Source organism: Plantactinospora sp. WMMB334, from assembly GCF_049179095.1.
Lineage (GTDB): Bacteria > Actinomycetota > Actinomycetes > Mycobacteriales > Micromonosporaceae > Plantactinospora.
Genome location: NZ_JBMHME010000002.1, coordinates 7,989,643 through 8,045,648 on the forward strand (window position 1 = coordinate 7,989,643; position 56,006 = coordinate 8,045,648).

General features: G+C 71.3%; 57 protein-coding genes, 2 tRNA genes and 1 pseudogene (1 of these 60 running past the window's edge). 16 read left to right on the plus strand and 44 right to left on the minus strand.

Annotation, left to right across the window (positions count from 1 at the left end; all coding sequences use genetic code 11):
• The first annotated feature begins 97 nt into the window (after positions 1–97).
• Positions 98–1,039: a RecB family exonuclease gene (locus ACN27G_RS34750; protein ID WP_421496859.1), complete on the plus strand. Its 942-nt coding sequence runs from the start codon at positions 98–100 to the stop codon at positions 1,037–1,039.
• A 43-nt stretch (positions 1,040–1,082) separates the two neighbouring features.
• Here the strand turns inward: ACN27G_RS34750 and ACN27G_RS34755 are convergent, their stop codons facing one another.
• Complete coding sequence (locus ACN27G_RS34755; protein ID WP_421496860.1) at positions 1,083–1,508, minus strand: Fur family transcriptional regulator; 426 nt, start codon at positions 1,506–1,508, stop codon at positions 1,083–1,085.
• 211 nt (positions 1,509–1,719) lie between these two features.
• Here ACN27G_RS34755 and ACN27G_RS34760 point away from each other — a divergent pair, with 211 nt between their 5' ends.
• The gene (locus ACN27G_RS34760) at positions 1,720–2,199 is read left to right on the plus strand and encodes a hypothetical protein (protein WP_421496861.1); all 480 of its coding nucleotides are present in this window, start codon (positions 1,720–1,722) and stop codon (positions 2,197–2,199) included.
• A 46-nt stretch (positions 2,200–2,245) separates the two neighbouring features.
• Here ACN27G_RS34760 and ACN27G_RS34765 read toward each other — a convergent pair whose 3' ends face one another.
• Positions 2,246–2,584, minus strand: coding sequence for a hypothetical protein (locus tag ACN27G_RS34765; protein WP_421496862.1), 339 nt, complete (start codon positions 2,582–2,584; stop codon positions 2,246–2,248).
• Between the two features lie 94 nt (positions 2,585–2,678).
• On the opposite strand from ACN27G_RS34765, the gene ACN27G_RS34770 reads away from it, so the two are divergent.
• Entirely contained in the window at positions 2,679–2,915 is a 237-nt protein-coding gene (locus ACN27G_RS34770; RefSeq protein ID WP_421497633.1) for a hypothetical protein, read from the plus strand.
• Between the two features lie 235 nt (positions 2,916–3,150).
• Here the strand turns inward: ACN27G_RS34770 and ACN27G_RS34775 are convergent, their stop codons facing one another.
• The gene (locus tag ACN27G_RS34775) at positions 3,151–3,576 is read right to left on the minus strand and encodes an FmdB family zinc ribbon protein (protein WP_421496863.1); all 426 of its coding nucleotides are present in this window, start codon (positions 3,574–3,576) and stop codon (positions 3,151–3,153) included.
• A gap of 130 nt (positions 3,577–3,706) precedes the next feature.
• Entirely contained in the window at positions 3,707–4,321 is a 615-nt protein-coding gene (locus ACN27G_RS34780; protein ID WP_421496864.1) for a 5-formyltetrahydrofolate cyclo-ligase, read from the minus strand.
• A gap of 105 nt (positions 4,322–4,426) precedes the next feature.
• On the opposite strand from ACN27G_RS34780, the gene ACN27G_RS34785 reads away from it, so the two are divergent.
• The 6 genes from ACN27G_RS34785 (at position 4,427) to ACN27G_RS34810 (ending at position 11,508) form a co-directional block, all read left to right on the plus strand.
• Positions 4,427–7,144, plus strand: coding sequence for a diguanylate cyclase (locus ACN27G_RS34785; protein WP_421496865.1), 2,718 nt, complete (start codon positions 4,427–4,429; stop codon positions 7,142–7,144).
• A gap of 9 nt (positions 7,145–7,153) precedes the next feature.
• The gene (locus tag ACN27G_RS34790; protein WP_421496866.1) at positions 7,154–8,110 is read left to right on the plus strand and encodes a UTP--glucose-1-phosphate uridylyltransferase; all 957 of its coding nucleotides are present in this window, start codon (positions 7,154–7,156) and stop codon (positions 8,108–8,110) included.
• A 22-nt stretch (positions 8,111–8,132) separates the two neighbouring features.
• Complete coding sequence (glp, locus tag ACN27G_RS34795) at positions 8,133–9,437, plus strand: gephyrin-like molybdotransferase Glp (RefSeq protein ID WP_421496867.1); 1,305 nt, start codon at positions 8,133–8,135, stop codon at positions 9,435–9,437.
• Between the two features lie 96 nt (positions 9,438–9,533).
• Complete coding sequence (locus ACN27G_RS34800) at positions 9,534–10,175, plus strand: GNAT family N-acetyltransferase (RefSeq protein WP_421496868.1); 642 nt, start codon at positions 9,534–9,536, stop codon at positions 10,173–10,175.
• A gap of 267 nt (positions 10,176–10,442) precedes the next feature.
• Complete coding sequence (locus ACN27G_RS34805) at positions 10,443–11,276, plus strand: hypothetical protein (RefSeq protein WP_421496869.1); 834 nt, start codon at positions 10,443–10,445, stop codon at positions 11,274–11,276.
• A gap of 155 nt (positions 11,277–11,431) precedes the next feature.
• Positions 11,432–11,508, plus strand: a tRNA-Ala gene (locus tag ACN27G_RS34810).
• A 62-nt stretch (positions 11,509–11,570) separates the two neighbouring features.
• Here ACN27G_RS34810 and ACN27G_RS34815 read toward each other — a convergent pair.
• From ACN27G_RS34815 to ACN27G_RS34905, 19 genes are all read right to left on the minus strand, one after another.
• Positions 11,571–12,827 carry a tyrosine-type recombinase/integrase gene (locus ACN27G_RS34815; RefSeq protein WP_421496870.1) on the minus strand — a complete coding sequence of 419 codons (1,257 nt, stop codon included), beginning with the start codon at positions 12,825–12,827 and terminating at the stop codon, positions 11,571–11,573.
• Positions 12,817–13,014 (minus strand): helix-turn-helix domain-containing protein, encoded by a 198-nt coding sequence (locus ACN27G_RS34820; protein ID WP_421496871.1) that lies wholly within the window; start codon positions 13,012–13,014, stop codon positions 12,817–12,819. Before ACN27G_RS34820 ends, ACN27G_RS34815 begins: the two co-directional genes overlap by 11 nt.
• The gene (locus ACN27G_RS34825; protein WP_421496872.1) at positions 13,011–13,202 is read right to left on the minus strand and encodes a hypothetical protein; all 192 of its coding nucleotides are present in this window, start codon (positions 13,200–13,202) and stop codon (positions 13,011–13,013) included. The genes ACN27G_RS34820 and ACN27G_RS34825 overlap by 4 nt, the downstream gene beginning before the upstream one ends.
• Before the next feature lie 114 nt (positions 13,203–13,316).
• The gene (locus ACN27G_RS34830) at positions 13,317–14,894 is read right to left on the minus strand and encodes a replication initiator (protein ID WP_421496873.1); all 1,578 of its coding nucleotides are present in this window, start codon (positions 14,892–14,894) and stop codon (positions 13,317–13,319) included.
• A complete protein-coding gene (locus ACN27G_RS34835; protein ID WP_421496874.1) occupies positions 14,891–15,757 on the minus strand; it encodes a hypothetical protein in 867 nt (288 codons plus the stop codon). The genes ACN27G_RS34830 and ACN27G_RS34835 overlap by 4 nt, the downstream gene beginning before the upstream one ends.
• A 10-nt stretch (positions 15,758–15,767) precedes the next feature.
• Entirely contained in the window at positions 15,768–15,938 is a 171-nt protein-coding gene (locus tag ACN27G_RS34840; RefSeq protein WP_421496875.1) for a hypothetical protein, read from the minus strand.
• A complete protein-coding gene (locus ACN27G_RS34845; protein WP_421496876.1) occupies positions 15,938–16,417 on the minus strand; it encodes a hypothetical protein in 480 nt (159 codons plus the stop codon). The genes ACN27G_RS34840 and ACN27G_RS34845 overlap by 1 nt, the downstream gene beginning before the upstream one ends.
• Positions 16,414–16,761: an RRQRL motif-containing zinc-binding protein gene (locus ACN27G_RS34850; RefSeq protein ID WP_421497586.1), complete on the minus strand. Its 348-nt coding sequence runs from the start codon at positions 16,759–16,761 to the stop codon at positions 16,414–16,416. The genes ACN27G_RS34845 and ACN27G_RS34850 overlap by 4 nt, the downstream gene beginning before the upstream one ends.
• A gap of 782 nt (positions 16,762–17,543) precedes the next feature.
• Positions 17,544–17,846, minus strand: a complete 303-nt coding sequence (locus ACN27G_RS34855) for a hypothetical protein (RefSeq protein WP_421496877.1) — start codon at positions 17,844–17,846, stop codon at positions 17,544–17,546.
• Positions 17,843–18,292: a DUF6197 family protein gene (locus ACN27G_RS34860; RefSeq protein WP_421496878.1), complete on the minus strand. Its 450-nt coding sequence runs from the start codon at positions 18,290–18,292 to the stop codon at positions 17,843–17,845. Before ACN27G_RS34860 ends, ACN27G_RS34855 begins: the two co-directional genes overlap by 4 nt.
• An 87-nt stretch (positions 18,293–18,379) precedes the next feature.
• Positions 18,380–18,568, minus strand: coding sequence for a hypothetical protein (locus tag ACN27G_RS34865; protein ID WP_421496879.1), 189 nt, complete (start codon positions 18,566–18,568; stop codon positions 18,380–18,382).
• A complete protein-coding gene (locus ACN27G_RS34870; RefSeq protein ID WP_421496880.1) occupies positions 18,565–19,473 on the minus strand; it encodes an FtsK/SpoIIIE domain-containing protein in 909 nt (302 codons plus the stop codon). Before ACN27G_RS34870 ends, ACN27G_RS34865 begins: the two co-directional genes overlap by 4 nt.
• An 88-nt stretch (positions 19,474–19,561) precedes the next feature.
• On the minus strand, positions 19,562–20,368 hold the full coding sequence (locus ACN27G_RS34875) for a hypothetical protein (RefSeq protein WP_421496881.1): 807 nt from the start codon (positions 20,366–20,368) through the stop codon (positions 19,562–19,564).
• 272 nt (positions 20,369–20,640) lie between these two features.
• The gene (locus tag ACN27G_RS34880) at positions 20,641–20,973 is read right to left on the minus strand and encodes a hypothetical protein (RefSeq protein ID WP_421496882.1); all 333 of its coding nucleotides are present in this window, start codon (positions 20,971–20,973) and stop codon (positions 20,641–20,643) included.
• A 140-nt stretch (positions 20,974–21,113) separates the two neighbouring features.
• Positions 21,114–22,334, minus strand: coding sequence for an MFS transporter (locus ACN27G_RS34885; RefSeq protein ID WP_421496883.1), 1,221 nt, complete (start codon positions 22,332–22,334; stop codon positions 21,114–21,116).
• A gap of 35 nt (positions 22,335–22,369) precedes the next feature.
• Positions 22,370–22,579 carry a DUF397 domain-containing protein gene (locus ACN27G_RS34890; protein WP_421496884.1) on the minus strand — a complete coding sequence of 70 codons (210 nt, stop codon included), beginning with the start codon at positions 22,577–22,579 and terminating at the stop codon, positions 22,370–22,372.
• A gap of 19 nt (positions 22,580–22,598) precedes the next feature.
• Positions 22,599–23,597, minus strand: coding sequence for a helix-turn-helix domain-containing protein (locus ACN27G_RS34895; RefSeq protein WP_421496885.1), 999 nt, complete (start codon positions 23,595–23,597; stop codon positions 22,599–22,601).
• 758 nt (positions 23,598–24,355) lie between these two features.
• Complete coding sequence (locus ACN27G_RS34900; RefSeq protein WP_421496886.1) at positions 24,356–24,841, minus strand: hypothetical protein; 486 nt, start codon at positions 24,839–24,841, stop codon at positions 24,356–24,358.
• Positions 24,842–25,523: 682 nt separating this feature from the next.
• Positions 25,524–26,024 carry an RICIN domain-containing protein gene (locus ACN27G_RS34905; RefSeq protein ID WP_421496887.1) on the minus strand — a complete coding sequence of 167 codons (501 nt, stop codon included), beginning with the start codon at positions 26,022–26,024 and terminating at the stop codon, positions 25,524–25,526.
• A 262-nt stretch (positions 26,025–26,286) separates the two neighbouring features.
• Between ACN27G_RS34905 and ACN27G_RS34910 the strand changes: the two genes are divergently transcribed.
• The 3 genes from ACN27G_RS34910 to ACN27G_RS34920 all read left to right on the plus strand — a co-directional run bounded on the left by ACN27G_RS34910 (position 26,287) and on the right by ACN27G_RS34920 (position 29,579).
• Positions 26,287–28,383 carry a carboxypeptidase regulatory-like domain-containing protein gene (locus ACN27G_RS34910; RefSeq protein ID WP_421496888.1) on the plus strand — a complete coding sequence of 699 codons (2,097 nt, stop codon included), beginning with the start codon at positions 26,287–26,289 and terminating at the stop codon, positions 28,381–28,383.
• 190 nt (positions 28,384–28,573) lie between these two features.
• Complete coding sequence (locus ACN27G_RS34915) at positions 28,574–28,819, plus strand: hypothetical protein (protein ID WP_421496889.1); 246 nt, start codon at positions 28,574–28,576, stop codon at positions 28,817–28,819.
• A gap of 214 nt (positions 28,820–29,033) precedes the next feature.
• Complete coding sequence (locus ACN27G_RS34920) at positions 29,034–29,579, plus strand: SigE family RNA polymerase sigma factor (RefSeq protein WP_421497587.1); 546 nt, start codon at positions 29,034–29,036, stop codon at positions 29,577–29,579.
• Between the two features lie 1,601 nt (positions 29,580–31,180).
• On the opposite strand, the pseudogene ACN27G_RS34925 reads toward ACN27G_RS34920, so the two are convergent.
• The 13 genes and pseudogenes from ACN27G_RS34925 to ACN27G_RS34985 all read right to left on the minus strand — a co-directional run.
• Positions 31,181–31,516, minus strand: a pseudogene (locus ACN27G_RS34925) (protein kinase domain-containing protein); the annotation flags it as partial.
• A complete protein-coding gene (locus ACN27G_RS34930) occupies positions 31,491–33,326 on the minus strand; it encodes an NERD domain-containing protein (protein WP_421496890.1) in 1,836 nt (611 codons plus the stop codon). The pseudogene ACN27G_RS34925 and the gene ACN27G_RS34930, both read right to left, overlap by 26 nt.
• 306 nt (positions 33,327–33,632) lie before the next feature.
• A complete protein-coding gene (locus ACN27G_RS34935; RefSeq protein WP_421496891.1) occupies positions 33,633–34,433 on the minus strand; it encodes a peptidase in 801 nt (266 codons plus the stop codon).
• Positions 34,433–35,779 (minus strand): VWA domain-containing protein, encoded by a 1,347-nt coding sequence (locus ACN27G_RS34940; protein WP_421496892.1) that lies wholly within the window; start codon positions 35,777–35,779, stop codon positions 34,433–34,435. Before ACN27G_RS34940 ends, ACN27G_RS34935 begins: the two co-directional genes overlap by 1 nt.
• A 94-nt stretch (positions 35,780–35,873) precedes the next feature.
• On the minus strand, positions 35,874–37,163 hold the full coding sequence (gene cysN, locus ACN27G_RS34945) for a sulfate adenylyltransferase subunit CysN (protein WP_421496893.1): 1,290 nt from the start codon (positions 37,161–37,163) through the stop codon (positions 35,874–35,876).
• The gene (cysD, locus tag ACN27G_RS34950; protein ID WP_421496894.1) at positions 37,163–38,074 is read right to left on the minus strand and encodes a sulfate adenylyltransferase subunit CysD; all 912 of its coding nucleotides are present in this window, start codon (positions 38,072–38,074) and stop codon (positions 37,163–37,165) included. The genes cysN and cysD overlap by 1 nt, the downstream gene beginning before the upstream one ends.
• 75 nt (positions 38,075–38,149) lie before the next feature.
• Positions 38,150–39,049: an inositol monophosphatase family protein gene (locus ACN27G_RS34955; protein ID WP_421496895.1), complete on the minus strand. Its 900-nt coding sequence runs from the start codon at positions 39,047–39,049 to the stop codon at positions 38,150–38,152.
• Positions 39,050–39,306: 257 nt separating this feature from the next.
• Positions 39,307–39,897: an aminoacyl-tRNA hydrolase gene (gene pth / locus ACN27G_RS34960; protein ID WP_421496896.1), complete on the minus strand. Its 591-nt coding sequence runs from the start codon at positions 39,895–39,897 to the stop codon at positions 39,307–39,309.
• Positions 39,898–40,032: 135 nt separating this feature from the next.
• Positions 40,033–40,713 (minus strand): 50S ribosomal protein L25/general stress protein Ctc, encoded by a 681-nt coding sequence (locus tag ACN27G_RS34965; protein ID WP_421496897.1) that lies wholly within the window; start codon positions 40,711–40,713, stop codon positions 40,033–40,035.
• Positions 40,714–41,023: 310 nt separating this feature from the next.
• A complete protein-coding gene (locus ACN27G_RS34970) occupies positions 41,024–42,004 on the minus strand; it encodes a ribose-phosphate diphosphokinase (protein WP_421496898.1) in 981 nt (326 codons plus the stop codon).
• A gap of 51 nt (positions 42,005–42,055) precedes the next feature.
• Positions 42,056–43,615 (minus strand): bifunctional UDP-N-acetylglucosamine diphosphorylase/glucosamine-1-phosphate N-acetyltransferase GlmU, encoded by a 1,560-nt coding sequence (glmU, locus tag ACN27G_RS34975; protein ID WP_421496899.1) that lies wholly within the window; start codon positions 43,613–43,615, stop codon positions 42,056–42,058.
• Between the two features lie 73 nt (positions 43,616–43,688).
• Positions 43,689–43,759: transfer RNA gene (locus ACN27G_RS34980), tRNA-Gln, on the minus strand.
• 47 nt (positions 43,760–43,806) lie between these two features.
• A complete protein-coding gene (locus ACN27G_RS34985; RefSeq protein ID WP_421496900.1) occupies positions 43,807–44,658 on the minus strand; it encodes a helix-turn-helix domain-containing protein in 852 nt (283 codons plus the stop codon).
• A 150-nt stretch (positions 44,659–44,808) separates the two neighbouring features.
• Between ACN27G_RS34985 and ACN27G_RS34990 the strand changes: the two genes are divergently transcribed.
• Complete coding sequence (locus ACN27G_RS34990; RefSeq protein WP_421496901.1) at positions 44,809–45,780, plus strand: acyl-CoA desaturase; 972 nt, start codon at positions 44,809–44,811, stop codon at positions 45,778–45,780.
• A 228-nt stretch (positions 45,781–46,008) separates the two neighbouring features.
• Entirely contained in the window at positions 46,009–46,611 is a 603-nt protein-coding gene (locus ACN27G_RS34995) for a TetR/AcrR family transcriptional regulator (RefSeq protein ID WP_421497588.1), read from the plus strand.
• Between the two features lie 24 nt (positions 46,612–46,635).
• On the opposite strand, the gene ACN27G_RS35000 is transcribed toward ACN27G_RS34995, so the two are convergent.
• From ACN27G_RS35000 to ACN27G_RS35035, 8 genes are all read right to left on the minus strand, one after another.
• Complete coding sequence (locus ACN27G_RS35000) at positions 46,636–47,109, minus strand: DUF4383 domain-containing protein (protein WP_421496902.1); 474 nt, start codon at positions 47,107–47,109, stop codon at positions 46,636–46,638.
• Positions 47,110–47,238: 129 nt separating this feature from the next.
• Positions 47,239–47,694: a DUF4383 domain-containing protein gene (locus tag ACN27G_RS35005; RefSeq protein WP_421496903.1), complete on the minus strand. Its 456-nt coding sequence runs from the start codon at positions 47,692–47,694 to the stop codon at positions 47,239–47,241.
• A 140-nt stretch (positions 47,695–47,834) separates the two neighbouring features.
• Positions 47,835–49,682, minus strand: coding sequence for an ABC-F family ATP-binding cassette domain-containing protein (locus ACN27G_RS35010; protein WP_421496904.1), 1,848 nt, complete (start codon positions 49,680–49,682; stop codon positions 47,835–47,837).
• A 23-nt stretch (positions 49,683–49,705) separates the two neighbouring features.
• Positions 49,706–50,662 (minus strand): 4-(cytidine 5'-diphospho)-2-C-methyl-D-erythritol kinase, encoded by a 957-nt coding sequence (locus ACN27G_RS35015; RefSeq protein WP_421496905.1) that lies wholly within the window; start codon positions 50,660–50,662, stop codon positions 49,706–49,708.
• Entirely contained in the window at positions 50,659–50,835 is a 177-nt protein-coding gene (locus ACN27G_RS35020) for a hypothetical protein (protein WP_421496906.1), read from the minus strand. The genes ACN27G_RS35015 and ACN27G_RS35020 overlap by 4 nt, the downstream gene beginning before the upstream one ends.
• Positions 50,836–50,867: 32 nt before the next feature.
• Positions 50,868–51,839 (minus strand): 16S rRNA (adenine(1518)-N(6)/adenine(1519)-N(6))-dimethyltransferase RsmA, encoded by a 972-nt coding sequence (gene rsmA, locus ACN27G_RS35025; RefSeq protein WP_421496907.1) that lies wholly within the window; start codon positions 51,837–51,839, stop codon positions 50,868–50,870.
• 159 nt (positions 51,840–51,998) lie between these two features.
• Positions 51,999–52,955: an ABC transporter ATP-binding protein gene (locus ACN27G_RS35030; RefSeq protein ID WP_421497589.1), complete on the minus strand. Its 957-nt coding sequence runs from the start codon at positions 52,953–52,955 to the stop codon at positions 51,999–52,001.
• Between the two features lie 451 nt (positions 52,956–53,406).
• Positions 53,407–54,477, minus strand: a complete 1,071-nt coding sequence (locus ACN27G_RS35035) for an ABC transporter ATP-binding protein (RefSeq protein ID WP_421496908.1) — start codon at positions 54,475–54,477, stop codon at positions 53,407–53,409.
• Between the two features lie 217 nt (positions 54,478–54,694).
• Between ACN27G_RS35035 and ACN27G_RS35040 the strand changes: the two genes are divergently transcribed.
• Together ACN27G_RS35040 and ACN27G_RS35045 are read left to right on the plus strand one after the other, a co-directional pair.
• Positions 54,695–55,900 (plus strand): dipeptidase, encoded by a 1,206-nt coding sequence (locus ACN27G_RS35040; protein ID WP_421496909.1) that lies wholly within the window; start codon positions 54,695–54,697, stop codon positions 55,898–55,900.
• Positions 55,900–56,006, plus strand: partial view of an ABC transporter substrate-binding protein gene (locus tag ACN27G_RS35045; RefSeq protein ID WP_421496910.1) — the start only. Its footprint extends 1,507 nt past the window's final position; 107 of the gene's 1,614 nt are visible here — the first part of the coding sequence; its start codon is at positions 55,900–55,902; its stop codon lies off the right edge, out of view. The genes ACN27G_RS35040 and ACN27G_RS35045 overlap by 1 nt, the downstream gene beginning before the upstream one ends.

Sequence of the window (56,006 nt, forward strand, 5' to 3'; positions counted from 1 at the left end):
CTCCGGCCGGGGGAGTTGCGGAGCGCCGGGGCCGCGCCACTCCGGGCGGGGCTGCGGATCGACGGGGGTGTCGGACCGGCGTGGCAGGATCGGGGGCGTGCGAAGGCCATCCTCCGCCGGCAGCCGGCCCCCTCGTCCGCGTGACGCCCAGCCCGAGCAGTTGGGCTTCGACGGGATGCCCGAGCGCCTCTTCGTCTGCACGCCGAGCAAGCTCGGCGCGTACACGGACTGCCCGCGCCGCTACCGTTACTCCTACCTCGACCGCCCGGCGCCGTCCAAGGGTCCACCCTGGGCGCACAACTCGCTCGGCGCGAGCGTGCACACCGCCCTGCGCAACTGGTATGCGCTGCCGGCCGACCGCCGCCGCCCCGAGGTGCTGCCGACCCTGCTCAAGGGCACCTGGGTCCGGGAGGGCTACCGCGACGAGGAGCAGGAGCGGAAAGTGTTCCGCCGCGCGCTGGAGTGGCTGGAATCCTACGTGGAGACCCTCGACCCCGGTGACGAGCCGGTGGGCGTCGAGCGCGTGGTGGCGGTCAAGACCGCGGTGTTGGCGTTCAACGGACGCGCGGACCGGATCGACTCGCGGCCGGGTCCGGACGGCCCGGAGCTGGTGATCGTCGACTACAAGACCGGGCGCACCGGGCTGGACGCCGACGACGCGCGCGGCTCCCAGGCGCTCGCCCTCTACGCCTACGCCGCCGAGCGGGTCTTCCGTAAACCCTGCCGGCGGGTGGAGCTGCACCACCTGCCGACCCGGACGGTCGCCGGGCACGACCACTCGGCGGAGTCGCTCGCCCGGCAGCTCTCCCGGGCGGAGGAGACCGCGCGGGACATCATCGCCGCCGAGCGGGCGGTCGCCGACGGCACCGATCCCGACGAGGCCTTCCCGGTGGCACCCGGCGCCCGGTGCGGCTGGTGCGACTACCGCCGCACCTGCCCGGCCGGCGTCGACGCCCCCGTTCGGGAGCCCTGGTCAGCGGTGGAGCGGGCCCTCGCGCCGACCGGGCCCGGCGACGGCGGACCCACGGAGACGGTGTGACGGCGGTCCGGTCGGGGTGTGACCGCGGTCCGCCGCCGCCGGATCAGTCGTCGGTGGCCCGGCGCAGCTGGCAGCTCGGGCAGAGACCCCAGTAGGTGACCTCGGCCTCGTCGACCTCGAAACCGTGCTGCGAGATCGGGTCGAGGCAGGGGGCGGAGCCGACCGCGCAGTCGACGTCGGCGATCTCGCCACAGCCCCGGCAGACCACGTGGTGGTGGTTGTCGCCGACCCGCGCCTCGTAGCGGGCGGGTGACCCGGCGGGCTCGATCCGGCGGGAGAGCCCGGCCCGGGAGAGCGCACCGAGCACGTCGTAGATCGCCTGGGTGGAGACGGAGTCGAGGCGCTGCCGCACCCGCTGGGTGATCTCGTCCACCTCAAGGTGCCCGCCGCCGGCCAGCACCTCAAGAACGGCGAGGCGGGGCCGGGTGACCCGAAGGCCCCTCGACCGGAGCAGTTCCTCGCCAGTCATCTCACCATCACAGCACGCGGAACGGGCAGCAACAAGGCGGATGCCGATCGACGGTGGCAGCCGCCACACCGGATCCGGGCGACCGCACCGGCGCGGGAACCGACCTGAACCGGACCGACTCGACCACCGTGTACGGGTGTAGACCGCAGGTCGTCTGACCCGCGTCCTCGTACCCTCAGGGGCTCCCGGTGGGAGCGGTTAGGAGGCATCGGTGTTCAGGGAAGTGATGGGGCTCCCCGCACACGCGCTGCTGGTGCATGCGGCCGTCGTCTTCGTGCCGCTGCTCGCACTGGTCGCCACGGGCTATGCGGTGCTGCCCAGGTTTCGTGGCAGGCTCGACTGGGCGGCGGGGGTCCTGGCGGTGGCCGCACCGCTCGCCGCGTTCTTCGCGGTGCGCTCCGGCGAGGAACTGCGCGACGTGTTGATCGCCAACAACTATCCGCCGGAGATCCTCCAGATGGTGACGGAACACGAGGGCTACGGCGAACTGACACTCTGGTGGAGCAGTGCCCTGGGTGCGTTGACCATCCTGCTGCTCGTCGTGACCGGTCCCCGGGCCCGACGTTCCGTGCCGGGATGGCTGGGCCTGCTCCTCGGCGTGGGTGTGGTGGTCCTGGCCGGGATCAGCGTCTGGTACGTCTACCTGACCGGTGACACCGGCGCCGAGGCGGTCTGGCAGGGGGTTCTCTAGCTGCGGCCGCAGGAGCAGCCGGCAGGGACACAACAGCCTGCCGGCCTCAGAACAGGACTCGGGAGCAGAGCAGGCACATCAGTACCAGGATCACCGCGCCGCCCACCATGCCGATGCCGTAGGTCAACGTCCGGGCGCTTCCCTCGGCGGCGTCCAGGGCGGCATGGTCCTGGGACGGCAGCGGCCGGGGCGGTGCCGGATTCACGTGGAGGGGAGGACGCCAGCCCGGCGGTGGGGTGGTGCTCGGCGGCGGGCCGGGGTAGTGGGTCTCCGGCCGGGTCGGTGACGACCCCGGCGTCTCCGTGGACTCGGGGGCGTCGGCGGATGGTCCGGTGGGTCGACGCCAGAAGGCATCGTCGGGAGAGCTCCCGCTCCGCGTCGTCACGCTGTCCGACGCTACCAAGCCGCGCCGTCGCCGGTCCCTCGCCGGGGGACACCGGCGGAAACGGCGGGCCAGCGGTGCCGGGTACGCTTGCCGGGTGCCCGGGACGGATGAGCAGCGCGCCGCGAGTGCCGCGCAAGACCGTGCCGCGAGCGCCGCGCATGCCGGTCCGGACGGTGCCGCCGGGCGGGACGATCGTCGGCCGGTCCGGGCGACGGGGGACCTGCGGGTGCCGCCGGAGCAGTCCGTGGACGACACCGACCAGGGCTGGGGCGAGTGGCCCGACTCCAACGACGACCGGCTGCTCGCCGACCGTCCACCGCACTGGGGCTGACCGAACGACCGGCGTTCCGCGCGCCCGAGCGTCGTCCCGCCGGGGTCGGTCTCCCGGTCGGACCACGGTCAGACGGGCGGTGCCGGCGGGATCGGCGCCGTCCGGTGCGTAGCAGGTTGGCGAGGCGGCCAGGCACAGGGGACGGGAGAGCCAGGCCCTGTGGATAGGTCGGCGCCCTGTGGATAACCGTTGCGCCACCGGGTCAGGTCGAAGTCCGCCGCGGGCCAGGTCGGACTCAGCTCGTGCTGGTCGAGGAGGACGACGTCGCCTTCGGCTTGCTGCCCGAGGTGCTCGGCGAGTCGCCGGCCGGGCCGGATCCGCCGCTGCCGCTCGCCGAACCGGCGGTGCCGCCGCCGCTCGACCCCGAGTCGCCACCGGAGCCGGTCTTCGCGGAGTCGCCCTTCGACGGGTCGGACTTGGCCGCGGCGCCGTTGCCGTTCTCCGCGCCGTTGCCGCGGGAGTCGGTCCGATAGAAGCCGGAGCCCTTGAACACGATGCCGACGGAGTTGAAGAGCTTGCGCAGCCGCCCGTCGCACGCCGGGCACTCGGTCAGCGGCTCGTCGGTGAAGGACTGCACCGCCTCGAGCTGGTGGCCGCACTCGGTGCAGGCGTACTGGTAGGTGGGCACGTTCTCCTCCGGATCTTGCAACTCGGTTGGCACTCGACGTATCCGAGTGCCAATGGTGCGGCATCGTACCTGCTTTCGTCCAGCGGAAGTGTCGAGGCTGACGTCCGGCGGGCCCGGTTGCCGGGTGACAGGTGGCGGTCGACAGGTGGTGGACGGGCGCCGGTCACGTGGCGACCAGGGGTTGAAATCCTCCGCCCGGGGTGATCACGGCCCGGACCGGACGATCGTGGTCCATCCCCGGGACCGAGTCGACCAACTCGCCGTCGTGCAACAGCGCCACGGTCAGGGCCCCGGCCGCGACCCGGGCCAGAGCCCGGTCGTACGAGCCGCCGCCGCGACCGAGCCGCATCCCGCGCCGGTCCACCGCCAGCGCCGGTACGACGACCAACTCGGCGGATCCGATCGCCCTCCGGCCGAGCCGGCCGGTGTCGGGTTGTCGCAGCCCACGACCGGCCGCTACCAGCGAACCCGGCCCGTCGTAGGGAGCCCAGTCCAGATCGAGGTCGGGCCGGAGCACGGGCAGCAGAAGGTGCCCGGTCGATCCCAGCGCCTCGGCCAGTACCTCCGGCAGCTCCGGTCCACCGGGCTCGGCGCCGACCGGCACGTAGCCGGCGATGCGGTGTGGGCGTACCCGCCGGACCAGGGCGAGGAGGTCGGCCCGGAGGCGCTCGGCGGCGCTCCGGCGGACCGGGGCCGGCAGCGCCCGACGGCGGGCGAGCATGGTGGCGCGGAGCCCGGCCTTGGTCGGGCCGACGCTGTCATCCGAAAAATCCGGCACGTAACACTCCCGGGGGCAGGCCGGTTAACCATTGCGGTTGGGGTCAGCATCGCAGCATCGGGTGCCGAGCTTCCGGGGGGATGAGTGACGACGCTGCGCGGACGGTTGACCACCGCTTTCCTCGCCGTCGTGCTCGGGCCGGTGCTGCTCGGGGCGCTCTGCGTCGCCGGCACGGTCGCCACGGCAGGCCGCCACCAGTCCGAGCACCGGCTCAACCTCGCCGCCGACGCCGTGCGGACCTCGGTCGGCGCCCTCTGCCGGCAGTTGCATGCCACGGCCGGTGCGCTCGCCGTACTCGCCGATCCGGTCGACCGCAGCGGTGCGGCCGGCGAGACGGTGACCCGCGGTCTGGCAGCCGCCGTGTTGATCAGCGACCCGACCGGTGCGGTCACCTTCGCCACCCCGGCGGCGCCGGCACGGCCCTGGGCGTCCTGCACCGGCCCTGTCGGCGCCGGTCAGGCGGCGCCCCGCGCGCTGGCGGCCCGGGTGGATCTCCGGGACGGGTCGGGCGCGGTGAACGGCGCGGTCTGGGCCGCGCAGGTGCTCGACGAGGCGTTCGTCCAGCAGCTCGCCGCCGCCAGCGGGACTGCCGTGACCCTGCTCGGGGACGTTTCCGGACCCGCCGCGACGCCCCGGGCCCCGGTGCCGCCGGGCACCGGTCCGGCGGGCTCCGCGTCCGGCGGCCCGGCCGGACCGTATCCGGGCGCCGGGGCACCGCCGTGGGAGGTCAACCCGGTGGGTACGTCCGCGGGCGCCGGTCCGCAGGGCGCCGAGTCACCGAGTACCGAGTCCACGGGATCCCGGGCCGCGGTGCTCGCCGCCGCCCGCCGGATCTCCGGTGACACGATCGTCCGGGCGGAGGGTGGTCGCTTCGTCCGGCGGGTCGGCCCGGCCCCCGGCCAGCCGCTGCCGCTGGTGCTGTCGGTGCCCCGCGACCCGCCGACGGCCCGCTACGGGCCGCTCGGCCTCGTCGTGCTACTCACCGGGGTGTTCGCGGTGCTGGCCGCCGGACGGCTGGCCCGGTCCACCACCCGGCCCCTGGCTGAGCTGGCCCGGGCCGCCGACCGGGTCGCCGAGGGTGACCTGGCGACCCGGGTACGGGTCCGTGCCCCCGAGGAGGTCGGGCGGCTCGCCGACAGCTTCAACCGGATGACCCGGGAGGCGGAGTCATATCTGCGGGCACTCGTGATCAGCCGGCACCAGTTGCGTGAGCAGCTCGCGATGCTCGGCGACACCCTGGCCAGCACGCACGACCTGCACCGGATCCTCCAGGTGCTGCTCCGGGCCGTGATGGCGGCCACCGGGGCCCGGGCCGGGGTGGTGCTGCTGCTCGACTCGCGGACCGGGGTGCTGGTCGGCGAATGCGCCGAAGGGCTCGACCGGCGCGGCCCGGGCAACCTGCCGGCGCTGCGGGTACCGCTCGGCGAAGGGCTGCTCGGCAGGGTCGCGGCCACCGGTGAGCCGCGCCGGGGCCGGCTCGACCGGGACGGGCCGCGCCTCTACGGGCGCGAGCCGCGCTGCCGGACCTACGTCGCGGTGCCGCTCTCGGTCGCCGGCACGGGCGGCCGGGTGCCACCTCCGCTGTCCACGACACTGCCGGAGCCGGTGCCGGCGCGGGCCCCGGAGGTGGAGCAGCCCCCGGAGGTGGAGCGGGTGCCGGTGCCGGCGCGGGCGTCGGAGGTGGAGCGGGTGCCGATGCCCGAGTGGAGGCAGGTGTCGGGTTCGGCCCCCGGGCCGCTGCCGAGGCTGGCTCCCGGGCCGGTGTTGGGACCGGCTCCCGAACCGGTGTCGACGCTGGCCCCGGAGGCGATGACCGGGTGGCGGCCGGCGCGCCCGGCGACCACGGCCGGCCGACCCGGTCCGGCGGCCGAGCCCGGTCCGGCGGCTCGGGCGAGGGCGCTCGCCGCCGGCCCGCCGCCGTCCGGCGGGTCCACCACGATCGGCGTACTGGCCCTGTACGACCGGCTCGGTGCGGACGAGTTCGACGACGCCGACCTGGTCACCCTGCGCAGCTTCGTCGACCACGCGGCGGTGGCGATGGAGAACGTCCGGGTGCACGAGGAGGCGCAGCGGCTGTCGCTGACCGACCCGCTGACCGGGCTCTGGAACTACCGCTACCTCACCGAGTCGGTCCGGCGGGAGATCGAACGGGCCAGCCGCTTCGGCCGGATGCTCAGCGTGCTCGCCCTCGACCTCGACCGGTTCAAGGAGGTCAACGACACGTACGGGCACGCGGCGGGGGACGCGGTGCTGGCCGAGTTCGCCCAGCGGATCCGGCGCACCATGCGAGAGGTCGACCTCGCCTTCCGGCAGGGGGGTGAGGAGTTCGTGGTACTCCTGCCGGAGACCGACGCCCGGGGGGCGGCAAGGGTGGCGGAGCGGCTGGGAGCGGCCGTCCGGGAGACCCCGATCGCGATCCGGCCCCGGCCCGGCGTTGCCGCCCCGGTCCGGGCGCTGGTCTCGGTCACCGTGTCGATCGGCGTCGCCGTCTATCCCGACCACGCCGCCAGCGGCCCACACCTGCTGGTCGCGGCCGACGAGGCGCTCTATGCGGCGAAGGCCGCGGGCCGGGACACCTATCGGATGGCCACCGCGCGGGGGCGGTTGACGATTCAGGAGATTCCGGTCCGGACCGGGGCGACGCCTCCGGACGACGGGCTGCCCCGGGCCGGTGGCCGATCGGCGCCCGGGTCCAGCGGCGCGGAACCCGTACGCGACGACGTGCGGCCCGGCCCGGACGGAGCCGGACCGGTCAGCGCGGAGAGCGGCCCGGACGGCGCGTTATCCGGGCCACAACCGCCGCGTCAGGGTCGTGGCCGATAGTCTCGCGACATGCCGGACCACGCAGCGACCCCAGCCAACTCCTCCACCCCGACGGCCGGACGGCGGGCGGTGAAGGCGGTCATCCCGGCCGCCGGCCTGGCCACCCGATTCCTGCCCGCCACCAAGGTGGTGCCGAAGGAACTCCTGCCGGTCGTCGACCGCCCCGTGCTGCAGTACATCGTCGAGGAGGCGGCCCAGGCCGGGCTCGACGACGTGCTGCTGATCACCGGTCGGGGCAAGACGGCGATGGTCGACCACTTCGACCGGCGCCCGGACCTGGAGGCGCGGCTGGAGGCGAAGGGTGACCCGGAGCTGCTGGCCGCGGTGCGCCGCCCCGGCGAGCTGGCCCAGATCTACACCTGCCGGCAGCCGGAGCAACTCGGTCTGGGCCACGCCGTCGGGTACGCCGAGACGCACGTCGGCGACCAGCCGTTCGCGGTCCTGCTCGGCGACGAGTTCGTGAATCTCGCCGAGCCGCTGCTGCCGGCCATGCTCGACCTCCAGGCCCGCACCGGCGGCATCGTGCTCGCCTTCTTCGAGGTGCCGCCGGAGGAGACGAAGCGGTACGGCATCGCCTCGGTGTCGCCGGCCGATCCCGCACTGGCCGACCTCGGCGAGGTGGTCGAGGTGACCGGTTTGGTCGAGAAGCCGAAGCCGGAGGACGCGCCGAGCAACCTGGCGGTGCTCGGCCGGTACGTGCTGCCGGGCGGGATCTTCGACGCGATCGGGCGTACCGGCAGGGGCAGCGGCGGCGAGATCCAGCTCACCGATGCGATGGGGCTGATGCTGAAGGAGGGCACGCCGGTGCACGCGATCGTCTACCGTGGCACCCGCTACGACACCGGCATGCCACTGGGCTACCTGCAGACGGTGGTGCAACTGGCCTGCGAGCGCGAGGATCTGGGTGCGGAGTTCCGGCAGTGGCTGGGCGAGTTCGTCGCCTCCGACGCCGGCCGCCGCACATGACGGCCCCCGGTGAGGTGACGGTGTGACAGCGACGGCCGATGCCGAGGCGGCCGCCAACGAGCTGACGCCGCTCGCCGACTACCTGGGCAGCGTGCTGCGCAGGTTGCGGGCGCTTCCCCCGCTCGACCTCGACCTCACCCAGGCGTACGGCAACGTGCTCGCCGAGGACGTCGTCGCGCCGCACGCCTATCCTGCCTTCGACCAGGCGGCGATCGACGGCTACGCGGCCCGCTGGGAGGACATCGCGGGTGCCGGGCGGGCCGGCTACGGCGCCGCCCGGCCCGGCGACTCCCGGCCGGTGCGGCTCAACGTCGTCGGTGACCTCGGCGCGGCGAGCTGGCGGCCCGTCCGGCTCACCCCGGGCGCCTGCTTCTCGGTGGCCGCCGGGTCGCCGCTGCCGATCGCCGCCGATGTGGTGGTGCCGGTGGAGTGGACCGACCAGGGCATGGCGGCGGTGGAGATCTTCCGGACCCCGAAGCGCGGCTACGGGTTGCGCCGGGCCGGCGAGGAACTGCCGGCCGGTACGCTGCTGGCCCGCTCCGGCTCGTACATCTCGCCGGCCCTGGTCGCGGTCTTCGCGGCCACCGGCATCGGGCACGTGGTGGTCCGGCCGAGCCCCCGGGTGGTGATCGTGGCGACCGGGGACGAGCTGGTCGACGTCGGCCGGGCCAGCCAGCCGGGGCAGGTGGTGGACGTCAACTCGCACGCGCTCACGGCCGCGGCGGCCGAGGTGGGTGCGCTGGCGTACCGGGTGGGCATCTGCGACGACGATCCGGAAGGGCTGCGCGGGCTGCTGGAGGACCAGACACTCCGGGCAGACCTGATCGTCACTACGGGTGGCAGCGGCACCGGTCCGGGTGACATGATCCGCCGGGTGCTCTCCCGCCGGGACGGCGGCCGGGCCAGTCCGGTCACCTTCATGGAGGTCGCCCTCTATCCCGGGAGCGCGCTCGGGTTCGGTACGGTCGGAGCCGAGGAGGTGCCGGTGGTGTGTCTACCCGGGGAGCCCGGTGCGGCATTGATCGGCTTCGAGGTGCTGGCGAGGCCGGCGATCCAGTTGCTGGCCGGCGCCGAGCCGGTGTTCCGGCCCAGCGTCCGGGCGCACCTGCTGGAGACGGTCTCCTCCCCGGCCGGTCTGCGGGAGTTCCGGCCGGCGCACGTGGCCGAGCGGCGCGGCGGTGGCTACACGGTGCAGCCGCTGCGGGGTGGTCCGTACACCCTCTCCGGGCTGGCCGAGGCGAACGGCCTGATGGTGCTCGGCGAGCGGGTGACCAGCGCGGCGGCCGGTTCCACGGTGGACGTCCTGCTGCTGGACCGACGCCGGTGACGGCCCTGCCGGACGGGCCGGTGACGGCCTTGCCGAACGGCGTTGAATTGTTGAATCGTCGATGAGGAGACCTGGGTTGTCGACGGGACATCGGGCGTGAACCTCGCCGCCACCCCCGGCTGGCCGGTCGTCCTCCGGGACGGGGCGGTGCTGCTGCGACCGTACCGGCGGTCGGACGCGACGGCCTGGTCCGAGGTGCGCTGCGCCAACCAGGCCTGGCTGGCACCCTGGGAGTCGTCCCCGCCGGGCCGCTGGGACGAACTCAACTCCCCGGCCGCGTTCCGCTGGGTCTACCGCGACCAGCGCAAGCAGGCACGCCGGGGCGAGAGCATGCCGTTCGCGGTCTGCCTTGTCGACGGTGGCCGGGAGCGGTTGGTCGGGCACCTCAACCTGGGCAACATCGTGCGCCGGGCCTTCTGCTCGGCGTACGTCGGCTACTGGGTGGACGGCCGGGTGGCCGGGCGCGGGGTGATCCCCACCGCCATGGCGCTCGCCGTCGACCACGCGTTCGGGCCGGGCGCGCTGCACCGGATCGAGGTCAACATCCGGCCGGAGAACGGGCCGTCCCGGCGGGTGGTCGAGAAGCTTGGCTTCCGGGAGGAGGCCTACCACCCGCGCTACATGCACATCGACGGCGCCTGGCGGGACCACATCGGCTACGCCATGACCAGCGAGGAGGTCGCCGGGGAGGGCGGGTTGCTGGCCCGCTGGCACCGGCTGCGCGCCGCCGCCCCGTAGCTCCGGCTCGGCTCCCTCCTGGCTCCGACTCGACGGCCGACCCGCTCCACCGGCCCTGCCGGTCCGCCCTGTTGATCTTCCTGTTCGCAGGTCGGCCGGCGTGCCGCACGATATTCGTGCGCTCCCCCCGTAACCTGAAGTAATCGGGACGTGCGGCAACGTCGGACGGATCCGCACCAGCTCCGGGGCTGAACCCGCGCCTGCCGCGGCGGCACCCGGGGTGCGGGTACTCGTCCGGTTGGTTGCCCCAGGTGGGTGACGGGAGGGATGAGGGTGCCGGCCTCGGTGCTCCTCGCCGTCCTCGCCGCAGCCGGTCTGCTCGCCCTCGCGCCGGCTCTGGTCCGCCGGTACGACGCCACCGAGCGGCTGGCGGCGGAGCGGGCGCAGTCGACGGCGCGGGTGCTGCAGCGCCGCCGGCGGCGGCGCAGCGTCCCGGGCCGGCAGCCGTTGAACCCGCCCCGCGGCCGAATCGTCACGTTACGTTCCGGTGCCCTGTCCACGGACCTGGTCGGCGCCGAGCCCGTCTCGCCGGCCACCGGTCCCGGTGTGCCGGTCTCCGGGCCGCCCGGGAACGGCCGGCGGAGCCGCCGGCTGAGCTCGGTACCCCGGAACCCGGGACGCGCCCGCCGCCGGCCCCCACCCGGCCGGCACACCCCAGCCGTCTACCGGCGGCGCCGGGTCTTCGCCGCCCTGCTGCTGCTCAACCTCGTCGAGCTGATCGGCGTGATGCTGGTCAGCTCCGGCTTCTGGATCAGCTTCTCGGTCACCGGCACGCTGCTGGCCGCGTACCTCGTGCACCTGCGCGGCCGCGCCGTTGCCGAGCGCCGCCGTCGACGGGCGGAGGCCCGGGAGGCGGCGTGGCTGGCCGCCCGGCAGGCGGAGGTCCGGCGCGCCCAGGCCCGCCGGGCACAGGCCCGGCGGGAGGCGCAGCGTCGTCTCGCGGCACAGCGCGAGGCGGTACGCCGGGCCGCGCTGGACATGAACCGCCTCGCCGACCTGCCACCGGCGGCCAGCGGTGGCGGCGGCCGGGCGGCCGGCTCGGTCTCCTACCGCCGTGCCGGCGGCCTGCGCGGCCGTCCCTACGAGGCCGGCGGCAGGTGAGGGTCGGGACGAAGGTAACGTTCCGGGCCGTTCTCCGGTAGCGGGAGTCCCCGGCCTCACGCCTCGACGGTCGGGGCTGGTTCGCGCCCGGGGTGGCCGACCTGTTAGCCTTGTCGCCGGCTCGCCCGCACGCTTTGTGGCGTGGGCCGGTTCCGGGGGCTGTGGCGCAGACCGGTAGCGCACCTCGTTCGCATCGAGGGGGTCAGGGGTTCAAATCCCCTCAGCTCCACCAGAAACACCGCTGACCAGCGGAAACGTCGGCATCAAGATCGATAGGACCAGATCTGGCCCAGATCAGCGCGGATCTTGATTCTCCGGGGCAGCCCGGCGTTTGGCACTCGCGTCGCGCAGCGCGGTGCTGATGACGTTGCGGCGACGCTCTTTCTTGGGCCACCAGTGCACGTAGGTTTCCAGGGTGATTCGCAGGCTGGAGTGCCGCAGTGCTCTCTGCACGTCTGTCGGGTCGGCACCGGAGGTAATCAGGCGGGTGGCGAAGTAGTGCCGCAGGGAGTGGAAGGTGCCCTCGTCGGGCCAGCCGGCGGCCTTGCGCCAGGTCTGCCACATGTCCGACCAGCGTTGGTCGTGGATCGGGCGGCCCTGGTCGTCGGTGAACAGCAGCGCGACGCGGCGCCGCCTTGGTTCCTTGCCGGGATCGGGGGTGCCGGCGGTGATGTCCGGCAGTTCCACCCGCACGGGTGGGTACTCGCGGATGTGCTCGGCGAAGACGGCCGCGACGTGGTCGTCCAGGTCGACATCACCGACGGAGCCCGCTTTCGGTGGGGCGAGGTAGAAGCCGCCGTAGGTGGCCTTGTGGAAGCGCAGTTGTTGGACGACGTGGAGTTCCTGTCGGGTGGGGTCGATGCAGCGTGTGCCGTCCTCCAGGCCGAGGACTTCGCCGAGTCGCATTCCTTCACCGGCACCTGCCCAGATGGCTGCCTGGTACTGGTGGGGTACCGCGTCGACCAGGGCGAGCACGTCGTCGTCAGTCGGTACCCATTTCGGTGCGCGGGAGAAGCCGCGCAGGATGGCGAACAGCCGGATGGCTTTGCAGGGGTTGTCCGGGATCACCTTGTCGGCGACAGCGGAGTTCATGACGTTGTTGAGTAGGTCGAAGTACGTCTTCACCGAGGATTGCGCGACGTTGGCCTGTAGGAGCTGGGCGATCCATTCCAGTACGTCCGTGACGTTGATCGCGCGAATTGGCCTGTCGCCGAGGTACGGGTAGTGGTGGTGGCGGAGCCGGGATTCGGTGTGTCTTCGGTAGTCCAGCGCTTGCCCGATCTGGCGGGACAGCCGCCACCGTTCGGCGTACTCGCGGAAGGTGGTTCGCCGCTCGCCTTGGTCGACCGTGGTTTCCTCGGCTAGCCCGGCGCGTGCCTGGATGTCGAACGCTTGGGCGTCGTCTTTCCGCTCGAAGAGTCGTTCCCGGGGTTCGCCGTTCGCGTCTTCATAGCGGCACCGCCAGCGTTTACCGCGCCCGTATCGTTTCGCCTTGAGACGCTTCCCGTCCGGTCCCCGCTTGCTCAGGTACCAGCGGTCGTCAACGGCCATTTTCGTCCACCTGCTCGGCGAGCCAGGACCGTACGTCGCTGGGGTCGTAGCGGAGGTGCCGACCGACCTTGAAGGCGCGGGGGCCGGTGTGGCGGGACCGCCATTGGTAGAGGGTGTGTACCGGGATGCGCAGGAAGGTGGAGACCTCCTCGATGGTCCAGAGCGGCTCGGTGATGGCTACCGTCATGGGCTCTCCTGTCGTGTGGCGGTGAGGTAGACGCGGACGTATCCGGTTCGGCGAGCGGATCGGGTTTGGGTGCGGTACTCGACGTCGGGTCCGAGGAGTTGCCGTGCTCGCTGGGCGAGTTCGGTGGTGAGGACCTGGGCGTGGTCCGGGTCGGCGATGACACGGACCTGGAGAATCGGTGTGCTCATGGGCACCTCCTGTGTTGGGGTTTGCGGCGGGGGTGGCCCGCTTCCGGTGCGGCGGGATCGGGTGTGGGGGTGTTCGCTGTGGAGTTGTCAAAGGACGGGTTTGACACGTACGTGTCAAGCGGCCATGGGTCGAACGATGGTCTGCCCGGCGGCGCGCTCGTCGTCGAGGGCGTCGCGGGCGGCTTGTTGTCTGGCGCGGGCTTGGGCGGCGGCGGTGTTGGCGAGGAGGGCGTCTCCGGTGGTGATCCAGCCGGTGGCGTGGTAGCCGAGTTGGTAGATGACGAGTTCGGCTTCTTGGTCGTCCCAGGTGTGGGGGTGGCCTTCGGTGCGGCGCCAGATGGTGCGTTGGTGTCGGATGAAGCCGTAGGTGACGGAGAATGCGCGGGATTTGGTGGTGATGTGGCCGCCGTAGCCGTACTGGTGTGCCCACCGTCGGAGGCGTTGGTAGTCGGGGTGCTCGCCGAGGTCCCAGCAGGCCCGGATGAGCCGGCCGGGGTGGCTGTTCAGGTCGGCGTAGGCGTCGAGGTTGCTGCCGTCGACGCGGCGCAGGTCCAGGCCGGTGGCCTCGGTGGATTTGGTGACGTACTTGGCGATGTAGCCGGTGATCCGGGCGAGGTTGACCTCTCCGCCGGGGGCGTTGACGTGTTTGAGGTCTAGGCCCTTGTCTCCCCACCGGATCGGCCAGCCCTGCCCGCCGTTGGCCGGATGCGGTGTGGAGGTGTAGGCGGTTTTCCGGAATGCGGTCTCGACCGCTTCGGCGAGCATGGGTCGGGTGATCGCGGCCGGGGGTGGGGTGACCGTGGTGGGGCAGTCGGGGTGGTAGCCGTCGAGGCGGATCAGGGCGTGGTAGTGGACGACGCCTCTGGCTTGGAATTCGTAGACCTTGATGTAGCGACGGCGGAGGTCGACGCCGTGGCGTTTGCCGAGGCGGCGGAGTTCCCGGTCGACTTGTTGGATGGTGCGGCGCCAGAGTTCGGGGGCTTCGTGGTTCCACACGACCTGCGCGGCGTGGTCGTAGCAGTCCAGGCACAGCGGTTGGCCGAGATGACTGTCGCCGAGCTTGTGCCGGTCGCCGCAACGGATCGGTATCCCATGTGGGCAGGTGCGGCCGAACGGGTGACACACGGCGGGTCGGCAGGTGCAGCCGTCTTTGCGGCGGCAGTCGGCGGCGTGGACCTGGACGACGCGGTGATGGACGGGGCCGAAGGAGGGGGCGGTCGCGGTGACGAAGACGGCGATGTGCTCGTCCAGCGGTGGTAGTCCCCACCGGTCGCCTTGAAGGCCGGCTTTGATGAGGTGGTAGGTGTCGCGGCGGTAGACCTCGGCGCAGGCGGGGCATACCGTGGTGCGGCGGTTGCCGCAGGGGGTGTAGATGGCGCCGTCGGGCATGGTGTCCGTGTCGACGGTGGCGACTCGTTCCCCGTCAGGGTTGTTGACGTGGATCTGGCCGGCGAGCCGGATGGGGTGTTTGCAGGCCCAGGCGCCTCGGACGTGGTGGAGCCATTCGGGGTAGTCGGGTTGTTGGGCGCGGGCGCGGCCGGAGGCGACGGTGCGGGGGTCGTGGCCTCGGACGTAGCCGTCGCGGTTGCTGGTGGTGCGGGTGGGTGCGGCCCAGGGCCAGTACTCGGCGGAGGCTCCCGTGCCCGGAACCTTGTTAGGGGTTCCGGGTACGAGAGGAAGCGTCGAGGTCACGCGGTGGCTCCGACAGGCTTGCCGTTGTGCGGTTGGGTATTGACGGTCGGTTGGTTGAGTGCGGTCAGGATGTCTGCGGCGGTGTTGGTCGGGACGCGGAGTCGGACCGCGAGTTGCCCCGGGGTGATGTCCTCGCCGTGTACCTGCCGGTGGCTCTTGACGACGGTCCGTGCTCCGGGGAGCAGCCCCGCCACATGGGTCGGGATGCTGTCCGGTGGCGTGTCGGGTCGTGGCTTCGGCGGGTCCGTGTCGGTGCTGGACGGCGGCTCCGTGCTACCGGTGGTGCTGTCTGCTTCGCCCGGGGTTGCGGGTTCGGATGTTTCGATCGGTTGGGGTTGGGTGGCCGGTGTCGGTACTACGGCGGCCGGGCTGACCGTCGGCGCGGCGGGGATGTCCGTAGGGGACGACGCCGGGGCGACGGTGGCCGGCACTTCTGCCGGGACGGTTGTAGGCCGGGAGACGGTGAAGACGAGCTTGGACAGGGCGAAGAAGGCCAGCGCCGGTAGGGCGGACACCATCCAGCCGAACACGGTCGGTTCGGCCACGGCCAACTGTGCGGTCAGCGACAGACCGACAGCGACAACGAGCAGGAACATCGGGTAGCCGATCGAGCCACCGGTACGGCGGCGGATGGCGATGACGGTCAAGGCCGCGATCGGGATGAGTTCGGTGATGACGGCGTTGGCCCAGCCGAACCAGTCGCCGGTACCGGAAGGGCTGTTTTCCATGGTCCAGTCGTGGACGTGGGAGAACGAGGCGGCGCCGGCCATGCTGCCGACAAGCAGCACGATGAAGATGAGGATGCCGTACTGGAAATCAGAGGCGGCGCTGTTCTTCTCTGAGGGCTTAGGGGGTGTAGTCATGGTCAGCCTCCTATGCCGCGAGGCCGTAGTCGGACCGACGTTCGTCGGTGTCCGGCCGGTTGGACCGGTCGGTCTGAGTCGGGGGTGTTGGGATTTCGAGGCAGGCGCGCAGTTCGGCAGCGCGCCGGGACAGACGAAGCCGAACCATGAGTTCGCCGATACGTTTGTCGATCGGGTTCATCAGCTACCTCCGGGGGCGCGGGTGATGTCGGCCTGGTCGTAGCGGCGGCCGCAGTGCCGGTAGAGGCACTCGTACGGGTAGCTGCCGCCGATGTAGTCGAGGTGGTCGAGGCAGTCGTGTGTGGCAGGCCGGGGCCTCGGGGCCGGTTCTGGGTCGCCAACGAATTCAGCGTTGTCCGGACGGGTTAGGCCGGGAGGGATGTTGCCTTGGCCCCACAGGTTGTGGGTGATGACTTCGGTGCCATCGTTGAGTCGGATCGTGAATCGTGCGCCGTTACTGCCGCAGAGCTTGGGGTATTCCGCGAGTTGTTCAGCGGTTGGTTCTTCACTGATGCGGTAGTGGCAGCCACCTATGATGAGGCCGCCTGGGGTGGCGAATTGGTGAGCCCAGAACTCGCAGGTTGCGCAGTTGCCGGACCAGTGAGTGGCGTTCGGTGTGCCGCAGGTGTGGCAGTCCGTGATGGAGTGGAGTTCGGTCATTGGGCACCTCCGGGTGCGCAGTCGAAGCACTCCCCGAGGGAGCGGCGGATGTAGTAGGGCTGGACCTGCTGGCAGGTGGGGCAGGTGCGGCGGGCGAGTAGCGCCCGGTCGATCGCGGCGCGTTGGGCCGGGGTCGCGGTCCGCTTGGGGACGGCGAGGTCGATGCGGTAGAGGTAGGCGCAGCGCTTGCCTTTGCGCCACAGGATTTGCGCGGCTACGTCTTGTCCGCCGGGTCGGAGGTTGCGGGCGCGGAGTTGTCGGCGGGTGGCCAGGCCGGCGGGTGCGAATTTGAACGGGTAGGTGGGTAGGCCGTACTTGTCGCCGGTGGGGTCGTAGAAGACCATCGAGTCGTCTCCCTCGTCGGCGTCGTCGTCCTGGCGCTCGTTGCCGTCACCGGCGGGGTTGGGGCCGGTGCCGAAGGTGGGGTGCTGGTAGGTGTCTCGGTCGATGTCCTCGGGCAGGAACGCCGCTTCGCAGATGGCGCAGACGATCGGGCCTTCGTCGAAGGCGGTGATGGAAATGCGGAGCTTGCGGGGGCATTCGCATTCGGCGGTGTAGCCGTTGTTGTTGTTCGTGCGGCCCTTCGCCTCGCCGGTCGGTTCGGGGTGGCGGTAGACGCGTAGGGCGTCGCCGAGGGCGGTGATGACGGGCCGGTAGCGTGCCCGGGTGATGTCGGTGAGGGTGCAGGGGGAGTAGCCGAGCTTGTCGTCTTTCTCGGTGGTCATGCCGAGTTCGGCGGCGAGGGTGGCGAATTTCTTGTTGTGCCAGCGGCCTTGCCGGGAGGTGTCCTGGATGCCCCGGACGTCGGCCAGGGCGTGCGCGGCTTCGTGGAGCAGGGTGGTGAATACCTTGTCCGGCTCGCGGTTGAGTCCTTCACCGGAGATGAGGACTTCGGGGAGTTGGTTGTCGCCTGCCTGCCAGCGCAGGGCGGCGAAGTGGCCCCACTTCATGCCCTGGTTGGCCTTGGCGGGGGAGCCGGAGCCGACGATGAGGACGGCGGCGGGTACGTCGGGGTTGTGGTCGCGGATGGCGGTCCAGGCGTTTTCGAGTGCGGTGAGGATGTCGGCGGTGGAGTGGCCGGGCGGGTTTTGACACGTACGTGTCAGGTTGGTGATGTTGGGGGTGGTCATCGGTTCACCTCCGACGGGAGGGCGGTCGATAGGCGTTTGCCGGTCAGGTCGGCGAGTTGGTTCGCGGTCAGCGGGGCGAGGACGCGCGGGCCGGTCTCGTGCCGGCGGCGGCGTAGCAGTGGCCGGACGACGGCGGCGGACGGGCACAGCGGCGCCGTGTGGCTGTAGGCGTGCCCGCAGGTCGGGCAGGCCAGGGGTACGGGGAGTTCGGCCGGGGTGTGGTCGGCCCAGATGGTCACGAGCTGCGTGACGGTGAGGTTGATGCCGGCGGTCAGGAGCCGGCGGTCGAGGCGGCTCATCGGGTGCCGCCGTGGGTGCGGTCGTAGTCGTCGGCGGCGGTTCTCAGGGCCGCGATGACCCGCTCGCGGGTTTGGCAGGGGAGGTCGTTCCAGCCGTACGACACCGGGTCGCCGTAGGGGGTGTCGCCGTCCAGTTCCCCGGGCAGGTCCTCGGTCGCGTCGATGTGGTTGTCCAGGACGCGGATTGTTCGTTCGAGCAGTCGCCACGCGGCGCTGAGTGCGGTCGTGCGGTCGGAGGGGACGGCGTCGCGGTAGCCGTAGATGGCCATGCTGATGGCGCCGACCGCGCAGGCCGGAGGAAACGGGTCCGTGGTGTTCGGCTGGTGGTAGGAGTCCTGAATCCAGCCGTGGAGTTCGAGGTAGCGGGCGGCGCAGCGCAGGATGACGGCCGGGGTGAGGTCGGCCAGCGCGGCGGCGGTGGTGTCCGGTTTTTGGGTAGGGTTCATGACGGCCACGTCCTTTCGTGGGCGTTGGTTGGGGCCGGCAGGCCGGGTTCGCTTTCCTAGGGCTGGTCCCGGTCTGTCGGTTTTCCTCTATCGGTGGTGCAGGTGGAGCCGGATCTTTACGCGGACGCGCGGGTCGCCCGGGTTGGCGGGGCGTGGCGCGCTGGAGAAGACGAGGACCCGGGCGTCACGGGCGGCCGTGACGAGTTCGGTGATGTCGTCGGGGTGGCCGGTGATGTCCAGGTCGGTGTAGCGGGTCAGGTCGGTGATGCGTTTCATGCCGCCACCGCCACAGGCCGATCGGACTGGCTGTCGCCAGGTGGGGTGTGTGGGGTGGTGAGGCCGGCGCGGCGGCGGGTCCAGGTCGCGTAGTCGGCGACGCGGATGATGTCGGTGTCGGTCATGTACGCGGCCTTGACCCTGTTCGGTCGGCCGCCTTCGGCGATGAGGAAGCCTTCACCCTGGTTGTCCGGGTCGATGCTGTTGGAGGAGAAACCGCGGGCGTACCAGCCGTGGCCGAGAATGATGTCGGAGGACACGTCGTTGGTGGTGCGGCCGGCGAACCGCCACGCGAACAGGTCCCGCAGCGACGGCGGAATGATGTCCGACGACGGACGCTGGGTCGCGGCGGCGACGATGATGCCGACGGCGCGGCCCCGGGCCACGATGTCGCGTAGCAGGGCGGCGAACAGCTTCTGTGTCTTGTCGTCTCCGGCGGTGGCGGAGAAGTAGGCGATCTCGTCGACCGCGACGAGGATCTGACCGAACAGGTCGTTGGGGCCGACCTTGCGGCGGCGGTGGGACAGCAGGAACGTGTACCGGTTGTCCATCACCTTCTGTACTCGCATGAGGGTGCGGATGGCGTGGCTGATGTTCGGGCCGACGAACACGTCGGCGGCGTCCTTCCACAGGCCGAGTTCGACCTGCTTGCCGTCGAGCAGACACAGCCGCACATCGGTGGAGAGGGCGGCGTGCCCGACGATGGTGTTGAGCAGGCTCGACTTGCCGGCACCCGGCTCACCGCCGATGAGGATGTTGCGGTACATCATCGGCAGGTAGACCGGCTGGCCGAACTCGTCGATCCCGAGGAACACCGGATCGAAGATCGACAGCAGTGGGCCGACCGGAACCGTGTCCGGCACGGCGGTATCCCGCAGCGGTAGCGGGATGGTGTCGGTGGTCATGACAGGCTCCCAGGCAGGATGTTGGGGGAGGCGCGGGCGGTCGCATCCGGAACTGGCGCTTGGCCCGCGCACTCCGTCAAAGGGCTGGTTAGGCGTAGTCGGAGGGGTCGAACCCGGACGGGTCCGCAGCGGTGTTGTGGGTGGGGTTGCGCGGTTTGCGCTGCCGGGGGTTGTCGTCCGGTACGGTGACCGGCTCGTCCGGCACGTCGGGCAGGTCCAGGCCGACAGGCGGCATGCCCGGAGAGGTAGGAGCGTTGACCGGCGCATCGGCGGGGAGGAAGCCGGGCAGCGGCGACACGATGGTGTCGGCCAGGGGTTCACGTCGGGTGATGTCGACCCGGATCAGCGCCGCGTACCGGCGGGAAGCGCGCATGACGCGGACCTCGTTCGCCCAGCAAGCGACCGCCAACTTCTGCACCTGTCCCTCGGCTTCCAGGTCCTTGAGGGACAGGCCGGGGCGCAGCCAGATCCAGACCCGTTCCCCGGCCGGGGTCGGTCGGGCGGGCAAGATCAGCGGCAGCACGCCGTTGCGGTTGGTGGCGACGAACGCGGCGAAACACATCCGTAGCCGGTGCCGGACGATCAGGCACCACGACCAGGCGACGATGCGGCGCCGGACCGGACGCACAGCGGCCGGAACACCGACCAGCACGGCCAGGACCAGCACGGCCACGAGCAGGTTCGTGGACCGCATCAACGCCTGCCAGCCGTAGACCAGGCCGAGGCCGAGGAGGATTTCCGGCAGCCAGTGCCAGAACACCCGCAGCACCGGCCACGCCACGACCAGCACGAAGACCACGCACGCGCAGACGGCGCCGATCAGGGCGCCGACGATGAACCCGAGGATCGGATGCATGTACTCGGAGGCGACAGTGCCGGCCAGCAGACCGACCACCCCGAGAGTGACGAAGAATGCGATGGTCGCCCGACGACGGTAGGAACGGGCTACCTGCGTTTCGATGACAGTGACAGTCCCGTGACGGTTCGAGGATCCGAACAGGGACCGACGGCTAGACTTGAGCACGACGAGTCCTTTCCTCGTGATAGGGGCAAGGAGTTGTTGATGAGGGACGCGGGGTCGCAGCCGACGCCAATCAACGGCGACCCCGTGTCCACCCCTCCCGGGATGACACGTACGTGTCAACAGCCGGTAGGAACCCGAACCGGCTACCGGTCGGCGGTCTCGATCGGCCGCAGATCCGAAGCGCGGAACGCCACCCCGGAACGGACCTTCCCGTCCCGGTCGTTGACCCACGGCAGCGCCTCCAGGTCCACCGGCACCACCGGCTGACGAACGGTCACCGGCGGCACCGTCGGGGAGACCACGGTCACGTTGATGACCTCACCCGCGTTCTCCGACAGCGCGTACAGGTGCACCGTCCACATCGGGTTCTTCGACTCACGGTCGAACTTCTGCTGACCGTTCTGGTCCAGCTTCGGCACCGGGTTCACCGACACCTCGTACGACACACGCGACGTGTCCAACAGCAGACGACCCATCACAACTCCTCTCGACTAGGGCGCATCCACCTTGGATGCCTGCCCGACTGCGAGCATCTCGCATATGCACGATGCTAGCACCGTGACTATGCACGATGCCAACCACTGTGGACGCCCAGATTTCAGATAGTGATAGAGGTCTACGCCCGGCGGTAGAGGAGCGGCGACAAAACAGCCATGGCCCCTGCGGTGAAGACTGCGGCAGCCACCATGGGAGCGCGCAGACCCGCCGACGCCGCGATCAAGCCGCCCGCCATCGCGCCGATAGGCGCCGCACCATTGCCGACAAGCCGGAACGCAGACACCACCCGTCCCAGGAGGTGATCCGGCACGAGCTGCTGTCGCGCGGTGACAACGGCCACCGTTACCAGGGTCGAGGTCGCGCCGAGGAGCACAAAGGCCGCACCTGCGACCCAGGGCGATGAGCTGGCCGCTACACCGAGCCACGCGACCCCTTGGACGAGGCATGCCGCAACGACCGAGCCCTTGAGCGTCACGCGCCGGACCAAGGGAGCGGCAACCCAGCCGGCTACAGCGGCACCCACGGCAGCCGCCGCGATCAGCAGGCCGAATCCGAGTTCAGTTACCCCGAGCGACTTGGTCGCGAAGAGGACGAGCGTTGCTGCGGCAAGGTTGTACGCCAGGTTGTAGACGGTCAGGCAGAACGCCAGTAGAAGCAGGGTTCGATCTCGCAGGAGGTAGCTGAACCCCTCCTTTACAGCAGCCGCCACGCTCTGTTCGCTAGCGTCCGGTGGCGGCGAGGACGGCACTCTCATGACTAACCCGGCGGAAGCGAGGAACGAGGCCGAGTCGAGCGCGAATGGTGCCCACGGAGCGGCGGAGAAGGTCAAGCCACCCAGCGGCGGCCCCGCAAGCGTCTTTCCCACCGTCTCGCCCGCGAAGATCCGACCGTTTGCCTTGGTTAGGTCGTCCTGCGAGCGCCCAACGACGTGCGGAAGCATGGCTTGGGCCGCCGCATCGGAGAAGCACTGGCCTGTTACGACCAAGAACGATGTCGCAGCCAAGGCGGCGATCGACGCAATGTCTAGAAGGATTAGAGCTACCAGAACCGCAAGGCCTAAGGCACGAACGACTTCTGATAGCACCAGCACCTGCCGGCGCGGAAACCTGTCGACAACGGCACCAGACCAGATGCCTACCACGAACCAGGGAGCGGCCGAAGCCGCGCTCACTGTCGCTACGGCGATCGGATCCCGCGTAAGGAACGCGGCTAGGAGAGGAGCGGCGACAACATAGGCGCCGTCACCTACACTTGAGACGATCGTGGACGCCCACAAGGCCGCGAAACCCCGTCGGATTCTAGGTTTCTCGCGACTTGCAGGCGCCACGCTGACAGTCATCCCCTCGCCTCCCCGAGCCGCGCGCCGCAGCTCTCCTACCGTCCGTCGAGCCTTCCGCTCTTTACACAGCCCATGAAGGCCGCCCAAGCGCTAGGGGAGAAGGCGAGCACCCCTCCACCGGCATCCTTGCTGTCCCGCACCCCGATGACGGCTCCCTTCGCTGACGCGACCTCGACACAGTTGCCGTCACCGCTGACACCACTCTTGCGCCAGATGGCCCCTACCAGAGCTGAACGTTCCTGCACGTCTACCTCCCTAGGGTGACTACTCGCTGTGACCCATCAAAGTCTGCGTGGCTTCATGGATCAACGCTAGTGAATCACCTAGCGATAGCGCAGAGGAAGAGAGCTGCTCGAAGTTGTACCGGAGCCGCTCCACCGTGGCCGCTTCCGTCAGGTGATAGTCGCCTGTCGTGGTCTCCACCAACGCCCGGTCGGCGGAGGGCTGCCCGAATCGGAAGATCATCAGTGGATGTTGGATGAACCGCAACTGCTCGCGGTCAAGGCTCACGACTCGTAGCTCTACATTATCCCGAGAGGCGTACTCCGCAACGCTGCGTAGCTGTTGCGCCATGGCCTCCGTCGGAACCGGTCGCCACCGTAAGGCTGTCTCAAGCAGCAAAACGCGATAACGCGGCGCGTTTACCCCGAGCATTGTTGCCCGTCGAGCGAGCCGGTACTCGACTGCCCGTTCCTCGTTTGCGGCCCCCGCCATCTCGATCACGCGGCGGGCATAGTCATAAGACTGCATGTAGCCCGGTAGCAAAACGGGGTTGTAGTGCCAAATCTCCCTGGCAGATGCTTCTAGGGCGATAAAGTCGCTTTGACGTCGGGTGAGGCCGACGCCGGTTGAGTTCCTCCATTCACCAGACGTCGCACGCTCCGCCAGCGCATGCACCCTTTCGCGGTCGTTCCCTGTGAGACCGAGCGCTTCCACGAGCCTTTCCACGTCGGCAACTCTAGGTAACGTCCTTGCACGCTCTATTCGGCTTACCTTTGACTGGGACCACTCTAGGCGCTCCGCTATTTCCTCTCCTGTCAGCCCAGCCCGCTCGCGCAAACGCCGTAGTTCGCGGCCAAGTTCAATCCAGGCTGCCACCTGTTTCGGGTTCGCTGGACCTGACACCTGCCGCTCCGATTCGCCTGCGTGTATATGCACGATACTACCGGCTGACCTACCGGAACTCCACGCTCTCCGGGTACCGCTTGAGCGCTGTGAGAACTTTCTGTACGGGATCAAGGCGGCCCGCTTCGCAGGCCGCACGCGCCGCCGAACCTGGGCCGGGCCTCCGGCCCGCCGCCGACGCCTGCCGCTTCGCTCCCGGCGTCAACGGTGAAGCCCGCCGGCGGCGCTGAACATGACGAAGCCCCGGGCCGCCAGAAACAGCAGCACGGGGCAGAAGAACCAGAAGGACCGGCCTTCGGCCGGACTCATCGAAGGGAAGAAGCCTCCGGCGGGGGCGCTCAGGCTCCGGGATGGTGGAGGCCCATCCCGCCCACCGACGACCCGGGCGGAGCCGAGCAGACCAGGGCCAGGGCGCCAAGGTCGTTCGTCCGGTAGGGCGCTCCACCTTGGCGCCCTAGCCCTGGCCCGCTCCCCAGGGGGCGGGTCGACGGCAGACGGGATGGGATGGTAAGTCGGTGTACTACCGCGCAAGTCTCACGAAGACCGGGTAGCTCAACCCGGCTCACTCAGTCTCCGAAGGGTGTGCTGGGGACGCGTAGGTCAGCCACACGATTCGTCGATCCTGGTCGGGGCAGTACCAAATGCGGCCGCCTGCCGTGACCTCGTATTGCCATTGGTCCAGATTGGAGCCGTGTACCATACGGCTGCGTAGCTCGCCCTTAAGCCGATGCTGACGATGAGGAGAAACCGGACTCTCCGGGCTGTAGGTCAGCACCTCCCAGGCTTTCCAGCAGTTGCCGGGTACAGCCTTGACGAGTTGTTCCCACCCCTCAGCGGCCTCCTTGGTGCCGAAGCGTAGTTCCCAACCTGTCGGTGGTGGCGGTGGTGCTACTCGATCATTCTTCTTCGGCACCGGAGTCCTCCGGCAACATCGGCGCAGGAACAGGACCGAGGTCGGAGTCTACAGCACGTGAAAGCTCTTGCGCGAGGATCGGGTCAGCGTGAATCGCGGCGGTCTGCTCCCACTCGTGCATCATTCTGCCGAACGGAGTCCACATATCGAGATCCGCGCAGGCTTCAAGAGTCCACATGAACTCTTTGACGAACTCGTGCCGATCCTTCTCGGGAAGGAAGTTGGTCCAAGGAAAAGCATCCAGGAGTGCATCCGCCACAAGATCGACACCGCCGTGTGCGAGCATGTTTCGCAGTAGCCGGACAGTCGTCTCCATCCCGTGTCGCGCCTGCTTGGCTCGATCTGCCCGCATGATCACGAAAGGCACGCCGTCGCCACGCCGCTCCAAACGGATCTCCCCTGACGACTCAACTGCAGCTGCAACCTCACGCGGTGTGCGCGCTGCGTCACTCCACTGCATCGTCTTCATGGTCTCAATGCTGAACTAATTCAGGCTGCTCCGCAACCGTTTCAGAGTGACTTTTGACACAGTGTCGCGCCCTTGACTTGACCTGGGCGGGCAACGGGGTGTAGAGAATGGCGTCACGTTCGTAAGGTTCTGTCCGGTTCTAACCGGCCACCCGATCGATCTACTGATCACGTTCTGTGAGATGGCTTCATGTGACACCAAGTATCTTCCCCTTGTTTGTCGCAGCCGCTACCTCGCTGGTGGCCCGGTAGACCTGGGCTGCCCCGGATTCCGTGCTCCATGACCCGTCAACCTGGCGTAGCCGCCCATCGCGGCAGTCGACGCCCACCTCTTCTCAGGCTGCGGCGGGCTTCGGCTGTCACGGCAAGATCGTTGGGCCCAGATTGGGCCCAACGGAGAGTGACCAAGGGCGGCAAGCGCTGGCAGATGACGACAACTTCTGCCCTGGTCGGAGGCGGCGACCAGTCCGATTGATGACGTTCGTTCGCTACGGTGGGTCTATGGGGTTCAAATCCCCTCAGCTCCACCAGAAATGCCGTTGACCAGCGAAAACGCTGACTGCGAGATCGATGTGGCCAGGTCTGGCCCGGATCAGTACGGATCTTTGGTTGCCCGGGTGGTCCGGAGCTTCGCGTCGCATGGCGCGACGCTCACGGGGCGGGCCGCAGGACAGGGCCGGGCCTCAGGAAAGTCGACCCCACTGCTGGTATCTGTTGCCGGCGTTGCAGGACGCCATGAAGACTCCTCCGCCGGCAGTCGTGCCCTGCATGCAGGTGCCGGTGGCGACGTTCTGGACAAGGCCCAGACCGACGCCGTGCCACTGCTGGGCAGTGGATCCGTTGCACGAGGCCGACCAGACGCTCGCGGTGCCTGCGGTCAGGCGGCGCCCGGTCGCGTTGTTGACGAGGCGGCCACCGAAATCGTCGGCGACTCCGTGCCAGTAGCGGTTGCCCGTCGTGCAACTGCCGGTGAACGTGCCTCCACTGGCGTTGCCGCTGTCGTACAGACAGCGACCGCTGCCGTTGTTGTAGATGCGGAGTGACTCTGCCTGAGGCCCGACGACGGTGCCGGTCTCGCTCCTCGCGGGTGACGCTTCGGCATACGCGGGGGCGGCAGACGTCAGAGCGGCGCCCACCAGACAGAGCCCTGAGAGGAACGCTACGGCGGTCCGAGCGAGTTTCATGATGTTCTCCAATCGCCTCGGGTTCGGGTCGCGGTCGGTTGCGGATGTCACAAGGCAACCTGGCGTGCGTTTCAGTGGGTCTGCAGGGTTGCTTCATGCGCTGACGCGCCCATGCCGGGCCGACCGTCCGACCTCGACTGAAAAGATGAGGTGAAAAGTATTCGCGACCGTCTACCCTCCGGATGCCGGTTGCCGGACGGGGCGGGCGCCGGTGCGGGCGGGGCCTGCTTGTCGACGCCCCGCCTTCAGATTTGGGATATCGATGCGCATCTCGCTCCTGCGCCGCGCCGCGCTCTGCGGTGCGGCCATCGCGGCGACCGTGCTCGCCGCGTCACCACCGGCGTTCGCCGCGCCGGCCGGCAGCGCCGCGACCGGCGCCATCAGCGGTCGGCTGACCACGAGCGCCGGCACCGGCGCTGCGAATGCCTGGATCGGCATCTACGACGCCGACAGTTTCGACTTCGTCAACGGGGCCACCACCGGAGAGGACGGCCGGTACACCTTCGACGACGTCGCCGCCGGGTCGTACCTGGTCGAGTTCGTGCCCGAGAGCGGACCCCGGCAGTACTACCGGCAGAAGTCGAACTTCTGGGACGCCGACCCGGTCACCGTCGCGGCCGGCACCATCACCACCGTCGACGACCAGCTGTTCGCCAGCGGCATCCTCACCGGACAGCTCCGCACGGCGACCGGCGAACCCGCCGCAGACATGTACGTAAGCGTCCGCGACGACGAGAGTGGTGAGTGGTCCGGCGGGCTGACCGACGCCGACGGGCGGTACCGGATCAGCGCTCTCCCCGGGACCTACGTCGTCTCGTTCCAGCCGATTCCGGGTTCCTACCAGGAGCAGTACGTCCCCGGAAAGCTCGACCCCACCGGCGCCAGCCGGTTCGAGGTCCGGGCGGACGCCGAAACCGTCGCGGACGACACGGTGCTGCCAGTCGGCAGTCTCGCCGGGACGTTCACCGACCAGGCCGGCGAGCCGATGTCCGAGGTGTACGTCTCGCTGCAGACCACCAACGGCCACTATGCGGGCGACGCCGGATACACCGGCGCCGACGGCAGGTTTGAGGTGCCGGCACTGCTCGCCGGGGCGTACCAGCTGAGCTTCATGGTCGGCGAGCAGACGCAGTACTACCGGGGCAAGCTCTCGGCGGAGGACGCGGATCCGGTGGTGATCCGCGGTGCCGAGACGACCCGGATCACCGAGAAGCAACTCGCGACCGGTTCGATCCGGATCACGGCGGTGGACGCGATCACCGGCGCGCCGGTCGGCCACTTCTGCGTGCAGTCGGAGTGCGGCAGCGGCTCGGTCACCCTGCCCGACCTGCCGAAGGGGACGCACGACCTCTACCTCTACACGGAGGACGGCAGCTATCACAACAAGGAACTCCTCGGCGTACGGGTGGGTGCCGGCAGGACCACCGAGCGGACCGTCAAGCTGCGTCCCGCCGCCGTCATCACCACCACCGTGGTCGACCGGGCGACCGGCCGGCCGGTCGCCGACGTCTGCGTCGCCGCGTTCCGGCCGAAGCAGGCGGCGCTCCAGGACGGCTACGGCAACTGCAGCGACAGCACGGGTCGGATCCGGGTCGGCCGGCTGACCGGCGGGGAGCACCGGCTCTTCGTCGAAACGCGCGGCACGGTGTACGGCCGGCAGTGGGTCGGGCCGGACGGTGGCACCGGTGACGAGCGGCAGGCGGCCGTGGTGACGGCGACGGTCGGGCAGACGGCCACCGCGCCGCAGATCAAACTGGACCGGGCCGGCACGGTCACCGGCCGGGTCACCGACGCGGCGACCGGTGCACCGATCGACAACGCGTTCATCTCGGTGCTGACCGCGCACCCCGGTGTCGGGGTAGGCGACGCGTACCCTGACGAGGACGGCCGCTACACCCTGGAACGGCTCGGGCCGTACGACTGGCCGGTGGTCGTGCACGCGTACGGCTACGCCAGCCAGTGGTCCGGCGGCGCACCCAGCCGGTACACGGCGACCCCGGTGACGGTCACGGCCGGGGCCAGCGTCAGCAACGACGTGGCGGTGACCGCCGGCAGCGAGGTCACCGGCACCTTCACCAACGCCGACGGGTTGCCCTTCTCCGGCGGATACCTGCTCGCCCGCAACGCGCAGACCGGTGACATCGCCGGGAACGCCTGGATCTCCGACGGACGATTCACGATGCGGGTGACCGGGAGCCAGCGGATCTACTTCACCTACAACGCGGCGTTCCGGGACGGCGAGGACTACTACGACGGCACCTATCGGGTGACCCATCCGGACGGCACCACGACGGTGCCCCGGTTCAAGGTGCCGGCCAGCGGCGCCCTCACCGTCAATCTGGTGGTCCCGACCAGCTGAGCCGGCCGCCGACAGTCACCGCGATCCGCCGACGGTCACCGCGATCCGCCGACGGTCACCGCGATCCGCCGACGGCGACCTGAGGGCCGGAGCGTCCGCGCTCCGGCCCTCAGCTGTCGCGCCCGGCCCTCCTGCGCCGCTCCGGGCGTTTGCGGGCCGGAGGCGGGACTCCGCCACATAGCATGAGGGCGTGGAGTGGGTCTCCGTACGCTTTGCGGGTGGTCCCGCCGACGGCACCACCCGGCAACTGCCCGCCGGACCGGATGGCGGACCGCCGCGACGCTGGGTGCTGAACAGCCGGGACGGGCATGCCGACCGGCCCGGCCCCGACCGGCCCTGCGCCGACCACCTCTACGAGCTGCGCCCAGGGCAGCACGCCGACGGCTGCTGGACGATGGCCTTCGTCCGCTCCGACCCCGTCGGCATGACCGAATAGCCGCCGCGCCCGAGGCGGTTGCCGCACGGGGCGGATCAGCGGCCGTCGCACCGGGCAGAACGGCAGGCGCAGGGTCGGGAAAAAAATGGCTCCGCGATACAACCGGGCGCGGCCCGGTGAGCATCCCAGTGCCGGAGTCGTCGCTGGGAGGGCCGAGCGGATGCCGCACCGGGAGCAGGAGTACGTCGAGTTCGTCACCGCCGCGCTGCCCAGGATGCGGCGGTTGGCGTACCTGCTCTGCGGCGACGCGCACCGCGCCGACGATCTCGTCCAGCAGACCTTCACCACCCTCTACGTGCACTGGCCCCGGATCCGCACCGTGGCGCACCTCGACGGGTACGCCCGGGCCACCCTCGTCCGCTTCTTCCAGTCCGAGAAGCGGCGGCCGTGGTCGAAGCGGGTACGCCTCACCGAGTCGCCGCCCGAGCCGCTCGCACGGCTCGGGCCGGACGTCGAGGAGCGGACGGTGCTGCGGGCCGCGCTCGACCGGCTGCCCCGCCGGCAGCGTGCCGTGCTGGTGCTGCGGTTCCTCTGCGACATGCCGGTCGCCGAGGTGGCCGAGGTGCTGGGCTGTGCTCCCGGAACCGTCAACGCCCGGAACCTGCCCTCCTCGCCGGTACGGCCGAGCTGCTCCTCGGCCCGGAACGCGGCGGCCAGCTCCGGCGAGGCCGCGTTCCACATCGTCATCCTGCTGTCGGTCGAGCGCCGCTGCTGCGACGACATCCTCGTCGACGAGCCGGCGCCGGGCCGGGCGTGGTAGGCCCCGTTCCGGTGGATCAGCGGGAACCCGGCCTCGGCGAGCAGGTGTCCCAGCCGGGGATGGCTCGGCAGCGGCGGCATCTCGGGAAACCGTGCCCGGACCCGTTCCTGGATGTCCTTCTCGCGCAGCTCGGCGGGGCGGTCGGCGACCGACGGCGGCACCAGGCCGGCCTGGGTCAGCCGCAGTGCCCGCACCGGGTCGAGGTCGCGGGGATAGATCTCCAGCCGGGGCGAGGCCGCCGCCCGCGCCGAGGCCACCGCCGCCAACTGCACCATCCGCCGGTCGTCGAGCCGGAACCCGCCATCGCCGACGGTGACGGCGGCCAGCTCGCGCAGCACCGTCGCCGGGCTCGGCAGCACCTCCAGCTCGGCGAGCCGGTCCGCCGCCTTGCCGAGGGCGTCGGCGAGGTCGAGCAGCGCCGGTGCGGACGGGGTGTCCGGTGACTCGTCGGCCGCCACCTCCAGGGCGATCAGCAGCCGGTCCCGGTGCTGGCCGGTCGGCGCCGGGTCGCCGTGCCGGCGTACGGCGAATCTCGGCTCGTCCGCGAGCGGGTCGATCTCGACGGCGGCCCGGAGCACGGCGAGCGCCGCCGCCCGGCGTACCGGCTCGGCCTGCTCCGCCGATCCGCGTCGCATCAACAGCGCGGTGGCGAGTTCGGTCGCCTCCATCACCCGGCCGCTCTCCGCGAGCAGGGTGATCAGCTCCGCGCGGACGCTGGCCAGCACCCGATCGGCGTGCCAGCGCTTGCGTTCGGCCATCAGGTACTGCGCCACCCGGCCCGCGCTGACCCCGATCCGCTTCGCCACCTGCGCCTGCAACGGCCAGGGTGGCAGGTCCGGCAGCGCACCCGCCTCGTCCGGCAGGCCGAGCAGCAGCCGTACCGCCTCCACCTGCTTCTGGTTCGGATGCTGTGGCACCAGGAAGGCGGTGACCGCGTCCAGCCCGATCCGGGCGAGGTCCGCCGGTGACCTGCCGTCGGCACCCTGCTCCGCTTCCGCGCGTACCGTCTCGGCGGTGATCTCGGCACGCGCCTCCGCGCGGTTCCGCGACGGTGCCGAACCGGCACCCTGCTCGCCGAGGCGTGCCCGCCACTCCCGCAGCCGTTGCTGCAACTCGCCCCGGGTCTTGAACCCGAGACCGGGCAGGGTGAAGAGCTGCTTCGAGCCCAGCCCGAGCAGGTCGCCGACGGTGGTGGCGTCGAGCCGGTGCGCCGCCGACACCGCCCGGGGGGTCAGGCCGGAGGCCTCGAGTACGGTCGCCCGGGTCGCCCTCGCCGCCGCCTCGTCCCGGTCCGCGACCGTCGTCTCGACCTCGACATCCGGATGTTCCGAAGCCGCCGGATGCGCGGAGCCGACCGGGGCGGTGTGGTCGGACTGCCGGAACACCTGCTGCCAGGCGTCCCGCATCTCCTTCAGCGACGCGTGCCGCTGCACCGCGTCCCGGTGTAGCGCCCGGTGGAAGAAGCCGACAAGCGCGCCCCGGATCGCCGGGTCGAACGCCTCGACCGCCAGCACCGGCGGCCCCTCGGTGTGCAGCGGGTTGGTGAGGTCGTCGCCCCAGACCGGGATCTCGCCGGAGGCCATCTCGTGCAGGGTGACCGCGACGGCGTACCGCTCGGCCTGCTCGTCGTAGACCGGCCGGCTGGTGGTGCCGAGGAACGGGTCGAGATAGCGGGGCGTGCCCGCCTCGATCTCGTCGACCGGCAGCGCGGCCAGCGAGAAGTCGAAGAGAACGAGCTGACGGGTCCGGTTCGGCCGGATCCTGATCGCGATGTTGTCCGGCTTGATGTCCCGGTGGAATACCCCCTCGCCCTGGAGGTGGTCGACCGCGCCGAAGAGGTAGTCGGAGTACGTCTCCAGCTCGTCGACGGTGAGCCGGCCGTCCTCGCGGAGCTTGCGGGCGAGCGTCGTCTCACCCGCGTGCTCCAGCACGATCATCCAGCGCGGCGGTACCTCGATCGGCTCCCTCGCGGGCGAGCCGGATCACCCGGGAGTCCTTGTGCAGCCCGCGCAGCACCTGCGCCTCGTGGGTCAGCCGGGCCGCCTTCTCGTCGGAGAGCGCGACCTTCAGCACCTCCAGGGCGCCGGTCCGGGTGTTCTGGGCCAGGAAGGCCCGGGAGGTCGAGCCGGTGCCGAGCTTCTTCCTGATCTGCCAGTCGAGGACCGTGTCGCCGATCTTCGCCTCGAGGGCGTCGATCTTTTCCTCGGCGACGGCCGGCGGTGCGGTGAACTCCTCCTCGACCAGTTGGAGCATCTCCAGCAGCTCGGCAACGGTGGCGAGCCGGCGCGCCGGTATCGGGGCGGTCGCCGCCTGCACCAGCTCGTCCATGAACTTCGAGACCGAGTCGACCGACGACGACGGGCGGAGGCCGTCCTCCCTGGCGAGCCTGGCCAGCAGTTCGGCCCTGCTCGCGGCCGGCGGCTGGCCGGAGAGCAGGAGGTAGGCAAGGGTGCCGAGGCCGAAGACGTCCAGCGCCACCGGGTCCGGTGCCGGCGCGCTCAACTCCGGCGCCAGGTACGCCTCGGCGGAGCGTTCCAGGTGCGGGCCGAGTCGCGACGACGGTGAGATGCGCAGCGCGTCCGCGCTGCCGCCGACCGAGTCGGGCCCGCGGGTCGCCGCCTGCCAGTCGCTGATCTGGAGCTGCGGGCGCAGCCAGGCCGCCTCCTCCGGCTCCCCGCGCTGCCGCTGTCCCGGCGTGACCAGTACGCCCCGGGCGGAGAGGCTGCGGTGGTAGAGCCGGCGGCCGTGCGCGTAGCCGATCGCCTCGACGAGTTGCCGGACCATCCCGATCCGGGTGCCGACGTCGAGGCGCTCGCCGTACTGGACCATGAAGTGGTCCAGCCGGACCGCCCGGGGATCGTGCCGGAAGATCAGCGCCGGGCCGCCCTCGTGCGGCTCCATCGTGTCGACCTGCACGATCGCCGGATGGCTGATCCCGTGCAGGGCGATCATCTCGCGACGGGCGGCCTGCTCGATGCTGGCCCGCTCCGCCCTGGCGGAGTTGCGCTCCAGGAGGTAGATCCGGATCCGGCGGTGCTCGTGCGCGAACTGGGCGTGCTGCGCCAGGTGGTCCTGCCAGGTCGGGCCGACGTCGAACGGCTTGGCTTCGAGCTGCCACGAGCCGACCTGCTCGTGGCGGCGGCTCCGCGCGATGCCCACCTCCCTGAGCAGCTTGGGCAGCGCCCTCGACACCTCCGGCGTCACCTGCCGGCGCTCGTCGCGGGGCAGCGCGCCGAGCAGCTCGGACCAGATCCCCGGCAGCGCTCCGGCCGGCTGGCCCGGGTGCGGCTCCGGCCCGTACACCCAGTGCAGTTGATGCTCGTCGAGCCGGACCTGGAGATCCGGCGCGGAGAGGAAGACCGCGCCCTGGATGAACGGCACCCGCACCTTGAGTCGCTGCTTCGCCGCCTGCCGTTCCAGCAGCGAGCGGAGTCGCTTGGCCTTGAGGTCGGCCAGATGCAGCGGGTTGTCGAAGGTGCGGACCGATCGGTCGTTGTCGGCGATCCAGTTCGGACCGCTGTTGGTCAGCCGGCCGTGCAGGCTCTTGATCTCGATCAGATAGAGGCCGGCCCGGGTGGCCACCAGCAGGTCGATCTCGTAGACGTGGCCGGTGTCGGCGGTGAAGGTGAAGTTCGACCAGGCACGGTACGGCTCGGCGTCCGGCAGAAGCCGGCGGATGTGCTCCAACGCGGCCCGCTCGTGGTCGAACTGCGACGGCGTTATCGTCGTCCACCGTCCGTCCTGCATCGGTGCACGCCTCCTGTTCCGTCCGCGCCGGTGTCACGTCTGCGTCGCCGTCACATCCGCGCCGCGGCGCCCGGGTTCGCACGGGTCGGCGGCAGGCATCCCAGCGTAGTCAACCCGCGACAACCCGCGCGCTCAGGTTATCGGCGGGTGGCGTTCGGTGGCCGGCCCGGCGGGCGAGCTTTTCGACCGAGCACCGGGGGTACGTTACGGCGGCAACGGCCCGGGGCCCCTTCCCACCGGGTAGGGGCCCCGGGCCGCTCAGCGAAAGCCCCAGGTCAGCGACAGCCCCAGGTCAGCGGCGCCAGGTCAGCGGCGGCGCCAGGTCAGCGAGAAGCCGAATACTCCGGCCACCGCCGCCAGCACCCCACCGACCGACGTCCACAGCCACCGCATGGACAACGCGGGCACCCAGTCGAAGATCCCCGTATCGTCGTCGGCCGCCGCCTGGCCGGGTGCCGCGCCGGACCCGTCCGTCGAGGTCAGCACCGCGCCGGGTCGGTCCGGCGGGGCCAGCGGTGCCCGCAGCTCGCCGTCGTCGGCGCTCGACCCACCGTCCGTGGTGCCGATCAGCAGGTCGACCTCGACCGGCAGACCGAGGTCCGCCTCCGGCAGCTCGACGACCGACAGCTTGGCGTAGTACGTCCCGGGGAGCGGGTCGCCGGACCACGGCTCCGCCCAGGACCGTACCCGGCGCAGCACGCAGCCGAGGCGTACCTCGGTGGCGTCCCGGGCGGCCGTCGGCGTCTGCGCTCCCGCTGTGCACGCCTGCCGGCGCCGCAGCCCGTCGAACACCTCGATGCTCCAGGTCGACGGGCCGGACCGTGCCGCACCGGCCGGGAAGCGGAGCGTCGCCGCGATCTCCGTCACGTCGCCGGCCGCACCCGGGAACGACCAGTAGAGGTAGTCACCGGTGGAGGCGTCGAGGCGTACCGGCTGGCCGGCGGTGACCGGCACGGCGGTGAGGAACGACGTGCCGGCCCGGTCCAGCGCGGCGGCTCCGGGCGACGGGGTGGGCGCGGCCAGCGCGGCGCCCGGGTACAACACTCCGGCCAGGACGGCCGGCAGCGCCAGGGCCGCCGCGACGGCGGGTCGAATCCGGGTACGCATCAGTTCGTCCTCCAGGTCGCGATCCACCACCGGGTCAACCAGCCCGCCAGTACGCCGGTGAGCAGACCGGCCACGGTCAGCACGCCCAGCAGCAGCCAGCCCCGGCCGAGCCCCGGCGCGGCGGGCGGGTCCGAGGCGTCCACCACGTCCACGACCAGCTCGAACGGCATGCCCGGCTGCCCGTCCTGCCGATCGACCGGGGCGAACGAGTTGCTGATCACCAGGCAGACCTCGGTGGGCCGCCCGTCGTCACCGGCCGCGGCGCTCGGCGACGCCTCCGATCCGCCCGACGACACCTCCGGATCGCCCGACGACACCTCCGGATCGTCCGACGACGACTCCGGTTCGCCCGCCGACCAGCGCAGTCCTGCGGAGAGCACGTCGGTGCGCCCGCTGCCCGCGTCCGTACCCCGGACGAGTTCCCGCCCGTCGACGGCGGTGGCCCGCAGCAGCACCCCGTAGTCGGGGTGGACCGGGCGGTCCGGCGCGACGCTGACCGCCGCCCGCAGCTCCTGGCCGGCGGCGACCGGCACCCGGTACCACCGGTGCTCGGAGGGCTTCTGCCGGTCGGTGTAGACGCCGGGGCCGAGCAGTGGCGCACCGGCGCATTCCCGGGCGCCGCCGACCGGGGTCGGTGCGGGAGCGTTCAGGTCCTCGGCCCGCCGCACCAGTTGCTTGATCCGGGCGGTGAGTTGCTCGGGCGTCTGGGCGGCGGCGTACGTCCCGCCGGTCGCACCCGCGATGCAGAGCAACTGGCGGCGGACCTTCTCGTCGGGGGCGAGTCCGAGGGTGTCGACCACCAGCCTGGTCCCCTGGGCCGCCAGCTCCCGGGCCACGTCGCAGGGGTCCGGCGGGGCGCAGGTGTCCTCACCGTCGGTGATCAGCACGATCCGCCGGTTGCCGCCGTCGGTGCCGAGGTCCTCGGCGGCCCGGCGCAGCGCGAGACCGATCGGCGTGTGCCCGGTGGGCCGCAGCGTGGCGATCGCCTCCTTGGCGGCCGCCCGGTCCACCGGCCCCACGGGGACGAGCTGCTGGGTGTCCCGGCAGGCCACCTTCTCGTCCTTGCCCTTGTATGTCGCGCCGAGCACCCGGATGCCGAGCAGCGTGTTCTCCGGCAGCGCGTCGACCACCTCGTTGAACGCCTGCTGGGCAACCGAGATCCGGCTCCGGCCGCCGATGTCGGCGGCCCGCATCGAGCCGCTGACGTCGAGCACCAGCTCGACGCGGGGTGGCTCGGCGGCGGGCTCGGGTTCGGGCTCGTCGGCGAGGGCCGGCAAGGTCGTGAAGGGACAGAGGACAGTGGCCAGTCCTATAAGGACTGACAGGGATCGTGTTCCGTTGAGCACCGGGACATCCTAGTGATCAACAGATGTCCCTGAATCCGGCTCCCCTCGCCCTCGCCGCCAACTCCTCCCGGCCCGGTGCCGTACGGCGGGCCCGTCAGCCGGTCTCGACGATCATTCCGGCGGCGACGGTGCGGTTGGTGGCCTCGTCGATCAGGATGAAGCCGCCGGTGGTGCGGTTACGGCGGTACTCGTCGGCGAGCAGCGGCACGGTGGTCCGCAGCCGTACCCGGCCGATCTCGTTGAGCTTCAGCTCGGCGGCGGCCTCGTCCCGGTGCAGGGTGTTGACGTCGAGCCGGTACTGCAGCCCCCGGACCACCGTCCGCGCCGTCCGGGTGGTGTGCTTGACCGTGTATTTGCCGCCGACCCGCAGCGGTCGGGTCTCGTCCATCCAGCAGAGCATCGCCTCGATGTCCTGAGCCACGGTCGGCGCGTTGTGTGGCCGGCAGATCAGATCCCCGCGGGAGATGTCGATCTCGTCGGCCAGCCGCACGGTCACCGACATCGGCGGGAACGCCTGCTCGACCGGCCCGTCCGCGGTCTCGATCGCGGCGATCCGGCTGGTGAACCCCGACGGCAGCACCATCACCTCGTCGCCCGGCTTCAACACCCCCGACGCCACCTGCCCGGCGTACCCCCGGTAGTCCGTCACCGTGGTCGACTGCGGCCGGATCACGTACTGCACCGGGAACCGCACATCCACCAGATTCCGGTCCGAGGCGATGTGCACGTGCTCGAGGTGGTGCAGCAGCGACGGCCCCTCGTACCACGGCATCTTCTCCGACCGGGCCGCGATGTTGTCACCCTGCAGGGCCGAGATCGGCACCACCGTCAGGTCCGGCGCCTCGAGCTTCGCCGCGAACGCGGTGAACTCGTCAGCGATCCGCTCGAACACCTCCTGCGACCAGTCGACCAGATCCATCTTGTTGACGCAGAGCACCAGGTGCGGCACCCGCAGCAGGGAGGTCAGGAACGCGTGCCGGCGGGACTGCTCGACCAGCCCCTTACGCGCATCCACCAGGATCAACGCCAGATCCGCCGTCGACGCACCGGTCACCATATTCCTGGTGTACTGGATGTGCCCCGGCGTGTCCGCGATGATGAACTTCCGGCGCGGCGTCGCGAAGTACCGGTACGCCACGTCGATCGTGATGCCCTGCTCCCGCTCGGCCCGCAACCCGTCGGTGAGCAGCGCCAGGTTCGTGTATTCGTCACCCCGGGCCGCGCTGACCGCCTCCACCGCCGCCAGCTGATCGGTGAACAACGACTTCGTGTCGTACAACAACCGGCCGATCAGCGTCGACTTGCCGTCGTCGACACTGCCGGCCGTGGCGAACCGCAGCAGATCCATCGCCCGGGACTCCACCGGCACCACCGAGGCCGTCATCAGAAGTACCCCTCCCGCTTACGATCCTCCATCGCCGCCTCACTGACCCGGTCGTCACCCCGGGTGGCACCCCGCTCCGTCACCCGGGTCGCCGCGACCTCCTCGATCACCAGCTCCACCGAGTCCGCCGCCGAGCGCACCGCCGCCGTACACGAGGCGTCTCCGACCGTGCGGTACCGCACCCGCTCCACGAACGGCGTCTCACCGTTTCTCGGCCGGATGAACTCGTTGACCGCGTAGAGCATGCCGTCCCGCTCGATCACTTCCCGGTCGTGGGCGTAGTAGATCGACGGCAGCTCGATCCGCTCCCGGGCGATGTAGTGCCACACGTCCAGCTCGGTCCAGTTCGACAACGGGAACACCCGGATCGACTCCCCGGCGTGGTGCCGGCCGTTGTAGAGCGACCACAGCTCCGGACGCTGGTTCTTCGGATCCCACTGCCCGAACTCGTCCCGGAAACTGAACACCCGCTCCTTCGCCCGCGCCTTCTCCTCGTCCCGCCGCGCCCCGCCGAACAACGCGTCGAACCGGTACTTCTCCACCGCCTCCAACAACACAGGCGTCTGGATCCGGTTGCGCATGCCGTCGGCCGGCTCCTGCACCAGCCCCGACTCCAGTGCCTCCGGCACGCTGGCGACCACCAGTTGCAGCCCCATCCCCGCCACCCGCTGATCGCGGTAGTCCAGCACCTCGGGGAAGTTGTGCCCGGTGTCGACGTGCATCACCGGGAACGGGATGCGGGCCGGCGCGAACGCCTTCTCGGCCAACCGCAGCATCACGATCGAGTCCTTGCCACCGGAGAAGAGCAGCACCGGCCGTTCCAGCTCGGCCACCACCTCGCGGAACACGAAGATGCTCTCGGCTTCCAGCTCGTCGAGATGCGACACCCGGTAGGTCGCCGGCTGACTCATGCCGTCACCGTCCGCTGGTGCTGCTCGCCCATGGGATTCCAGACCCTTCCGGTCGGTTAAGTCTCCAGGCCTCGCCTAGGGTACCCGGAGATGGCGTTGCAGCGCTGCCAGCAACCGGGGGGCGAGATCCTTCCGGCACACCACGAGATCCGGCAACCGGGGATCGGCCTGGTTGTATTTCAGCGTGGATCCGTCGATCCGGGAAGCGAAAAGCCCGGTGGCCGTCGCCACAGCGACCGGGGCGGCCGAGTCCCACTCGTACTGACCGCCCGCGTGCACGTACCCGTCGACCTCGCCGCCGATCACGGCCGCGATCTTCGCCCCGGCCGAGCCCATCGGCACCAGCTCGGCGCCGAGCTCGGCGGCCAGGTCGGTGAGGAAGACCGGCGGCCTGCTCCGGCTCGCGGCCAGCCGAATCCGCCGGCCGATGCCGTCCTCGCCGTCCGCCCCGGTTCCGCCGCTCCCGCCGGTTCCGCCGCTGCCACCGCTCCCGTCGGTCGCCGCCGCCAGCGCCATCGGCGGATAGGCCGGCGGCTGGTCCGTGGCCACCACCCGGTGCTGGGCCGGGAGCGCGACCGCACCGGCGGCCAGCCCGTGCGGGGTGCCGGCCCGGCGGGCCCAGAGCGCCACGTGCACCGCCCAGTCCGTCCGGCCCTCCTCGGAGAACTCCCGGGTGCCGTCCAGCGGGTCCACGATCCAGACCCGCTCGGCGGTGAGCCGCGGCGCCACCTCCGGCTCGGCTCCGGCGGCCCAGGCGAGCCGGGCACCCTCGTCCTCCTCCGAGAGCACCGCGTCGGCCGGGCGCCACCGGGCCAGCTCCGTGCGGATGAGTTCGTGCGAGACCTTGTCGCCGGCCGCCTTCAGCGCCCCGGGGTCCGAATGCCCCATCTCGGCGCGCAGCTCCAGCAGTGCCTGGCCGGCCCGACCGGCCAGCCAGCGGGCGAACTCACCGTCGATCACCGGTGGCGCGGCCATCAGCGCACCCCCGGAAAGCCGGCGCCGCCGGTCGCCCGAAAGCCACCGGTCGCCGACCTGTCGCCGGTCGCCAGAAATGAGATCATTCCACTCAGCCTCCTCACCCGAGGCGAAAAGACTACCGGTCGGGACGCGGCGGGCCGGACGACCGGCCCCCGCCACACCGTGCCGGGCGATTCGCCACCACCGTGCGTCCCCGCCGCCGGACCGCGCGACCCGGACCCCGCCCGCACCGGTCCCGGTCCGTCCGTCGCCGCTCAGCTTCCGTGGTACGCGTTCTGCGCCCACTCCAGGCCACGGGTCACGACCGCCTCCGCCACGTCGGCCGCCCGGTCCACCAGGAACTCGAGCTCCTTGCGCTCCACGGTCGAAAAATCCGAGAGTACGAAGTCGGCCGGATCCTGCCGGCCCGGTGGCCGCCCGATCCCGAACCGCACCCGCAGATAGTCCTTCGTCCCCAGCGACTTCGACATCGAGCGCAGCCCGTTGTGGCCGCCCTCGCCGCCGCCCCGCTTGCACCGGAGCTGTCCGTACGGGAGGTCCAGCTCGTCGTGCACCGCGACCACCTGCTCGACCGGCACCTTGTAGAACTGGGCCAGCGCCGTCACCGGGCCACCCGAGAGATTCATGTAGGTCATCGGCTTGGCCAGCACCAGCTTCGGGCCACCGAGTCCGAGCCGCCCCTCGGCGACCTCGGCGACCGCCCGGCGGTGCCGGCCGAACCTGGCGCCGATCCGCTCGGCGAGCAGGTCGGCGATCAGAAAACCGACGTTGTGCCGGTGCCTGGCGTACTCCCGGCCGGGGTTACCGAGCCCGACCAGCAGCCACGGACCATGCTCCTCCGCCACGTCGCTCCCCCAGTTCCGCTTCCGCTCCCAAACCCGCCGCCACCACCGCTGCCCGGCAGCCAGCCTGCCACCAGTACGGAAACAGGCGCCCCCGACCTCCGGGGGCGCCTGTCAGACGATGCTCGTCGCCGCCGCTCAGGCCTGCGCGGCAGCCTGCGCCGGGGCGCCCTCGTTCTCGCCCTGTGCCTCGGCGGCCTCGGCACCGGGGCCCTCGGCGCCGGCTTCCTCCTCCGCCTCCTCGGTCGGCTCCTCGGCGGCCATCTGCTCCGCGGTCGGCGCCTGGCTGATGAGCGCGAGGAGCTGCTCCGGGTCGCCGGCCAGCTCCACACCCTGCGGCAGTCGGACGTCCGCGGCGGTCACCTGGGCGCCGACCTCGAGCCCTTCGATCGACACCTCGAAGCCCTCCGGCAGCCGGGTGGCGTCGGCGGTCACCGAGAGGGTGTTCTGCTCGTGCACGACCAGGGTGTCCCGGGCCGGCTCGCCGGTCAGGTGCACCGGCACGTCGACGGTGACCTTCTCGCCCCGCCGGACCAGCAGCAGGTCGATGTGCTCCAGCGTGTCCTTGATCGGGTCACGCTGGATGGCCTTCGGCAGCGCGAGCGCCTGCGTGCCGTCACTGATCTCGATCGCGAACAACTGGTTGGCGCCGCCGTGCCGGATGGCGGCGGCGAACTCACGCGCGGGTAGCGCGATGTGCTTGGGCTTTTCGCCGTGGCCGTACAGCACGGCGGGTACCTTGCCGGCCCGACGGGTACGACGGGCACCACCCTTGCCGAACTCGGTGCGGGGCTCGGCGCTGATCTTTACCTCGGACACGGGAAGACTCCTGATACGGTCATCACTGCGGCGCTACGTCGGCTGGCGGTTGGCGGTGCTAGGGCGAGGGGCTCGGTGGGGGCCTCTTCTGCGTGGCCACTGCCCGGAGCACCGCGTCGATGACGGTGCATCCGTGCGGCGCTTGCTTTCAGCGGCCCGCAGGGCACCCTCGCCGTGGCAACCGCACCAGTCTACCCGAGCCCCGATACGGGTTTGCGCCGGTCCCCGCCTGCCCGGAGGGCGCCATTCGCGATCCGCCAATTCCACCTGCGGACCACCGGCCCCACCCCACGGACGAGGCATGGAACCGTCAGCTCAGTCCGCCGAAGAGGGTGGTCACCGATCCGTCGTCGAAGACCTCGCGGATCGCCCGGGCCAGCAGCGGCGCGATGGAGAGCACGGTGAGCTTGTCGAGCTGCTTCTCCGGCGGCAGCGGCAGGGTGTTGGTCACCACCACCTCGCTGATCCGGCTGTTCTTCAGCCGTTCCGTCGCCGGGTCGGAGAGCAGGGCGTGGGTCGAGGCCACCAGCACGTCCGCGGCGTTCGCCTCGTGCAGGATCTCGGCCGCCTTGCAGATGGTGCCGCCCGTGTCGATCATGTCGTCGACGATCAGGCAGACCCGTCCCTCGACGTCCCCGACCACCCGGTTCGCCACCACCTGGTTGGGCTTGGAGGGATCCCGGGTCTTGTGGATGAAGGCCAGCGGGCAGCCGCCGAGCCGGTCGGTCCAGCGCTCGGCGACGCGTACCCGGCCCGAGTCCGGCGCGACCACCGTCATCGGGCGGCCGGCGTACTTGCGCTGGACGTACTCGGCCAGGATGTCCATCGCGAAGAGGTGGTCGACCGGCCCGTCGAAGAAGCCCTGGATCTGCGCGGTGTGCAGGTCGACGGTGAGGATCCGGTTGGCGCCGGCCGTGCGGAGCAGGTCCGCCACCAGCCGGGCCGAGATCGGCTCCCGGCCGCGGTGCTTCTTGTCCTGCCGGGAGTACGGATAGAACGGCAGCACCACGGTGATCCGCTTGGCCGAGCCGCGCTTCAACGCGTCGACCATGATCAGGGTCTCCATGACCCACTTGTTCACACCGTGCGTGACGGACTGCACCACGAAGGCGTCCGAACCACGCACCGACTCCTTGAAGCGTACGAAGATCTCGCCGTTGGCGAACTCGTACGCGTCCGACGGTGTCGGCGCCACCCCGAGCACCTCACCGATCTCCGTTGCCAACTCCGGGAATCCCCGTCCGGAGAAGAGCATCAGGCTCTTGCGATTTTCGGCGACGATGCTGCCCATCGGCTCGTCTGCTCCCGTTTGTCGGTGGGTCATCCGGCGTTGGGCCAGAGACTATTCGGTTGCAGTATCTCCCGAGGCCGGACGACCTTCACCCGCTACGGACCCCCGGTGGATTGCCTCACCTTCGCTTGCGCCCGGCGTCTCCCGTCCGGCACGCTCCGCCGCCCCTGCCGCTGCCGCACCATCGGTCACTCCGGCCCGTTCGGCGGCTGCCGCCGACCTCGTGCCGGCCCGGCGGCGCAGCACCCAGCCCTCCACGTTCCGCTGCTGTGCCCGGGTCACCCCGAGCGCCCCCGGCGGAACGTCCCTGGTGATCGCGCTGCCCGCCGCGACGTACGCCCCGGCGCCCACCTCCACCGGGGCGACCAGGCTCGTGTCGCAGCCGACGAACGCCGCCTCACCGACCGTGGTGTGGCTCTTGCGCACCCCGTCGTAGTTGACGAAGAGCGTCCCGGCGCCGATGTTGGCCCGCGCCCCGATCGTGGCGTCACCGACGTACGTCAGGTGGGGCACCTTCGCGCCCTCGCCGATTTCCGACTTCTTCACCTCGACGAAGGTGCCCACCTTCGCCTTCTCCCGCAGCGTCGCCTCCGGCCGCAGGTACGCGTACGGCCCGACACTCGCCCCTGGGCCGACGTTCGCACCGACCGCGTGCGTGCGCAGCACCGTGGCGCCGGCCCCGACGGTGGTGTCGATCAGGGTGGTGTCCGGGCCGACCATGGCCGCCGGGCCGACAGCGGTCGCCCCGCAGAGCTGGGTGTTCTGGTCGACGACCGCGTCCCGGCCCAGGGTGACCGTGACGTCGATCCAGGTCGTCGCCGGATCCAGGATGGTCACCCCGGTCCGCATCCAGCCCTCGTTGACGCGGTCCCGCAGCAGCCGGCGCAGCGCCGCCAGCTCGACCCGGTCGTTGCAGCCCAGCGTCTCGGTGGCGTCCGCCGCCACGTGCACCGCCACCGTCTCGCCGGTCGCGGCGAACTGGCCGAACACGTCGGTGAGGTATTCCTCGCCCTGGTCGTTGTCGGTGGAGAGCTTACCCAGCGCGTCCCGCAGCAGCCCCGCGTCGAAGGCGTAGATCCCGGCGTTGATCTCCCGGATCGCCCGCTGGGCCGGGGTGGTGTCGCGCTCCTCGACGATCTGCTCCAGCCCGCCGTCGGCACCCCGGACGATCCGGCCCAGGCCGGTCGGGTCGGCCACCTCGGCGGCGAGCACCGTCGCCGCCGCGCCGGCCGCCTCGTGCGCGGCGACCAGCTCGGTCACGGTCCCCGCACGCAGCAGCGGCACGTCGCCGTTGAGCACCACGACGGTGCCGGTGGCGTCCGGCGCGCTCTCCAGGGCGATCCGGACCGCGTGCCCGGTGCCGTGCTGCTCCGCCTGGAGCACCGGCTCGGCGTGGCCGGCGACCTCGCCGAGGTGCGCGGTGACCTGGTCGGCACCGTGGCCGACCACCACCAGCGTGCGGTCCGCCGCCACCGGCTCGGCCGCCGCGAGGACGTGGCCCAGCAGGGTGCGGCCGAGGATCGGGTGGAGCACCTTGGGGAGCGCCGACTTCATCCGCTTGCCCTCACCGGCGGCAAGAACGACGACGGTACGGAGGCGGGGCTGAGACACGAGAATGCTCCCGTCAGAACGGCCGGCAGTATGCGGCCTCATGCTAACCAGGCACCTACGGCCATGGGCGAAGCTCCCGGGAGAGGATTCGAACCCCTACAATCAGGACCAAAACCTGACGTCCTGCCATTAGACGACCCGGGATGGGCTAAAAGGGACGAAGTCCCCACCGGTCGGAGAGCATCTACACCCTACCGCCCCGCTCCCAGATCCTCATCCGTCATCCCCCGCATGATCCCTTCGATCTTCCAGTACAGCCGGCTGGCTCCGGGAACCTCGACGACCAGGCAGCCCCGGTAGCCGTCACCGACGTTTTGGCGGTTCGTCGCGGGCCGGTGCCGCTTGAGCGACGGCTTCCGGAACGTCTCTGCCGGCACGCCCACCAGGTCGGCCCACCACCGGCCCGCAGCCGTGGCGTCGGCCGTCTCGTGAATGCTGAGCTGGAAGCGGAGGGCCGACCGCGACACCCCCAGCGCCTCGACGAAGCGCAGGAAGAGCAGGACCAGGCCGGGATCGCTGTTGACGAACTTGACCCGGCAGTCGTTCGGACGCCACGGCTTCGCTTTCGCGCCCTCGCACCAGTAGATCGCCGCCCCGACCAGAATCAGCTCGCGGTAGCGGAGCGTCCTGACCCAGGCGGCCACCTTCTCGATCGTCTCTGCCCGGGCGGCGTCCCGCGCCTTCCGGTGCGGGGCCCAGAGGGCATCGGTCATCCGGCGGGAGTGCTCGCGACGGCGCTCGGCCTCGGTCTCCGGGTCCCGGCCGAGCGACAGGTGCCCCACCCAGCGGTACGCGGTCGACTTCGCCACCCCCAGCTCGGCGGCGATCTCCGGCACCGACCGCCCGGTCCCGCGCAGCTCGACGGCGCGGCCCCGCAGCTCGTCCTTTGCGTTGGGCCGTTTCGTCCACTCCGGCGGGGGAACATCCCGCAACAACGCGGCCAGCCGGTCCTTACCGATGCCGAGGCGCCGCCGGATCTCCCCGGCGGGCAGCAGCTCAACGGTGCGCAGCCGACGCGCCTCGGCGGCCAACGGATCGACCATGACCAGGAGGTTAGAAGCGGTGTACGACAAGACCCGTCGATCGACTGCCAGCCGATTTTCAGGTTCGCGTCCATGGCAGTCTACGTAGGCGTAGGTTACGGTGACGTAGGCGTAAGTTACCGATCTTCCCCCTACGCTCAGTGAGGTGCCATGTCGTCCGTCCTCCTCGAACCACCGGCCTCCGGCGCCAAGAAGGGTCCCAAGCCGCTGACCGACGGCGTCCAGTCGAGGGGCATCCTGATCGCCCTCTGGGCCTTCGTCACGATCCCCTTCCTCGCCCTGATCGCGGCCGTGCCGGTGGCCTGGGGCGGCTGGCTGAGCTGGACCGACATCGCGATCGCCGGAGTGTGGTACGTGGTCTCCGGCCTCGGCATCACTGTCGGCTTCCACCGCTACTTCACGCACGGCTCGTTCAAGGCCAGGCGCTGGCTGCGGGTCACCCTGGCGGTCGCGGGCTCCTTCGCCATCCAGGGGAACATCACACAGTGGGTCGCGGACCACCGGCGGCACCACGCCTTCTCCGACGTCGAGGGCGATCCGCACTCTCCGTGGCGGTTCGGCGCCAGCGTCTGGGGGCTGACCAAGGGGCTGTTCCACGCGCACGTCGGCTGGCTCTTCAACCGGGAACTCTCCAACCGCGAACGGTTCGCCCCCGACCTGATCGCCGACCGGGACATCAACCGGGTCGACCGGCTCTTCCCGCTGCTGGTGGTCATCTCGATGCTGACCCCGGCGCTCGTCGGCGGCCTGGTCACCTGGTCCTGGCAGGGTGCGCTGACCGCGTTCTTCTGGGCCGGGCTGGTCCGGGTCTCCCTGCTGCACCACATCACGTGGTCGATCAACTCCGTCTGCCACGTCTACGGCGAGCGCCCCTTCGAGGTACGCGACGGTGACCGGGCCACCAACTTCTGGCCGCTGGCGATCCTCTCCTTCGGCGAGAGCTGGCACAACCTGCACCACGCCGACCCGACCTGCGCCCGGCACGGCGTACTGCGCGGGCAGGTCGACATCACCGCGCGGGCGATCTGGCTCTTCGAGAAGGTCGGTGCCGCGTACGACGTGCGCTGGCCGAAGCCGGAGCGTGTCGCGGCGAAACTACTCAAATCAGCACCGTCGCGGTGACCCGGGACGCGCCCGGGCACCCGGTCGCGAGCGTCTGCCTGGCAGGATGGCCAGGTGACCGAGCGCGGCGAGGGCACCACCAGGGACGACACGAACCGGCGCGGCATCGCCCGACGGCGGCGGGATGACGGGGTGACGGACGGCGCGCCTCCCGACCGTGGCGCCGGACGCAGGCAGCTCCCCGCTCCGGCGCCGCCACCGCCGCCCAAGGCCGGTTCCCGGGTACGGATGTCCGCGGCGCAGCGCCGGGAGCAGCTCATCGCCATCGGCCGGCAGGCCTTTGCCGAGCGCGGCTTCGACGCGACCTCGATCGAGGAGGTCGCCGCCCGGGCGAAGGTCTCCAAGCCGGTGGTCTACGAGCACTTCGGCGGCAAGGAGGGCCTCTACGCGGTCGTGGTGGACCGGGAGGTACGCGCGCTGCTCGACCGGGTCACCACGGCGCTGACCGCCGGGCATCCCCGGGAGTTGCTGGAGCAGGCGGCGCTGGCCCTGCTCGACTACATCGAGGAGGAGACCGACGGCTTCCGGGTGCTGGTCCGGGAGTCGCCGCTGCTCTCCGCGACCGGCAACTTCAGCAGCGTAATGAACGACGTGGCGCACCAGGTGGAGCACATCCTGGGGGCCGAGTTCAAGAGCCGGGGCTACGATCCGAAGCTCGCCGAGCTCTACTCGCAGTCGCTGGTCGGGATGGTGGCGCTGAGCGGCCGCTGGTGGCTGGAGGTACGCAAGCCGCGCAAGGAGACGGTGGCGGCGCACCTGGTGAACCTGGCCTGGAACGGCCTCTCCCACCTGGAGGCCAAGCCGGCCCTACTGACCCGGCGCGTCCGCTGACGGGTCCCGTCGTCGAGCGGGGCGTCAGCCGCCGGAGCCGGCGCCCGACCTGTCGCGCACCTCGTGCTCCATCCCGGCGTCCTCGTGTGGGCCGATCTTGTCGTAGAGGCCGGTGGCGAGCAGCACCAGGCCGAAGAGCATGGACACGACGACGGTGGAGATCGAGAAGTTGAGGATGTTGGCCTCGGTCTGCAGGACGGTCAGCATGACCAGCGCGACGACCAGGAAGACCACCCCGGCGGTCAGGTTCATCAGGTGCCCGATGTTTCCCCGGTGCACCGCGCCGAAGATCACGATCAGCCCGAAGACCACCGAGACCAGCGCGAACGCCATGTTGGTCCGCAGCCCCAGCACCCAGTGGCTGCCGCGGCTGAAGAGGACCTCGTCGGCGGTCTCCACCAGGCCGAAGACCCCGAAGGCCACGATGTAGAGGCCGATCAGCCCGGCGAGTATCCGGTAGACCGGCCTGGCCGGGTGGTTGACGGGAATGTGTGCCATTGCCCCTCCTCGGCACCACGAGCGACGTTCCTAGCGGATTGTCACCCGGGACGAGGCGGAGCACCCGGTGAACGGGCGGATCGGCACCGGCCGGGCCAGAGCACCGGCCGGGTCAGAGCACCAGCCGGGTCAGAGCACCAGCCGGCCGTCCCGCCAGGCCTTGGCCTCCTCCTCGGAGCCGACCTTGCCGTACATACCGGCCATCAGCAGGGCCACGCCGAGGATCATCAGCACGATGGTGGTGGCGACGGTGAGGTTGAGGTAGTTGGCGTCGGTCTCCAGCACGGCCAGCCCGGCGAGGCCGAGCGCCATCAGGCCGTAGCCGAGCCACTTGTCGACGACGATGTCGACATTGCGGCCGACCAGGGTGGCGAGCAGGATGACGAGGCCGAGCCCGATGGAGATCACCGAGTTGCCGGGGTTGGTGCCCTGGCCCAACACCATGGTGTCGTCCTGGGCGAAGAACTCGCCGCCGCCGGCCTCAAGGAAGCCGAGGACGCCGAAGGCCACCAGGTAGAGGCCGATCAGCCCGGCGATCATCCGGTAGATCGGCCGCGCGGGATGGTTGACGGGGTTGTGGCCCATGATCAGCAGTCTCCAACGCCGTTCGGGGTGAGGGTCGCTGGCGATTCTTCCGCATGACTCCGGGGTGACGCCGCACACCCCCGCCCGGCCACGCGCCCCGACCGTCGGTGCCGTCGCCGAGCACGGCCCCGGCCGGGCGCTCAGTGCTCCGGGACCTGCTCGGCCAGCGTCAACCAGGCCTCCTCGGTCTGCTCCCGCTCGGCGCGTACGGCCCGGAGCTGACCGTCGAGCTCGGCCACCCGACCGTAGTCGGTGGCGTGCTCGGCGAGCTGGTCGTGCAGCGCCGCCTCGCGCTGCTCCAGCTTGCCGATCTGCCGCTCCAGCCGGGTCAGCTCCTTGCGGGCCGCCCGCAGCTCCCCGCCGGAGAGCGTCCCGTCGGCCCGCTCGGCACCGCCCCCCGCTCCGCCGGGCCCGCCGCCACCCGCGGCCGGCCCGGCGCCGTTGTCCCGCGCGCCGGCCGGTGTCGGTGCGCCCGGTGCGCCGGCCCGGGCCAGGTATTCGTCGATGCCGCCCGGCAGGTGCACCAGCCGGCCGTCGCCGAACATCCCGTACACCACGTCGGTGACGCGCTCGACGAGGTAGCGGTCGTGGCTGGCCACGATCAGCGTGCCGGGCCAGGAGTCGAGCAGATCCTCCAGCGCGGCCAGGGTGTCGGTGTCCAGGTCGTTTGTCGGCTCGTCGAAGAGCAGCACGTTCGGCTCGGCGGCGAGCAGCCGCAGCAGTTGCAGCCGGCGCCGCTCGCCGCCGGAGAGGTCGGCGACCGGGGTCCAGAGCCGCCGGTCGTCGAAACCGAAGATCTCGGCGAGCTGGGAGGCGTTGACCTCCCGGTCCCCGAGTACGACCCGGCGGGCCACCTCCTCGACCGCCTCCAGCACCCGCAGCGTTCCGGGCAGCTCGGCCAGCTCCTGCGACAGGTACGCCGGCCGCACCGTGGACCCGGTCCGCAGCTGCCCGCCGTCCGGCTCGCGTACCCCGGCGAGCAGCCGCAGCAGGGTCGTCTTGCCGGCGCCGTTCGCGCCCACGACCGCGATCCGGTCGCCGGGCCCGACCTGCCAGGTCAGCCGGTCGAGGAGCAGCTTTCCGCCGGCGGTCAGGGTGACGTCGGTCAGGTCGTAGACCTGCCTGCCGAGCCGGGCGGTGGCGAGCCGCTGCAACGACACGCTGTCCCGGGGCGGCGGCACGTCGGCGATCAGCGCGTTCGCCGCCTCGATCCGGAACCTCGGCTTCGAGGTCCGGGCCGGCGGGCCGCGCCGCAACCAGGCGATCTCCTTGCGCAGCAGGTTCTGCCGGCGCGCCTCGGTGGCGGCGGCCACCCGTTCCCGTTCGGCGCGGGCCAGCGTCCAGGCGGCGAAGCCGCCCTCGTAGCCGCGTACCGTCCGGTCGGCGACCTCCCAGGTGCTGGTGCAGACGGCGTCGAGGAACCACCGGTCGTGGGTGACCACCACCAGCGCGCCGCGCTTGCCGACCAGGTGCCGGGCCAGCCAGTCCACCCCGGCCACGTCGAGGTGGTTGGTCGGCTCGTCGAGCACCAGCAGGTCGGCGGTGCGGACCAGCAGCGCGGCCAGGGCCACCCGGCGCCGCTCGCCGCCGGACATCGGCCCGACCGGCTGGTCCAGCCCGAGGTACGGCATGCCGAGCCCGTCCAGGATCGCCCGTACGCCCGCGTCACCGGCCCACTCGTGCTCGGCGCCGAATCCCTCGTCGAGCCAGGCGGTGCCGAGCACCACGTCCCGGACCCGGGCCCCGGGATCGAGCACGAGGTTCTGCGGCAGCCAGGCGACCCGCAGGTCCCGGCGGTGCGTCACCCGGCCACTGTCCGGCTCCTCGGTCCTGGTCAGCAGCCGCAGCAGGGTGGACTTGCCGGCGCCGTTGAGCCCGACGACGCCGACCCGGTCCGAGTCGTCGAGCCCGAGGGAGACGTCGGCGAGAAGTTGCCCCGCCGCGCCGTAGCCCTTGGAGACCCGGTCCAGATTGACGATGTTGGCCATGTGCCTACACGGTAGTTCCGGGCTCAGCCGACCCGGGCGCCGGGGACCGGACCGTACGCGGTGCGGACCGCCCGGCACAGGCCGGAGGCGTCCAGTTCGGCGGCGACCCGCTCGGCGTGCCCGCCGTCGCCGGCCAGGAAGACACAGGTGGGCCCGGAGCCGGAGACGATCCCGGCGAGTGCCCCGGCCGCCTCGCCCACCTTCAGGGTCTCGGCCAGCGCCGGGCGCATCGAGAGCGCGGCGGCCTGCAGGTCGTTGCCGAGCGCCCGGCCGAGCCGGGCCGGGTCCCGGCCACGCAGCGCGGCGAGCAGCGCGTCGGCACTGCGCAGCGGCGGCGGGGCGGCGTGTTCGGCGCGGAGCCGGTCCAGCTCGCGGTAGGCGGCCGGGGTGGAGAGGCCACCGTCGGCGATCGCCACCACCCAGTGCCAGGTGACCGGTCGGGCCAGGATCGGGCTGACCGTCTCGCCGTGGCCGGTGCCGAGCGCGGTGCCGCCGTACACCAGGAAGGGGACGTCGGAGCCGAGCCCGGCGGCGACGCCGGCCAGCTCGTCGCGGCCCAGCTCCGTGCCCCAGAGCGCGTCGCAGGCGACCAGCGCGGCGGCGGCGTCGGCGCTGCCCCCGGCCAGGCCGCCGGCGAGCGGGATCTGCTTGCGCAGGTGCAGCCGGGCGTGTGCCGGCACCCCGACGTGCGCGGCCAGCGCCCGGGCCGCCCGGATCACCAGGTTGGTCTCGTCGAGGGCCAGTTCACCGGCGCCCTCGCCCTCCATGGTCAGGGTGAGGGTGTCGCCGCGCCGGGCGGTCAGCTCGTCGTGAATGGAGATCGCCTGGTAGACCGTGTTCAGCTCGTGGTAGCCGTCCGGCCGCAGCGGGCCGACCCCGAGATGGAGATTGATCTTCGCCGGGACCCGGACCTTGACCGGGCCGGAGATCCTCGGCCGCGGACGCTCGTCGGAGTCGCCCGGCCGCCATGCCTCGGTCATGCAGCGCTGTCCCGCACCCGCACCCGCAGCCGCAGCCGCAGCCGGGCCCGCAGCCGCAGCCGGGCCTCGCACGGCGTGGCCGGCGCCAGCACGTCGACCGACCCGGCCACCGGCGCACAGCGGTCGCCGACCAGCCCGCACGCGTACGCGGAATCGACGGGCTCGGCCGTCACGCCGACCACCTCCTGCCACACACGCCGTCAGCCTACTCGCCGGGTCCCCCGGGTCCGCCGGGTCCGCCGGGTCCGGGGGGTCCGGGGGGTCCGGGGGCCGACGCGGCGATCGCGGCGAACTGGGTGACGGTCAGCGACTCGCCCCGGGCACCGGGATCGACCCCGGCCGCGACCAGCGCCGCCGCCGCCCGGTCCGGGCCGCCGGCCCAGCCGGCCAGCGCCGCCCGCAGGGTCTTGCGGCGTTGCGCGAACGCCGCGTCGACCACCGCGAAGACCTCTTTCCGGGGTACGTCGTCCCGGGGCGGCTCGCGGCGGGTGAAGGCGACCAGCCCGGAGTCGACGTTGGGCACCGGCCAGAAGACGTTCGGAGGCACCCGGCCGGCGGGGCGGGCGGCGGCGTACCAGGCGAGTTTGACCGACGGTACGCCGTAGGTGCGGGAGCCGGGGCCGGCGACCAGCCGGTCGGCCACCTCCTTCTGCACCATCACCAGCCCGTGCCGCAGGCCGGGCAGCTCGGCGAGCAGGTGCAGCACCACCGGCACCGCGACGTTGTAGGGGAGGTTCGCCACCAGCGCGGTCGGCGCGGGAGCGGTCGGCGCCGGGGCCGTCGGCGGCGGAGCGGTCGGGGCGGGAGCGGTCGGCGCCGGGGCACCGAGGTCGGCGGCGGTGATCCGCAGCGCGTCGGCGGGGTGCACCGTCAGCCGGGTCGCGCCGTCCGGGCCGGTGTGCCGGCGTACCGTCTCCGGCAGCGCCCCGGCCAGCACCGGGTCGAGTTCGACGGCGTGCACGTGCCCGGCGACCGGCAGCAGGCCGAGGGTGAGCGAGCCGAGCCCCGGCCCGACCTCCAGCACCACGTCGTCGGGGGTGAGCGCGGCGGCGGTGACGATCCGGCGCACCGTGTTGGGGTCGTGCACGAAGTTCTGGCCGAGCCTCTTGGTCGGCTGTACGCCCAGCAGGGCGGCGAGTTCCCGGATCTCCGCCGGTCCGAGCAGGTTTGCGGCCACGCCCTCCGAGGGTACGGGTCGGCACGCCGCCCCCAACGCCCGCCCGCCCCGGCCGCGGCACGGGCTGCGCGACCTCGACCTGTACCTCAAAGGCGTTATCCGAGAACGTTGACGCCTCTGATGTACAGGTGAGCGAGCACGACGCCGTGGAGGTGAGGGCTAGGGCGTACCGGCGAAGTGGCAGGCGGCGACTCGGGCGGTGGCCGGGTCGGTTTCCGGGACGCGCAGTGCCGGCTCCTGCTCCGTGCAGATCTGCTGTGCCATCGGGCAGCGGGTGTGGAAGCGGCAGCCGGACGGCGGGTCGACCGGGCTCGGCGGGTCACCGGCCAGCACGATCCGCTGCCGGCCGCGCTCCCGCGGATGCCGTACCGGCACGGAGCCGAGCAGCGCCCGGGTGTAGGGGTGGGCCGGATCCTGGTAGACGGTGGCGGCCGGGCCGAGTTCGGCGAGCCGGCCCAGATACATCACCGCGACCCGGTGCGAGACGTGCCGGACCACGCCGAGGTCGTGCGCGATGAAGACCAGCGCGATGCCGAGCCGCTGCTGCAACTCGGCGAGCAGGTTGACCACCTGGGCCTGCACCGAGACGTCGAGGGCGGAGACGGGTTCGTCGCAGACCACCACCCGGGGCTCGGTGGCCAGGGCCCGGGCGATGCCGATCCGCTGCCGCTGCCCACCGGAGAACTCATGCGGGAACCGTCGCATCATGTCCGGGGCCAGCCCGACCATCTCCAGCAGCGCGGCGACCCGGTCCCGGCGGGCCGCCGCGCCCCGGACCAGCCGGTGCACGTCGAGCGGTTCGGCGACCACGTCCAGGATCGTCATCCGGGGGTTGAGCGAGGTGACCGGGTCCTGGAAGACCATCTGCACCGCGCGGCGCAGTTCCCGGCGGCGGGCACCCCGGGCGGTGCCGACGTCGAGCCCGGCGTAGCGCACCTGGCCGGAGTCGGGGCGTTCCAGCCCGACCAGCAGCCGGGCGAGGGTGGACTTGCCGCAGCCGGACTCGCCGACCACGCCGAGCGTCTCGCCGGCCGCCACGGCCAGGTCCACCCCGTCCACCGCGTGCACCCGGGACCGGCCGCCGAGGCTCCGCCCGGCCCGGTAGGACTTCCGCACGCCGGTGGCGACCAGCAAGGGCTCACCGCCGGCCCCCGACGGACCTCCGCCCGCCGAGCCGGCGATCCCCGAACCGGCAGTCGGCAGACCGGCGGTCACCGGGCCGGTGGTCGACGAGCCGGCGGTCACCGGGCCGGTGGTCGACAAGCCGCTCGTCGGCAAGCCGGCGGTCACCGCGCCGGCGGTCGACAAGCCGGCGGTCGACAAGCCGGCGGTCACCGGGCCAGTGGTCGAGGGACCGGCCGAGGCGGAGAGCACCGTCGGCAGGCCGGGTGTGCCGGACCGCTGGCCGGGTGTGCCGGACCGCTGGCCGGGTGTGCCGGACCGCTGGCCGGACGGACCGGAGCCGCTGGTGGACGGACCGGAGCCGCTGGTGGACGGACCGGAGTCGACGGTGGGCGGCGTGGACCCGGCCGGGCCGGAGGAGGCTGCGCCGGGCCCGGCCGGGTGGTCAGAGGATGACATCGGCGGCCTCCTCGGCGTGGTGGCAGGCGGCGGTCCGGCCGGGTGCGGCGAGCGGCCGCCGCTCCGGGCGGGTGCCCACGCACTCCTCGGTGGCCCGGTCGCAGCGCGGGTGGAAGGCGCAGCCGCTCGGCAGCGCCAGCAGGTTCGGCGGGCTGCCCGGGATAGGCCGCAGCCGGTCGCCCGGCTGGGCCAGATCGGGTACGGAGCGCAGCAGCGCCGCCGTGTAGGGGTGGGCCGGCCCGTCCAGCACCTCGGTCACGGTGCCGGTCTCGACGATCCGGCCGGCGTACATCACGGCGACCCGGTCGGCGATCTCGGCCGCCACCCCGAGATCGTGGGTGATCAGCAGGACACCCATCCCGAGTTCGTCGCGGAGCCGGTCGACGAGTTGCAGGATCTGCGCCTGCACGGTGACGTCGAGCGCGGTGGTGGGCTCGTCGGCGATGAGCAGTCGGGGGCCGAGGGCGACCGCCATGGCGATCAGGATCCGCTGCCGCATCCCGCCGGAGAACTGGTGCGGATAGTCGCGTACCCGGCGGTCGGGGGCCGGGATGCCGACCAGCCGGAGCAGTTCGGCGGCCTCGGCCCGGGCGGCGCGGCGGGAGAGCCCTCGGTGCAGCCGGAAGACCTCGCCGAGCTGGTCGCCGATCGAGAGCACCGGGTTGAGCGCGGAGAGCGCGTCCTGGAAGACCAGCGACATCGTCCGGCCGCGCAGCTTCCGGACCTGCTCCGGCCCGGCGCGGGTCAGGTCGTGCCCGGCGACCACGGTTCGCTCGGAGCGGACCCGCACGCCGCCGCCGTCGAGCAGTCCCATCACGGCGCGGGCGGTGACGGACTTGCCGGAGCCGGACTCGCCGAGCAGCACGAGCACCTCACCGGCGGCGATGTCGAGGTCGACGCCGCGTACGGCGGGTACGGTGCCGCGCCGGCCGGTGAAGGTGACGTCGAGGCCCCGGACCCGCAACGCGGCCGGCGCGTCGGCCGCGGCCTGCTGGCCGGCTGCCGTCGTCGGGTCGGGGTCGGATGACCGCTGGGAGCTTTCCACCTCGCTCGTCACTACACCTCCCGAATTTCCGTGATGTTTCCCGGCGTAACGATTTCTGGCAAGCCGCCCATGTTCTGCGCCGGAGTTGGGCAACATGTTGACACGCTGCGCCTGATCCTGGCAATCTCTGCTCCCACATCGCCGACATTGCACACCCAGTTCAGGTCACGGCGCCGAAATCCACCGCGCGACCGGCGACCCCTGGGACGACCCGAAGGAGGGGAGCGGCGTGCTCGACCCGGCCACCCGCTACACCGGATACACGTCCTACAGCTACCTGGAGGCAGGCGCCGACTACCGGGAGTTCACGCTCGCCCCGGAGATCGGCCGGGTGCCGGCGTACCAGGGAATCTCCCTCTCCGACGGGCAGCGGGACCGGGTCCGGCGGCTGCTCACCGACAACGTCGTCATCTCGCTGCACGACCATCCATCGGTCTTTCCGGAGGAGATCGGCCAGACCGTCGACTACAACCGGACCGCCCGGCACCACACCGGCTATGCCGGCCTGGCCCGCTCCGGGATGACCGCGGTCTTCGACAACATGATGGACGGCACCTGCTGCGTCACCAGCCAGATGGGCTGGAAGTGGACCGATGTCGTCGCCGACCTCGGGATGCGTCTCTCCGACCTGGCCCACCAGGACTACCTGATCCGGGTCGAGAAGCTGGCCGACATCCGGTACGCCCACGAGACCGGCCGGATGGGCCTGGTGCTGGCGACCGAGGCGGCCACGATGATCGAGAACGAGCTGGACCGGATCGACATGCTCTACGGCTTCGGCGTCCGGCAGATGGGCATCGCCTACAGCGAGGCGAACACCCTGGGCAGCGGCCTCAAGGAGCGCGGCGACGGCGGGCTGACCTACTTCGGCGAGAAGGCCGTACGCCGGATGAACCGGCTCGGCATCGCCATCGACGTCTCGCACTCCGGGGATCGTACGTCGATGGACGTCATCACCGCCTCCACCAAGCCCATCTTCATCACCCACGCCGGGTCGCGTACCGTCTGGCCGACCAACCGGATGAAGCCGGACGAGGTGATCCGGGCCTGCGCCGAGCGCGGCGGGGTGCTCGGCCTGGAGGCCGCGCCGCACACCACGCTCTCGCCGGCCCATCCCGAACACAGCATCGAGTCGGTGATGGACCACTTTGTGCACTGCGTCGACCTGGTCGGCATCGACCACGTCGCCTTCGGGCCGGACACACTCTTCGGCGACCACGTCGGCCTGCACGACACCTTCGCCGCGCACCTCTCCATCGCCGAGGCGCACGGGCACGTCGAGCACCCCCGCGTGCCCTACGTCGACGGCCTGGAGAACCCGGCCGAGTGCTACTGGAACATCGTCTCCTGGCTGGTCGGCCACGACTACTCGGACGACGAGATCGGCAAGGTCCTGGGGGGCAACATCATGCGCGTCCTTGAGGAGGTCTGGTGATGCGTACATTCCGGCGCGCCCTCGCCGTGGCGGCGGGCACCCTCTCGATAGGGCTGGCGGCAACCGCCTGCTCGCCCAGTAATCCCGACAGCGACGCAGGCGGCGG

What these genes read in the sequence shown, in the direction of transcription:
- cysN (WP_421496893.1), bottom strand. Translation starts at nt 37,163, where the DNA reads ATGACGGCCTCGGTGGTGCCGGTGGAGTCCCGGGCGATGGATCTGCTG.
- ACN27G_RS34865 (WP_421496879.1), bottom strand. Translation starts at nt 18,568, where the DNA reads ATGAAACGCATCACCGACCTGACCCGCTACACCGACCTGGACATCACC.
- ACN27G_RS34935 (WP_421496891.1), bottom strand. Translation starts at nt 34,433, where the DNA reads ATGCGTACCCGGATTCGACCCGCCGTCGCGGCGGCCCTGGCGCTGCCG.
- ACN27G_RS35010 (WP_421496904.1), bottom strand. Translation starts at nt 49,682, where the DNA reads ATGGCCAACATCGTCAATCTGGACCGGGTCTCCAAGGGCTACGGCGCG.
- ACN27G_RS35015 (WP_421496905.1), bottom strand. Translation starts at nt 50,662, where the DNA reads ATGACCGAGGCATGGCGGCCGGGCGACTCCGACGAGCGTCCGCGGCCG.
- ACN27G_RS34900 (WP_421496886.1), bottom strand. Translation starts at nt 24,841, where the DNA reads ATGAAGACGATGCAGTGGAGTGACGCAGCGCGCACACCGCGTGAGGTT.
- ACN27G_RS34930 (WP_421496890.1), bottom strand. Translation starts at nt 33,326, where the DNA reads ATGCAGGACGGACGGTGGACGACGATAACGCCGTCGCAGTTCGACCAC.
- cysD (WP_421496894.1), bottom strand. Translation starts at nt 38,074, where the DNA reads ATGAGTCAGCCGGCGACCTACCGGGTGTCGCATCTCGACGAGCTGGAA.
- ACN27G_RS34905 (WP_421496887.1), bottom strand. Translation starts at nt 26,024, where the DNA reads ATGAAACTCGCTCGGACCGCCGTAGCGTTCCTCTCAGGGCTCTGTCTG.
- ACN27G_RS34870 (WP_421496880.1), bottom strand. Translation starts at nt 19,473, where the DNA reads ATGACCACCGACACCATCCCGCTACCGCTGCGGGATACCGCCGTGCCG.
- ACN27G_RS34840 (WP_421496875.1), bottom strand. Translation starts at nt 15,938, where the DNA reads ATGAACCCGATCGACAAACGTATCGGCGAACTCATGGTTCGGCTTCGT.
- ACN27G_RS34855 (WP_421496877.1), bottom strand. Translation starts at nt 17,846, where the DNA reads ATGAGCCGCCTCGACCGCCGGCTCCTGACCGCCGGCATCAACCTCACC.
- ACN27G_RS34820 (WP_421496871.1), bottom strand. Translation starts at nt 13,014, where the DNA reads ATGACGGTAGCCATCACCGAGCCGCTCTGGACCATCGAGGAGGTCTCC.
- ACN27G_RS34835 (WP_421496874.1), bottom strand. Translation starts at nt 15,757, where the DNA reads ATGACTACACCCCCTAAGCCCTCAGAGAAGAACAGCGCCGCCTCTGAT.
- ACN27G_RS34805 (WP_421496869.1), top strand. Translation starts at nt 10,443, where the DNA reads ATGAGGGTGCCGGCCTCGGTGCTCCTCGCCGTCCTCGCCGCAGCCGGT.
- ACN27G_RS34955 (WP_421496895.1), bottom strand. Translation starts at nt 39,049, where the DNA reads ATGGCCGCGCCACCGGTGATCGACGGTGAGTTCGCCCGCTGGCTGGCC.
- ACN27G_RS34920 (WP_421497587.1), top strand. Translation starts at nt 29,034, where the DNA reads ATGCGGCGGTTGGCGTACCTGCTCTGCGGCGACGCGCACCGCGCCGAC.
- ACN27G_RS34845 (WP_421496876.1), bottom strand. Translation starts at nt 16,417, where the DNA reads ATGACCGAACTCCACTCCATCACGGACTGCCACACCTGCGGCACACCG.
- ACN27G_RS34880 (WP_421496882.1), bottom strand. Translation starts at nt 20,973, where the DNA reads ATGGGTCGTCTGCTGTTGGACACGTCGCGTGTGTCGTACGAGGTGTCG.
- ACN27G_RS35005 (WP_421496903.1), bottom strand. Translation starts at nt 47,694, where the DNA reads ATGGGCCACAACCCCGTCAACCATCCCGCGCGGCCGATCTACCGGATG.
- ACN27G_RS34815 (WP_421496870.1), bottom strand. Translation starts at nt 12,827, where the DNA reads ATGGCCGTTGACGACCGCTGGTACCTGAGCAAGCGGGGACCGGACGGG.
- ACN27G_RS34825 (WP_421496872.1), bottom strand. Translation starts at nt 13,202, where the DNA reads ATGAGCACACCGATTCTCCAGGTCCGTGTCATCGCCGACCCGGACCAC.
- ACN27G_RS34990 (WP_421496901.1), top strand. Translation starts at nt 44,809, where the DNA reads ATGTCGTCCGTCCTCCTCGAACCACCGGCCTCCGGCGCCAAGAAGGGT.
- ACN27G_RS34985 (WP_421496900.1), bottom strand. Translation starts at nt 44,658, where the DNA reads ATGGTCGATCCGTTGGCCGCCGAGGCGCGTCGGCTGCGCACCGTTGAG.
- ACN27G_RS34860 (WP_421496878.1), bottom strand. Translation starts at nt 18,292, where the DNA reads ATGAACCCTACCCAAAAACCGGACACCACCGCCGCCGCGCTGGCCGAC.
- ACN27G_RS34850 (WP_421497586.1), bottom strand. Translation starts at nt 16,761, where the DNA reads ATGGTCTTCTACGACCCCACCGGCGACAAGTACGGCCTACCCACCTAC.
- ACN27G_RS34910 (WP_421496888.1), top strand. Translation starts at nt 26,287, where the DNA reads ATGCGCATCTCGCTCCTGCGCCGCGCCGCGCTCTGCGGTGCGGCCATC.
- ACN27G_RS34755 (WP_421496860.1), bottom strand. Translation starts at nt 1,508, where the DNA reads ATGACTGGCGAGGAACTGCTCCGGTCGAGGGGCCTTCGGGTCACCCGG.
- ACN27G_RS34790 (WP_421496866.1), top strand. Translation starts at nt 7,154, where the DNA reads ATGCCGGACCACGCAGCGACCCCAGCCAACTCCTCCACCCCGACGGCC.
- ACN27G_RS35000 (WP_421496902.1), bottom strand. Translation starts at nt 47,109, where the DNA reads ATGGCACACATTCCCGTCAACCACCCGGCCAGGCCGGTCTACCGGATA.
- ACN27G_RS34885 (WP_421496883.1), bottom strand. Translation starts at nt 22,334, where the DNA reads ATGACTGTCAGCGTGGCGCCTGCAAGTCGCGAGAAACCTAGAATCCGA.
- ACN27G_RS34995 (WP_421497588.1), top strand. Translation starts at nt 46,009, where the DNA reads ATGTCCGCGGCGCAGCGCCGGGAGCAGCTCATCGCCATCGGCCGGCAG.
- ACN27G_RS34970 (WP_421496898.1), bottom strand. Translation starts at nt 42,004, where the DNA reads ATGGGCAGCATCGTCGCCGAAAATCGCAAGAGCCTGATGCTCTTCTCC.